Here is a 55976-nt window from a genome sequence, read left to right as displayed (position 1 = left end):
AGGTCACCAACGTGGCTGTTGCCCACGTAGACCTTGCGTCCGTTGAGGATGAAGTCGTCGCCGTCGCGCATCGCGGTTGCCGTCATACCCAGCACATGCCCCCCGGACTGCGGCTCGGTGACGGCGATAGTGGGAAGGCACTCTCCGGAGGCGACCAACGGCAGCCAGGTCTTCTTCTGCTCCTCGTTGCCGAAGTGCACGATCTTCGCCACGCCCAGTTGGGACGCCTGGACCATGGCGCCCATGGCGCCGCTGACCCGCGACAACTCCTCGATGATGACAGTCTTCGCCAGATGCCCCAGTCCCATCCCGCCGTACTCCGGGTCTACGGTGACGCCGATCCAGCCCTGGCGGGCGATCAGCCGGGACAGTTCGTGTTGGACGACTCGGGACGCCTCCATGTCCGCTATGCGGGGCCGCACTTCGGATTCCGCGAAGGTGCGGACCTCTTCTCGTAGACTCTCGTGTTGCTTCGTGGTGAAGTAACCGTCCATCGTGGAGCCTCCTGGAATACCGCTTGGAGACAGGTGTCGGCGTGGGGACGTCCGCGCCTTTTCCATGCCTTGACGATGCCGACACATCATCGTGAGGAGTGGGTGTGTCAAGGTTCAAGATCGTTCGTCAAGGTTGACCGAAACTGGGCGTGTTGCCGAAATCTGGGAATTGTGCGTCCGCTTGCCGTACTCCCGGCGGCGGAAGCGCTTCGACGGTTCTGGCTTGCCGTGACGTGCACAGGTCTTGACAGTGCGTCAGCTGGTGCCCGAGTCTCCGTACTGTGCTGTGGCGCGCGCCTGACAAGGCGGGGGCGCGGAGGGCGCGCCCGTCGTCCGCCGTGCCGGTGCCGCGCGGTGGCGGCTGCGGACCGAAGGGAATGCCGATGGACGTCGCGGCCGCCGCCCGGCCCACGCTGGCCGAGGTCGCCCGCCGGGCCGGCGTCTCCACGGCCACGGCCTCCCGCGTGCTCAACCGCTCGGCGCCGGTCAGCGGCCGGGCCCTGGCGCGAGTCGAGTCGGCGGTACGGGAGTTGGGGTACGTCCGGCATCGGGCCCACAACGCCTCCGTGCGGGGCACCGGCGCGCTCGCCGTCGTGGTCTTCGAGGACATGATCCACTACCAGTCGGACCTCTTCTACTCGCGGCTCCTGCTCGGCGTGGAACGCGCGCTGAAGTCCGCCGAACGCGAGTTCGTCGTGATCACGGCGTCGCGCCGGGCACAGCGCCCCACGCTGGTGCGCTATCTCTGCGGCGGACACGTCGACGGCCTGCTGCTGGTCGGCCCCTGGGGAGACGAGGCGCTGCCGCAGTTGATCCGGGCGGCCGGGGTGCCGGTGATCTCCCTGGGGCGGCTTCCCGGCGCGGGGGACCTCCCCTACGTCGACGCCGACAACCTCGGCGGCGCCGCGCTGGCGGTGCTGCATCTGCTGGCGTCGGGGCGCCGCTCGATCGCCACCATCGCGGGTCCGCCGGACATGGCCGTGGGCGCCGACCGGTTGACCGGCTACCGCCGGGCGATCCGCGACTCCGGGGCCTCGGTGCGGGAGACGGTGGCGTACGGGGACTTCACCGCCGCCTCCGGGGAGCACGCGCTGCTACGGCTGCTCGACCTGTGCCCCGACCTGGACGCGGTCTTCGCCGCCTCGGACCTGATGGCGGCGGGCGCACTGCGAGCCCTGCGCCGGCTGGGGATCGGGGTGCCGGAGGACGTGGCCGTGGTGGGCTTCGACGACGACGCCGTGGCCTGCCGGACCCGGCCTCGGCTGACCACGGTGCGGCAGCCGGTGGAGGAGATGGGCGCGCGGGCGGTGGCTGAGCTGCTGGGTTCGGTGGCCGAGGCGCGGGTGGTGATGGAGACCCGGCTGGTTCTGCGCGAGTCGGCGTGAGCCGGAGGCTTCGCAACCGGAGGACAACGGCGTCACCGCGGTCTCACACTGCCCCCCGGCGCGCCCGCCCACCAGTGGACGTGCGACGCCGGGAGCATTCTCGGCACCACGATCAGCTCAGAGGCCAGGTGGGTAGGACCGTCCTCTTCCAGGAACTGTTCGTGACGATGGCGAACGAGGCGTACCAGGCGACCACCGCAGTGACCAGGCCTGCCCATCCGCCGACCCTGCCCCACGCGGTCGACTGCGCGAACGCGCCGATCGTGAGGAAGAGGAAGGTGAGGGTCAGCGTGACGAAGACGCCGAGTACCGCACCGCTGACTCGCAACGCGGCCACCGTCATGTACGCGGTGAAGATCGTCCACGAGAGCAGGAAGAGGCCAGTCGCCTGGTAGGCGTGCGGCCCCAGGCGCGGGAGCACCGCACTGAGGTACCAGTAGAAGGACAGCCAGAAGGCACCGAAGGAGGCGAACGCTGTTGCGGCGAAGGTGTTGCCCCTGCGGAACTCCCACATGCCGGCCAGGACCTGGACGAGGCCGCCGTAGAAGAGAGCGAGGGGGAGCACGACGACGATGACTTGGGCGTTGATCAGCTTGGCGTTGAAGGTGCTGAGCACGAACGTGGTCATGGCGAAGGCGGCCAGTCCGAGGGCGCCGGGATCGGCGATGGTGGCCGCAGGAGCGGCCGCACGGTTGGGTTCGGAGACGGGCTGCGGGCCGGTCTCTGCGGGGTCAGCCACGGTAGGTCCCTTCCGCGAGACGCCTTGCCGGACGCCGTGCCATGGGATGGGGGCGGTGGGGCCCGGCAGAGCGATTCAGGTTGGTCAGGTGCTGGTTTCGGTAGCCCGTCCGAGAGCGAGCAGCGATTTGACCAGTATGTCCAGAATACGCCGAATTCGCCCTGGCTGGCTGGTCGGCATGCTTGGGCGACCACCGGAACGGCTGCTTCAGGAGGTGCGGCACTTCCGTCGCGTTCCCGACCCAGCGGGAGCCGGTGTCGCCCTCGTGCCACGGATGGCCCTGCCCGCCGAAACGCAGGGCGTCAGTCTGCACCCCCTCGCTCAGCCGATCACCCGCACGGTGCCCGCCCTCCCAGCCTCCGCACCGCCGCGACCGAGGAGGCAGGAATCGGGAGGTGAGGAGACGGAGTCGGTCGTACCGTGGATGGAGACCGAACGAGAGAAGGCGACGATGCCTGGTTCCACGACGATCGGCCACTCCCACCCGACGGTGACGATCAGCCACGAGGACGCCGAGCGGCTCGCGACCGTACTGGGGAAGATGTCCGAGATGCTGGAGACGGCCGGCCCGGACCGCATCACCGATGCGCAGGTCGGCACTCTGTGCGACGGACACGTAGACCACCGGGCGGAGTTCACCGAGTGGACCCGCCAGCTCACCCGGCAGATCCGAGCACACCTGTAGGAGCTGCCGGGCCTTCGGGACCAGCAACGCCCTCACGAACACGGAGCCCGCCATGACCGACCACACGTACCGAGTCACCGAGATCGTCGGGTCCTCGCCCGAGAGCGTGGACGCCGCCATCCGCAACGCGCTCAAACGCGCGTCCCAGACACTGCGCGGCCTCGACTGGTTCGAGGTGACGCAGGTCCGGGGCAGCATCAGCGACGGCGCCGTCGACCAGTTCCAGGTGGGACTGAAGGTGGGGTTCCGCTTGGAGGACGTCGGTTGAACGGGACCGCGGGGCTCGAGGCGGTCACGGTCGAGTGCCCCGAGGGCGTGAACGTGGTGATCGGCCAGGCGCACTTCATCAAGACCGTCGAGGACCTGCACGAAGCGCTGGTCGGTGTGAGCCCGCACCTGCGTTTCGGTCTCGCGTTCTGCGAGGCGTCGGGCCCGTGTCTCGTGCGCCGGTCGGGGAACGACGAGGAACTCGTCCGCGTCGCGGTCACGAACGCCCTGGCGATCGGTGCGGGCCACTCGTTCGTGGTGCTGTTGCGCGACGGGTTCCCCGTCAACGTGCTTAATCCGGTGAAGTCGGTGCCCGAGGTCTGCACCGTCTTCTGCGCGACCGCGAACCCGGTCGACGTGCTCGTCGCGATCACCGACCACGGCCGCGGGATCATCGGTGTCATCGACGGTTCGCCGCCGGCCGGGGTGGAGAGCGACGCGGATGTCGAGGACCGGCGCCGGCTGCTTCGCGACCTCGGCTACAAGCTCTGACCTGTCGTCAGGACCAGCCTGTCGCCGCGTTCAGCCTGTAGCTACGTCCAGCCTGTCGCTACGTCAAGCCGGCGCCGCCTATCAGGAGTTGACGGCGGCGAGTACGGCGTCGGCCATCACCTGCTCGCCGGTCGCGTTGGGGTGGAAGGGGACGGCTGGCTGGCTGGGCAGGGCGCCCTCGATCCAGGGATCGGCGGAACAGGCGTCGTGTCCCCGGGGCGGGGTCAACGTGTCCACGTAGCTGGCGCCGTTCGCTGCGGCGGTAGTGGCGATCATGGTGTTGAGATCGGCGAGGATGCCGCGCAGGTAGGTCACGTCACCGACGGTCACCGGCAGGCGGCCGGCGCAGGTCCGGCTGTCGTCGGGCAGCAGCGCGGGGTAGCCGAGGACCAGGATCCGGGCCTGTGGTGCCTTGGCGCGGATCTGCTGGAGCGTGCCGGCCAGGTTCGGCGCGGCGGCGTTGATCCGGTCGACCAGGGTGTCGTTCCCGTACGCCCAGGTCCAGCTCCAGTTGCTCCAGGTCCAGTGGCCGTGGGCGTAGACGTCGTGGCAGGGCGTCCCGCTGGGGTTGACCACGGCTCCGGCGATGCAGGTGGCGATGACATCGCCGATCCCCAGGTCGCTGCTGCCCAGGTCGTTGCCGCCGATGCCCAGCGTGATGAGCCTGGTGTCGGCGGAGACCGCGTTCAGCTGGGGGTCGTTGACCCTGATGCCCGCGTCGGTCTGGGCGCCGGTGATGTCCTTGATCTTCGCTGCGGCGCAGGTCGCATCGGTGTAGGCGGTGACGTTCAGGGCCGCCGCGAGCAGGTGGCCGTAGTTGTGGTCGGAGCGCAGGCAGAGGCCCGCGTACTGGTCCGGCACGCCTGCGGCTGCGGCGTAGGAGTCGCCGAGGGCGACGAACTGACCGGGGTCCCCGGCCGCGTGCGCCGAAGGGGCGGTGAGGACGGTGACCGACGCGGCCAGCGCCAGGCCGGCGATCAGGGCGAGAGGGCGTCTCGGGGCATGGCTGAGCACGGTTCCTCCTGGCTACAAGCAGGGTGGGGGGAGGGAGCAGGAGCCGGGCCCGGCGGGTACTCGCGAGTAAGTTACTGCTCGGTTAAATCGGTGTCCATGGATGTGACAGCGGAATGTACGGCGCTGGCCTGCGAGAATTACGCTCCGATGTGGAGCGTTATACGGTGGTGCTCGGCAGCGCTATGCCCGGGCGGACCTGCCGTTCAGCGCAGCATCGGGTTGGCGGGTCCGGCCATCTGCACGATGTCGTCGGAGGCGACGTCGTGCAACCGGATGGCGAGGTCCTCGAGTGCCCGGCTGACGGCCAACTCGTCCCCGACCTCCGGAATGGAGCGGTCGACGGGATTGCGACGGGCGACTCCCCGTCCGCTGATCTCCGAGCTGCCGCTGGCGTCCAGCACGGCACGCGCCCGGGTCTCCTCGCCCTCCTCGGTGATGTAGATCTGCACGGTCCACTGCTTGGTTTCCATCGTGACCACTCCTGACCCGGGTCGTGTGTCTACGATTTCCAGCGTCCTCCCGGCCGCGCGGACAGGCCAGCGGCCGACGCGGCGGCCACGGCCTGCTCGCCCAGCAGGAACTCGCACCAGACGCTCTTGCCGGTGCCGAGCGGTTCCACGCCCCACCGATCGGCGATCGCGTCCACCAGCAGCAGGCCGCGCCCGGAGGTGGCGGTCTCGCCGGGGACGCGACGTCGGGGCCGTTCGCTGGAGGAGTCCTGGATCTCCAGACGGACCCGGGGCCGGGCGTCGGTGAGGAGTTCGACGGTCAGTGTCGCGCCGCTGTCGGTGTGCACCAGGGAGTTGGTGACCAGCTCGTCCGCCACCAGTTCGATGTCGCTGCTCGGTCCTGCCGCCCCCCAGGCGAACAGGGTCTGTCGGAGCAGGGTGCGGGCTTCGGCCAGACCCTCCGGATCGGCCTGGTGGATGTGCTGCACCGCGCGGAGCGGTATGCGGCCTCCGGGAACGGCCGTACGGCGCAGCAGGAGCAGCGCCATGTCGTCCTCGGCCTTCGGCCGTCCGGGGCGTTCGCGGCAGAGGTGGTCGGCGAGGTCCTCGGTGCCGGACGGACCCGACCGAACGGCGTCGGCGAGGGCCTGAAGGCCCTTCGAGATGTCCTCGCCGGGCAGCTCGACGAGACCGTCGCTGCAGAGCAGCAGGGTGTCGTCCGGATTGAGGTGGAGCCGGGTCTCGGGGTAGTCGTCCTGTTCGAAGACCGTGGCGATGCCCAGCGGCAGCCCGCCCCGGACCGCAGGCCAGCTGGTCCGGCCGCCGCCGTGCCGGAGCAGGGGTTCGAGGTGGCCTGCTCGCACCAGCCGCAGCGCTCCGGTCTCCAGGTCGGCGTCGACGTAGATGCAGGTGGCGGATCGCTCGGTGTCGAGCTCCGCCAGGAACCGCGAGGCGCGGGCCATCACCGTGGACGGAGAGTGGCCCTCGGCGGCGTAGGCGCGCAGGGCGATCCTCAACTGGCCCATGACGGCGGCGGCGTGGCTGTCGTGGCCCTCGACGTCGCCGACGACCAGCCCGACCCTGCGGCGAGGCAGGGAGATCGCGTCGTACCAGTCCCCGCCCACCTCGCGTCCGCTGCGCCCGGCCCGGTAGCGGACGGCCACCTCGCCGCCGTTGATCCGCGGGATCCGGCGGGGGAGCATGGTGGTCTGCAGGGTGGTGGCGAACTCGCGCTCCTGGTCGAACAGGACCGCGCGCTGCAGGGACTGGGCCACGGCGCTGGTGAGCGCGATGAAGATGTTGCGTTCCTCGGTGCTGAACTGCCGCCGGTCGCCGAAGTACAGCCCCAGCGCTCCCAGCGTCCGCGCCTGTGCGGCCAGCGGCAGGAAGGCGGCGGCGTTGATCCCCATCTGGTCCGCGTAGGGCCGGAGCCTGGGGTAGCGGGCACAGAGCTCGTCCTGGTCGCCGATGAACCGCGGCCGCCCGGTGCGGACGGACTCGGCCAGCGGCAGTTGGTCGTCGAGTCGGGTGAGCGACAGGTCGTCCAGTGCCTTGAGCGCAGGCGAGGGCGGCCGGGTGGCGGCGACCAGCCGCATCGAGGCGCCCTCGATCAGGCCCAGCGCGAGCCCGTCCGCTCCGAAGCGCCGGAGCCCTTCGCGGTCGGTGAGGACGTTGATCACGTCCTGGACGGTGAGTGCGCGGGCGAGGGCCTCGGTGGTGGCCCGCACCGAGTCCGTCTGGCGGCGCCGGGTGGCGCCCAGCGTGCGCATCGCCTCGGCGTGGGCGAGCTCCTCGTCGGCGTTGCGGACGATCCCGACGATGCGGTAGGGGTGTGCTCTCTCGTCGCGCAGGATGCGGCCCTGGGTGTGCGCCCAGCGCGGGCTGCCGTCGCGGCAGATCACGCGGAAGTAGGCGGCGAAGGTGAGATGGCCCGCCTGGAGGGCGAGCGTCACCGCCGCGTCGAGCCGGAGGCTGTCGTCCCGCGGGATCCGGATCGCCAGCGAGGTCGGCCTGCCGTCGAACTCCTCCGCTCGTAGGTCGAACACCTCAAGACCGACCTGGTCGAGGTGGTATGTGCCGGTGTCGAGGTCCCAGTCGAAGCTGCCCAGGCCGTTGAGGGCCAGCCGGTCGTTGGCAGCCGTCGGCTCGCCCCGCTCGGGCGCCTTCGCAGGCGCCGCAGCGGACGGATTCGGTTGGCTGGTTGGGACGAGCCTGGTCCGTGGGTCGTAGCCGTCTGTGCCAGGCACCGGATGGTTCGCCATACGCGCTCCCAGCGATAGGTGGCCCACGGGCCCCCGGTCCGCCGACCGGGCAGTATGCCCGGCTCATCCTGGAATGCACGAACAGTCTACGTTGGGGCCCCGGCAGGCGCCCCGAGCTTCGCACCGGCGTCGACGGTGCGCCTGCCGAGGGTGTGAATCGGTCGGTCTCAGGCGGCGAGTTCGGCGGGGACCGCCGCGAGGGCCTCCTGGATGGCGGCGACCAGCTGCCGGGCGGACGCCGCGGTCAGCTCCAGCGCGACCCGCGCGGAGGGGCCCTTCGACGGATCGGCGAAGTCGATGTTGAGGGTGTGCTCGGCCATGGCGTGCACCGGGTGGTCAAAGTAGACGGTCACGTCCGACACGTGGAACCAGGAGCCGTTCGGCCCCTTCGCGCTGCCGTCGACGGCGTCCTTGACAGTCGTGTAGGTGCACATGCTCAGGCTCCCAGGTGCTTGGCGTAGAAGGCCGCGATGCGCTCCCAGCCGTCGTTGGCGGCGGCGACGTTGTAGGAGGGGCGATCCACCGAGAAGAAGGCGTGGCCGGCGCCCTCGTAGGTGTGGAACTCGAAGTCCTTGCCGTGCGCCGTGAGGATCTGCTCCAGCTCGGCGACCTGGGCGGGACCGGGGTACGAGTCCTCGGCGCCGAACAGGCCGAGCAGCGGGGCACGCAGCTGGGGGAGTTGGTCGACCAGGTTGGTGACCTGGAGCGGGAAGCCCTCCGGCGGGGTGCCGGTGACGAAGGCGCCGTAGCAGTCCACCGCGGCGTCCAGATCGAGATTGCAGGCCGCCAGCACGGACTGCCGGCCCCCCGAGCAGTAGCCGATCACGCCGACCCTGCCGTTGGAGCTGGGGAGCGCGCGCAGATGGGCGGCGGCACCGGCAACGTCGCCGACCAGACGGGCGTCCGGGACGCCCCCCTGCGCCCGGGCGACCGCCGCGGCGTCGTCGGGCGCGGCGCCTGGCGCCTCGCGCGTGTAGAGGTTGGGGCAGATCGCGTCGTAGCCGAGTTCGGCGAAGCGCCGCACGATCTCCTTGCTGCCCCGGTCGTATCCAGGCATGTGGTGGATCACCACCACCCCGCCACGCGGGAACTGGCCCTCGGGGCGAGCCAGGTACGCCTCGATGTCGTCGCCGTCGTGACCGGTGATCCGGATGGTTGCCGCGGTAAGGGAGTCACTCATGCTCCACCTATATCATAAGTCCCAACTGATAAGTTTATACTGGTGATCGTGACGATCCACGGCGATGCGGCAGGTGTGGCGGCGGAGCTGCGCGCCTGTCTCGGACCGCTGGTGCGTCGCCTGCGGCAGGAGCGGCCGGACGGCGAGCTGACCCTCTCGCAGACCTCGGTGCTGGTTCGGCTGGACCGAGAGGGTCCGGCGACGCCGAGCGAGCTGGCGTCGGGTGAGGGCATCCGCGCGCAGTCGGTGTGCACGATCGTCTCGGCGCTGCAGGAGCGCGGGCTGGTGGCCCGTGCTCCCGACCCGACCGACGGACGCCGGGTCGTCGTGTCGCTGACCGACGCCGGACGTGAGGGGCTGCATGGCGTCCGCCGGGAGCGCGCGCGGCGTCTGACCCAAGCCATCGCCGACGGGCTGACCTCCGAGGAGCAGCAGCAACTGGCCGTCGCCATCCCCCTTCTGGAAAGAATCAGCCGCCTGCTCTGACCGAGGCCGGATATCCGTGACGCATGGGGAGGTGCGCGGCCGGTCGCAGTCGTACGGTGGAGGCAGAACCGATGGGAGGAGGCGACGATTCCCGTAGGACGCACCGGCAGGTGAGAGTGGAAGGGAAGCCGGTTATGCATGCGGCAGTGAGCGATCGGATTCACATCAAAGGCACGCACGTGGGGGACCACGAGCAGATCGGCGAGGTCCTGGAGGTCCGTGGAGCCCAGGGAGAGCCGCCCTACCTGGTCCGGTTCGACGACGGCCACGAAGGGCTGATCTACCCCGGACCCGACTGCACAGTCGAGATTCACAGGGCGCAGACCTGAGCACGTCGACCCCGGCGGAGGCCGACTCCGGCACGGTCGGCCTCGACCTCCTGGGCGTCAGGTGCTCGCGGGCGGGCTTCGAGCCTCGTACTCAGGGCTTCGTCCGGGCGCTGTCGCCCCGGTAGGTGCTGTCACCCCGGTACGTAAATACGCGAAGGAGCCGGTCCTTGTGTTCCTTGTAGGAACCTGAATCCTGGTAGATCCGTGCCAGGCCGTCGGTCGATCGGGACGGAATGGTCAGCCGGACGTCGAACGTCGCGCTGACCGTTTCGCCTTCGAACTCGCCGCCTTCGAGGATCGCGTTGTCGGACGCTCTCATGTGTCCATTGGGCGATGTCCCGCGCCGTTCGGCAACCGGTGGTCCGGCACGCCGCCCACTCTGCGTCGGGGCGTCAGTCGCGGCATCAGCAGACGCGGCCCGGCGCGGCGGCGGTGGACCGCAGCAGGTCCCGCAGCAGGGTGAAGTCGACGAGGTCCGGGCTGCGGAAGCGCAGGCAGCCCTTCCCCATGTCCTGGCCGGCCAGCCGCTCGGTGAAGACATCGCGCACGTCGCTGCGCATGAGGTAGAAGGAGATGTACCGCTTCTGGCTCGCGAAGGCCACCTCGACGATGCCGTTCCGCTGGTACGCGGGCATGCCGTAGGTCATCGACTCGGTGAAGCCGTTGAGTTCGCGGCAGCACAGCTCGCGCAGCCGGGCCAGTGCCGGTCGGCGCTGGTCCGGAGCCTGGGCGAGGTAGCCGTCCACGTCCTCTGCTGCGTTCGGGGCCATGCGATCAGGGTAGGCGCGCACCGGATCGGACGCCGGTCGTCGGCTCGCCGCCCCCCATGTGCCGGTCGGTCATACGACCTGGGGTCGTTACTCCTCACCTGAAGTCTGCGGTCCGTACACGTTCGCGTGCCATTCTCCGATTCAGGCCTGTTGTGATGTCCCACCCGTGGGGCTCCTGCGATGACCCCGAGGACAGCGTGACCGCACAGACCCGCGCCTCCGCGCGGCCAGAATCCCCGGCCCTGCTGCCCGCTCGCGGCCGCCGCCCGTCGCCTCCCGACCCGCGGGCGAGCCGGTTCCTCGGTTGGCTGCGCCGGGCCGCACCAGCACTGCTGCTGTTCCTGGTCGCCCGGGTGGCCGGCCTGGCCGTCACCGTCGCGCTCAGCCGCGGCTCGGCCACGCACACACTGCGCCGCCTGGCGGTGCACTGGGACGCGGCCTGGTACCTGGACATCGCGCGGCACGGCTACGACCACGCCATCCGCCCGGTACAACCAGGCCAGCACCTGCACTTCACCAACCTGGCCTTCTTCCCGGTCTACCCGGCGCTGATCCGGCTGGTGCACACGGTCCTGGCGTTCGTTCCGTGGGGCGCCGCCGGTCTGCTGACGGCGGGACTCTGCTCCCTTGTCGCGGCCGGGGGCATCTTCGCGGTGGCGGCCCACCGCTACGGGCCGCGGGTGGGCACGATCGCGACGCTGCTGTGGGGCATCGCCCCGACGGCCGCTGTGGAGAGCGCCGGCTACAGCGAGGCCGCCTTCACCGCGCTGGCCGCCTGGGCGCTGTACGCGCTGGCCACGCGGCGCTGGCTGACCGCCGGTGCACTGTCGATCCTGGCCGGACTGACCAGGCCGACCGGTGTCGCCGTCGCGGCGGCCGTGGTCGCGGCGGCCGCGCTGGAGGTCTGGTCGACAGTGCGCGAATCCGGATCCGGGCCGGCCTGGCTTGAACGGCTGTCCAGGTCCGAGGAGTGCGCGGAGACCGCCCTGCCGTTGGGGCGCACCCGGCTGTGGCGGCCGGCCGTCGCCGCTGTGCTCGCGCCGATGGGCTGGCTCGGTTTTGTCGCGTGGACGGGGCTGCGACTGCACCGCTGGGACGCCTATTTCCGGATCCAGGCACTGTGGCGGACACGCTTCGACTTCGGCCACACCACCGCCGCGGACTTCAAGATGCTGTTCACCCGGGACACCCCGGTGAACCTCTACTTCCCCATGGTCGGCTGCATGTTGATCGCCGCGGCGGTGCTGCTGGTGATCACGTTCGCGCAGCGGCAGCCGCTGTCCTGGCTGGTGTTCAGTCTGGTGATCATCGTCATCACGCTGGGCGATGCCGCCTACTTCTCCTCACGCGGGCGCTTCCTGCTCCCTGCGTTTCCACTGCTGCTGCCGATCGCCACCGCCCTCGTCCGGCTGCGCAACCGGATCACCCTGATCGCCGTACTGGCGTCGGGCACCGGCCTCTCGGCCCTCTACGGCGCCTACCTGATGCTCTACTCACCCAGCCCGCCGTGACCCGGCCGGTGGGGTGATCGGCGATCGGCGATCGCCGGATGAAGCCATCAGGAGGAAGCTTGAAAGTGCACTCCGGCTCGTCCGGTGAGGAGGAAGACGATGGACATCGCCCTCCGACCTGCCCTTCAGACCCACGTGTGGGTGGTGGAGCGGCCGGGTCCGATCAGTACCGGTCCGCTGCGCCCTGTCTGGCGCACCCTGCCCGAGCCTGGTCCGCACCAGTTGCTGCTGGCGGTATCCGCCTGCGGGGTGTGCCGGACCGACCTGCATCTGGCGGAGGGCGACCTCGCGCCCCGGCTGCCGCGTTGCGTGCCCGGTCACGAGGTGGTCGGCCGGATCCTGGCCCGTGGAGCGGAGGTCGAGGGCTTCGACCTCGGCGACCGGGTCGGCGCGGCGTGGCTGGCGGGGACCTGCGGCCGCTGCCGCTACTGCCGCAGCGGACGGGAGAACCTCTGCCCCGAGTCGCGCTACCTGGGATGGGATCTGGACGGCGGCTACGCCGGGCACACCCTGGTGGACGCCCGGTACGTCTACCCGCTGCCGGGCGACCGACCTGACGCCGAGGTCGCGCCGCTGCTCTGTGCCGGGATCATCGGCTACCGCGCGCTGCAGCGCGCCGAGTTGCCGGCAGGCGGACGGCTGGGCATCTACGGTTTCGGCGCCTCCGCGCATCTGACCGCACAGCTCGCGCTCGCCCGCGGCGCCACCGTGCACGTGCTCACCCGTTCCGCGCAGGCTCGCAGGCTGGCCCTCGATCTGGGAGCCGCCTCCGCGGGCGGGGCGGACGACGCGCCGCCGGAACCGCTGGACGCGGCGATCCTGTTCGCCCCCGTCGGCGACCTGGTACCGGTCGCCCTGTCGGCCCTGGACCGGGGAGCGACCCTGGCCGTCGCCGGGATCCACCTCACCGACATCCCCTCCCTGAACTACGCCGCGCACCTGTTCCAGGAGCGCACGCTGCGCAGCGTGACCGCGAATACCCGCGCCGACGGTCACGCCTACCTCGCGGAGGTGGCCGGCCTCTCCCTGCGGGTGCAGGTGAACCGCTACCCGCTGGGTCGCGCGGACCAGGCACTGGCGGACCTGGCCGCCGACCGGGTCAACGGCGTGGCCGTGCTGGTCAACGAGAACTGACGGTCGGGGCCGCCCGGATCCGCGGCGGCCCGGCGCTACCGGCCCGGCGCGACCGCCCGACGCATCGTCACGGCCGCCTGCCCGGTGAGGCCGAGGAAGGCCGATCGGCCCCTGTCCACCGCCCGGTAGCGGGCCGTGCTGACGGTGAGGGCGGAGATGGAGTCCGACTGACCGTCACCCGCGCGGCCGCGGGGACCATCGGCCAGCCTCGGGAGAGAACGAGAGCGCCCACCACGCGTCAGAGTTCGTGGGCCTTCGGGTGGCGGGGCTCGTACAGCCCGAGTTCACTGCCGCCGGGCAGCCGGAGAGACGTCAGCAGTCCCCAGCCCGCGTCCGTGACCGGCTGCGTGAACTCCACCCCTCGGGCGGCCAACTCCCCGACGGTGGCGTTGATGTTGTCGCACATCAGGAAGAGCTCATGCCGCGCCGGGCCTTCGGTGGGGTGCATGGCGAGCTCGGCGGGCGGCAGCTTGAAGATCAGCCATCCGCGGCCTGCGTCGATGTGCGGGTAGCCCAGCGTGTCCCGGAAGAAGGCCCGGTCCGCCTCCGCGTCGCGGCTGTGGATGATCAGGTGAGCACCGTTGATCATGTGGAGACCCTATCCGGTGCGGCCGCAGCGGCGGCGCTGCCACGCCGTGGCGCAGGACGTGCGCTCACGGCCTGGGGAGGGATGGGGCTCGGGCACACGCCGCCCGGCACCTCCGCTTGCCGCGTTGCCGGCCGTGACTTCAGCGGCCGGCAACGCGGGCCCACGTAGCTCCGCTACAAGGCCGTCCCGGCGCCTTGCCATCGAAGCCACGCGGCGGAGCCGCACAGTGACACTGCGACGGTGCGCGCGGAACCGAGCCCCACCGCTCCCCAGGCCGTCAGCTTTCGGCTGCCTCGTCGATGCGCGAGCGGAGACGTCGCATCCCGCGGAGCCACCGATCGGTGTCGGTCGCCCGGAAGGCGTAGTGGTTCCGCACCTCGGGGTGCGGAAGGATGAGGAACCGCCCGTCGGCGAGCCCCTCCATCACCGCGTCGGCCACGTGTTCGGGTTCGAGGACCTCACCGCCGAGCACCGCCTTGGCGGCCGCGCCCGTCCTCTCGTACATCTCGGTGCGAACCCCCAGCGGGCACACGACCTGGACGGTCAGACCCCGGTCGCCGTAGCTGGCCGAGAGCCACTCGGCGAAAGCCAGCGCGCCGTGTTTGGACACCGAGTACGGCGCCGACTCGAGGTGGGTGAGCAGGCCGGCGGCGGACACCGTGGCCAGCAGGTGACCGCGTCCCCGTTCCAGCCACGGTCCGAGCAGGTGGCGGACCGCCCGCACATGCGCCATCACGTTCACCTGCCAGACCCGGTCCCAGACCTCGTCCGGGGTGTGCACGCCGCCGCCGGGCTCGATCCCGGCGTTCGCGCAGAACAGGTCGATCTGCCCGAGGTGGGCGCGCGCCGCCGCCACCAGCGCGGCCACGCTCTCCTCGGCGCTGGCGTCGCCGGGCACGGCGAGCCCGCCGACCTCGGCGGCCACCCGCTCGGCGGCCGCGCCGTCCAGGTCGTTGACCACGACCCGGGCGCCCTCGGCTGCGAACCGGCGGGCGAGTGCCGCGCCGATCCCCGACCCGGCGCCCGTGACGACCACCCCTGCGTCCTTGAGCTCCATCGATGCCACCTGCCTCACTCGTCCACGACCGTGAGCACCAACTTGCCGAGATTCTCGCCGCGGAACAGCCCGAGCAGGGTCTCGGGGAACGCCGCCACCCCGCCGGAGACCACGTGCTCCAACGACCGGAGCCGTCCCGCCGCCAACCACTCGGCGAGCTGGGCGATGCCCTCGGCGTACCGGTCGGCGTAGTCGAAGACCACCATCCCGGTCATGGAGGCACGGTTGACCAGCAGCGACATGTAGTTGCTCGGACCCTTGACCGGCTCGGTGTTGTTGTACTGGGAGACCGCGCCGCAGATGACGATCCGAGCGCCGCGCGCCAGCCGGGTCAGCACCGCGTCGAGGATGTCACCGCCGACGTTGTCGAAGTAGACGTCCACCCCGTCGGGGGCGTGCCGCCGCAGCGCGCTCCGCACGTCCTCGGACTGGTAGTCGATCGCGGCGTCGAACCCGAAGTCGTCCACCAGCACGCGGCACTTGCGCTCGCCGCCGGCGATGCCGACGACGCGGCAACCCAGGATCTTGGCGATCTGGCCGACCACGCTGCCCACCGCACCGGCCGCACCGGAGACCACGACCGTCTGACCAGGCTGCGGGCGTCCGATGTCGAGCAGGCCGAAGTAGGCCGTCAGGCCGGTCAAGCCGAGTGTCCCGAGATGCACCGGCAGCGCCGCGAGCGCCGGGTCGACCGTGGTGACGCCGCGCCCGTTCGACAGGCAGTACTCCTGCACGCCGAACGTGCCCGAGACATGGTCGCCGACCGCGAAACCGGGGTTTCGGGAGGCGACGACCCGGCCCACCGCGGCGGCGCGCATGACCGCGCCGATCTCCACCGGCGGGATGTAGGACCTTCCCGCGTTCATCCAGCCGCGCATGGCCGGATCGATCGAAAGATGGAGTACCTGCACGAGGAACTCGCCGTCGCCGGGGTCGCCGACCGGCTCCTCCACGTGGTCCCAGTCGGTGGGTTTGGGCTGCCCGACGGGACGCTGGGCCAGGCGCAGCTGATGGTTGGTGCGGCTCATGTCCGGCGACTCCTCGGCTGTGCGGACGTACCGACTGGTCGGTACGTCCGCGAGACTAGGCTGCGATCGCCTCTGAAAGCAAGAGGGGGTCGCCAAGGGTCGAACTCTGGGCCACCGAACGCTTACGGCTTGGGGAGCGACAGGGCTCGGGCGCCCACCGCCCGGCACCTCCGCTTGCCGCGTTGCCGGCTCTGACATCGGCGGCCGGCGCCGCGGGCCCACGTAGCTCGCGACAAGCGCGTGCCGGCGCCTTGCCATGCGTTCACCAGGAAGCACGCCGCCGGTCCCACGGTCGCCAGCAGCGCGCCCTCGGCTCCCGGTTCCTGCCGCCGACGGCGCCCCATGGTCCGCATCGGATCCCGGCCCCAGAATGGGGACCATGGCAGCCGTTGCAGCATCCGCACCCGGTGACAGCGACCACCTGGTCTACGCCAGCGCGCGAGGCCGCTGGGTCCTAGCGGCCACCGTCCTCGGCTCGGCGATCGCCTCGATCGACGCGACCGTGGTCGGCATCGCCCTGCCCGCCATCGGCCGGGACTTCGGCTCGGACCTGGCCACCCTGCAGTGGGTCGTCACCGCCTACACGCTGACCCTGGCCAGCCTCCTGCTGGTCGGCGGGGCGCTGGGCGACCGGTACGGGCGCAGACGGGTCTTCGTGATCGGCGTCATCTGGTTCGCGCTGGCGTCCGCGCTGTGCGGGGCGGCTCCCGGTCCGGGAGTGCTGATCGCGGCCCGCGCGCTGCAGGGCGTCGGTGCCGCCCTGCTCACCCCCGGCAGCCTGGCCATCCTGGAGGCGTCGTTCCGACGCGAGGACCGGGGCAAGGCGATCGGTGCCTGGTCCGGCCTGAGCGGTGTGGCCACCGCGATCGGACCGTTCCTGGGCGGATGGTTCGTGCAGGCCGTGTCCTGGAGGCTGATCTTCGCCATCAACCTGCCGCTCGCCGCCCTGGTCGTCGTCGTGGCCCGGCGCCACGTGCCCGAATCCCATGACCCGGACGCCACCGGCCGGATCGACACCCCCGGTGCCGCGCTGATCACCGCGGGTCTGGTCGCGCTGACCTACGGCCTCATCGACGGGCCGAGCAGCGGCTGGACCAGCCCCACCGTACAGACCGCCCTGCTCGGCGCCGTGCTGCTGCTGGGCGGCTTCGTGATCCGGGAACGCCGCGCCGCCGCGCCGATGCTGCCGCTCAGCATGTTCCGCTCCACCCAGTTCACCGCGACCAACATCGTGACCTTCGTGCTCTACGGGGCACTCGGCGGGGCCCTGTTCCTGCTGCCCATCCAACTGCAGCAGGTCTCCGGCTACAGCCCCTTGCAAGCCGGGATCTCGCTGCTCCCGGTCACCATCCTGATGTTGGCGCTCTCGGCCCGTTCCGGCTCGCTCGCCGGGCGGATCGGCCCGCGGCTGCAGATGAGCCTGGGCCCGGTCCTGGTCGGCGCCGGTCTCGCGCTGCTCACCCGCGTGGGCCACAACGGCGACTACCTGACCGAGGTGCTGCCCGCCGTGTCTGTCTTCGGCCTCGGCCTCGCTGCCACGGTCGCGCCGTTGACCACCACCGCGCTGACCTCCGCGCCGGCCGGCCACGCCGGGATGGCCTCGGCCGTCAACAACGACGTCGCCCGCGCCGCCGGACTGATCGCTGTCGCGGTGCTCCCGGCCGCGGCCGGCATCACCGGCTCCGCGTACCTCCATCCGGCGCAGTTCTCGTCCGGCTTCCACACCGCCTGCCTGATCTCCGCCGCCTTGTGTGTGCTCAGCGGGATCCTCGCCGCGCTCACCATCCGCAATCCGCGCCGGGCCGCAGCGCTTGCGGTCCCGGCGGCGCCGGCCGCCGAGTACCGCATGCACTGCGCCCTGGACGCACCGCCCGTACGCCCCGAGGAGCGCCCCGAAGCCGCCGGATGACCCGGTCGGACAGCGAACTCACCGGCCCCGGCCGTCGGTTGCGGTCCGTTGGCCGCGGTCAGTTGGCTGCGAACGTGAACCAGTTGATGTTGACGTAGTCGGCAGGCTGGCCGCTGGCGAAGGTGAGGTAGACGGTGTGGGTGCCGGTGGTCCTGGCGATGGTGGTGGGGACGGTGCGCCAGGACTGCCAGCCGCCGGTGCCGGCGACGGAGAAGCTGCCGACGGGCGGCGCGGTGGGACTGTCCAGGCGCACCTGGACCAACCCGCTCACGCCGGCCGGGGCGCCTGAGGCGACCCGTGCCTGGAACTGGGTGGCGCCGGTGCTGCCGAAGTCGACGCCGTTGTATCCGAGCCAGTCCCCGTTGGCGATCCAGCCGACGTCCTGGCCGCCACCGACGTCGGTGGTGTTCTCGGTCTGGGTGCCGGACCGGGAGGAGTAGGACTCGGCCTGGATCGTGCTGTACGCGCTCGTGCCGGCGCCCGGCGACGGCGACGGCGGCGGTGAACCGGGCGCAGTGCCCTGCGCGGCGCCGACGCTGATGGTGAGTGCGCTCGGCACGGACGACTGGACCCTGCCCTCGAAGTCGACTCCGGCGGGGTGGACGTCGTCGTAGGGGAAGGCGTAGCCGAGGTGGTCGGTCGCCGTCTGGTGCAGGATCCGCGCGTAGTGGTTGGTCCGCGGCTGGGCGTAGAAGGCGGCGGGGTTCTCGCCGTCCGGCTGGTTCGGGTTGTCCAGGATCGTGGTGCGGTTGAAGCCTGCGGCGAGCCGGGCGCTGAGGTTGCCCATCTCGTCGTTGCCGGTGGTGAAGGGTGCGGCGCTGCAGTTGAACACGGCCGCGGTGGACGGCTTGGCGAACGAGCCGACGCCGGGGAAGGTCAGTGCGCCGTTGCTGACGCGTCCGCTGACGGTGCCCCAGCTGGACTGGGTGTCGATCACCAGGTCGGTGCTCTGGTACTTCTGCCACACCTGGTCGATGTAGCCGTCGAGGTAGCCGCTGAAGAGCGACGGGGTGGAGGCGATGGCGGTGTTGGGACTGAGTACCCGGAGGGTCTCCCCGGATGCGCCCTGGACGATGAGCTTGCCCCAGTCGCCGCCGTCCGCCGCCGCCTGCGCCCGCAGGGCGGTGGCGACCGTGTCGAGTCCACCCGCCGACAGCCCCTGCACCACCTGGGAGCCCTGCGCCGTCTGGAGGTTGAAGGAGATGGGCACCGAGGCGAAGTCCACGTAGCTGATGTTGGCGTAGAGCTGGTTGGTGTCGTAGGTGAACTCGCAGAAGCTGTAGGCCGTCGCGATGTTCGGGTCGCTGGGGTTGGCCACCGAAGGCAGCGCTATGCCAGGACCGGGGTTGACCAGGAATACGAGCTTGCTCCCGACCGAGAAGTAGACCCGTCCGCTGGCCAGATACGGAAGGGAGATCGTGCGCGCGGCGGCTCCTCGGGCCGGCAGGGCGATGGCGCAGTCCGCGCCGAGCGCCGCACCCGGCGCCGACGGGGAGGGCGGGTGGTAGAGCGTGCTTCCGTCGGCCTGCAGGAAGGCCCACTGGTTGCCCTGGGAGATGTCCAGTCCCAGCACGTACGCGTAGACGGTGTCGGACGTGGTGTTGTTGACCAGGTTGACGTTGAGTCGCGCGGGGGTGCTCGCCGAGGCGGTGCGCAGCGAGGTGAGTAGAAACGGCGCGGCGACGGCGGCGATGGAGGCGCCGATCAGGGTTCGACGAGCGATCACGTCATGCTCCTGGGGGATCGGACGGACGGCCGAAATGTCGCGGATGCCGGCTGTCGTGGGGGCGGCGGATGATCCGCAACTCTTGCGGCTGGCCGCCGAATTGGTCAATACCTGGCGCCTGAAAGCGCTCTCATCGCTTCCTTAACGCAACCTTTTGTAGGGTCGCAACCGGCTCCGGCCTCGCGGAACGCCGTACCGGATCAGTCCGGGCGAAGTCTTGACATGATCTGTCAAAGGCTGCTCTTCTGTTGCAACGCGCGGCCTGGTCTACACCACTGACGGTGTACATCTCCCCCTTTGACGGGCCCCGTCCTCCAGCGATCACCCACGCCCTGGCACTTCAAGGGGTGAAGCATTCCATTCAGCAGTGAGGGAGTAGTCGCATGCTCAGACGCTCGAGAGTTGCCTCCGGACTGTCCGCGCTCGGGATGGCCGGAGCGATGGGCGTGGCCGGGATGGCCACCGCCTCCCCGGCGTACGCCTCCTCGCCCAATCCCTGGCCGGCGCACGTGTTCGCGCCCTTCGCTGACACCTGGTCAGGAAATGTCACCCTCAGCAGCGTGGCCAGCAGCTACGGCACGAAGTTCTTCACCATCGCCTTCGCCGACGGCGCCAACTGCCAGTGGTCGATCGGCAGTCAGGCGAGTCTGCAGACCCAGATCGACAACCTGCGCGCCCAGGGCGGCGACGTCTCGCTGTCCTTCGGCGGCTACGGGTCGGACACCGCGCTGACCGAACTGGGCGACTCCTGTTCCTCGCCCCAGGCGGCCGCAGCCCAGATCGAGTCGGCCATCACCACCTTCAACCTGTCACACGTCGACTTCGACATCGAGTCGAACTCGCTGACTAACTCCAGCGGCATCGACCGCCGCGACCAGGCACTCGCCCAGGTGCGCTCGTGGGCGGCCGGCAGCGGTCGCCAGCTCGCGATCTCCTTCACGATTCCGGCAAGTCCTGGCGGCCTGAGCCAGGACGGAGTGAACCTGCTCAACAACGCGCGGTCCAACGGCTTCACACCCGATGTCGTCAACATCATGACGATGGACTACGCCACCTCGGGGACCGAGATGGGCAACGCCTCCAACCAGGCCCTCGACGCGGTCGCTGGCCAGGTCGCCGGCGCGTTCGGGATCTCCACCGCGGCGGCGTACGCGAAGTTGGGCAACACCCCGATGATCGGGCAGAACGACAGCGCCGGCGAGGTCTTCACCCTCGCTGACGCGGCCAACGTCGAGTCCTACGACGCGTCCAAGGGAATCGCCCTGCTGTCCTACTGGTCCCAGAACCGGGACAACGGCGGTTGCGCCGGCTCGACCACGGCATCGGGCACCTGCAGCGGGCTGAGCCAGAACACCGGCGACTTCGCGCGGACCTTCCAGCCGTTCACCGGCGGGTCCAGCAGCGGCGGAGGCGGCGGCACCGGTGCCACCGGTGCCATCACGGGTTACGCAGGACTGTGTCTCGACGACCGCGCCGCCAGCACCACGAACTTCAACCCCGTCCAGGTCTACACCTGCAACCAGACCCCGGCCCAGAACTGGACCGTGGCCACCGACGGCAGTCTCCAGGTGCTCGGCAAGTGCCTGGACGTCAACGGTGGCGGCACGGCCAACGGCACCACCGTCGACCTCTACGACTGCAACCACACCGGTGCCCAGCAGTGGCAGGCTCAGTCCAACGGGTCGCTGGTCAACCCCCAGTCGGGCAAGTGCCTGGACGACACCGGCTGGTCCACCACCCCGGGGACTCAGGCGGAGATCTGGACCTGTGCGGGCAGCGCCAACCAGCACTGGAACCTGCCCTGACGTCCGTCCGAGTCCGTCCGGTTCTCGCGTAGGGCGCGTAGGCCCTGTAGGCAGGCCGTCCGACGGCCTGCCTACGGGTTGTGGCCTCCGACGGCGCTCCGTCACCGGTGTGCGCCGGGGCCTGGCGGTTTCCTGAGAATGGGCGGAGAGTACGGCTACGCTGCCTGGGTGTTCACTCCGCAGGGCCCGACCCTTCGCGAACTCGCCGTTCAGGCGGCCTCGTCCACCGAGCGCGGCTACGACCTGCTCGCGCCCAAGTTCGACCAGACGCCGTTCCGGACGCCGGACCGCGTGCTCGACGCCGTCGCTCGCGCCCTCGGGTCGCACGGGCCGTTCGGTACCGGGCTCGACCTCTGCTGCGGCACCGGCGCAGGCGTGGACGTGCTCCAGCAGGTGTGTTCCGAACGGGTCGTGGCCGTCGACTTCAGCGCGGGCATGCTCGGTGCGGCCCGTGCCGCCCACCTGGACGTCTCCGCGGGGCCGACGGTGAGCTGGACCCGGGCGGACGCCCGCCGCCTGCCGTTCGCACCCGTCTTCGACCTCGCGGTGAGCTTCGGGGCGTTCGGCCACTTCCTGCCGCAGGAGCGACCCGCGCTGTTCGCCCAGGTACACGACGTCCTCGTGCCTGGCGGGCGGTTCGCCTTCCCCATCGCCGCCCCTGCCAGGGTCGGCTCGCGGCTGTACTGGGCGCTGTGGGGGTTCGACGCGGCGATGCACGTACGCAACGCGCTGCTGCACCCGCCGTTCGTCATGTACTACCGCACGTTCCAACTCGCAGCGGTGCGGGCCGAACTGGAGACCGCGGGCTTCGCCGTGGAGACGATGCCGCTGACAGAACTCGGTCTGCGGGCCGACGGCAGCCCGCGCTGCCGCCTGGTGGTGGCGCGCCGCCCCGCCGATGGGCGCGGCGGCGTCAGCTGAGCGAGGCGAGCGAGGCGGGGCGCGGCGACGGCGGCGTCCAGGCGGGCTGCGGCCCCTGGCGACCGGCGCGGGTCCCGACGCTTCGCAGCCTCGGGCAATCTCTGCCCGCACGACTCTTGGCGGGACTGTGCCGTCCTCCTTACTGTCAAGTAATGATTGTGGACATGCCACTACTGGAGGCACGGAATGAACACACGTCCCACTGCGCGCTTACTCTCGGTCGCGGCCGGCGCGGCCGTCCTGCTCGGCGGGGCCGTCGTCGGTCCGCCCTCCGTCGCCCGGGCCGCCGACAGCCCGCGTGACGTCCTGGTCGTGGGCAACAGCCAAGCCGGCACGGTGAGTTTCATCGACGCGCACACCTTCCAGAACCTCGGCTCTTTGAACGTGACCGCCGACGCCCAGCAGCGCATCGCTGCGATGGACCCGATCCAGTGGGCCGGGTTCGAGACGGTGACGTCGGTGGAGGGCGGCACCCGGTGGGTGGACGACGCGACGCTCTCTCCGGACGGCCGGCGCCTCTACGTCTCGCGCGGCAACCTCGACGACGTGGCCGCCTACGATATCGCTACGGGCACGCAACTGTGGCGCACCCGGCTCGACGGCTTCAAGGCCGACCATGCCGCGCTTTCCCCGGACGGCACCCGGTATGTGGTCTCCGCGACCACGGCCCAGGAGGCGGAGGTGCTCGACACCGCCGACGGCGCGGTCGTCGGCACCTTCCCGACCGGGACGTATCCGCACCAGAACGACTACAGCCCCGACGGCAGGTACATCTACAACTCCAGCATCGGCGTCACCTCCCTGCCCCAGTTCCTGGAGTTCGCCAAGGGCAGCCTCCAGCTCACCAAGGTGGACGCGAAGACCCTCAAGGTGGTGCAGACCTGGCAGTTCCCGCACGGCATCCGACCCAACGTCATCGAACCGGACGGCCGGACGATGTACACGGACCTGTCGTACCTCAACGGCTTCGTCCAGTACGACCTGGCGACCAGCAGGATCGTCAGGACGGTGCAGATGCCCTTCAGCGCGGCGGGCGCCGCGCTGAACCCGGACAGTTACCCGCAGAACTCGGCGCACCACGGGCTCGCGGTCTCCGGCGACGGGGCGAACGTGTGCGACGCCGGCACGATCGACGACTACGCCGCGATCGTCGCCACTTCCGACGCCAGCACGCGAGGGACCGTCACCTACCCGACCGGAAGCCTCCCGTACTGGGCCACGACCAGCGCGGACGGCTCGCTGTGCTTTGTCTCGCTGAGCAAGGCGAACGCGGTCTCCGTGATCGACTACGCCACGGCGCGCGAGATCGCCCGGGTCCCGGTCGGCTCCTTCCCGCAGCGCGAACGCACGGGCCGGATCGACCCGACGGTACTGACCGGCCTGTCCCCCTCGGCGGGTTGACGCGAGGTGAGCAGCCCTCCGGCCAGGCCCGTCGCGCCAGGTCGTTCGCCGATCGCGGCCTACGTCCGGCAGTAGTCGAGTTCTTCGTCTCGTGACGTGCGATCACCGCAGGTCCAGCGCAGCGCCCCGAGCAGGTGCCGGCGGAAGTCCGGGTCGGTGTAGGCGGCGCTGTGGTGGCCCAGTGCGGTGTAGAAGGAACGTCCGCCGCCGTAGTGGTGGCACCAGGCCAGTGGGTGGCCGGCGCCCATGCCGCCGCCCCGGTATCCGCCCTCGTCCACGGACAGCAGGACCCGGACGCCGGGGCGCGGGTCGGTGCGGAAGTCGTACCACTCGTCGGTCCAGGGCCAGCGCTCGGGCAGGTGCGCGGTGGCGGGGTGGGCGCGGTCCTCGACCGTCAGGATCGCAGGCTGGGACTCGGGGTGGCTGCGGAACCGGGCGCCGACCAGGCCGCCGTAGAACGGCCAGTCGTACTCCGTCCCCGCGGCCGAGTGGACGCCGAGGAATCCGCCGCCTGAGGCGAGATGTCCCTCCAGTGCCTGCCTGCTGTCCTCGGTGAGCACCTCGCCGGTCGTGGAGAGGAACACGACCGTGCGGCAGTCGGCAAGGGTCTCGGCGGTGAACTCCGCGGGATCCTCGGTCGCAACGGCGTCCAGCCCGAGTTCCGCTGCGAGTTCGCGGAACGCCGTCACCGCGGCGGGGATGGACCGGTGGCGGAATCCGGTGGTGCGGGTGAACAGCAGGACGCGCTGGGCGGGCAAGAACGGCTCCGTGAGGGCGAAAGTTGCAGAAATCGTTTTCGTTCGGGCGAGGCGAGACTAGGAGCCGCAGATGATATTGGTCAAGACCACCTCCCGGCGCTCTCATCCGGTGGGCAACTCCCAGCAGAACACAACGCGGACGGGCGGTACTGCTGTCCAACGTGCCCTCCGCGACCGCCTCGGATGGTGAGGCGGGGGGTGAAGGGCGACGCCTGCCGATCGGCGGATCGGCCGTCACTCCTGCGGTGATCGGAATGCTACGGTGTGGCACGATATAACTACGGTGAGCTACTTGGATCGTGGGGACACATGCGCATCGTGTGCGTTGGTGGAGGGCCCGCCAGCCTCTACTTTTCGATCGTGATGAAGAAGTACGACCAGGACCACAGCATCACGGTCCTCGAACGCAACCCCGTGGGATCCACCTACGGCTGGGGGGTGACCTACTGGGGTGACCTGCTCGACAAACTGCGCGAAGGCGACGCTCTCACCGCGCGAGCCATCAGCGAGCACTCCGTCCGCTGGGAAGGCGGCGTGGCGCACATCCGGGACGAGGTGACGACCCACCGTGGTGACGAGGGGTTCAGCATCGGCCGACAGCGTCTGCTCGACCTCCTGGCCGAGCGGGCCACCGACCTCGGTGTGCGCATCGAGTTCGGTCGCGAGATCGAGAGTTCCTCCCAACTCCCCGACGCAGAGCTGATCGTCGCCGGTGACGGCGTCAACAGCCGCCTGCGCCAGCTTCATTCGGATCACTTCGGGACCGAGGTCACGGCCGGGCAGAACAAGTTCATCTGGCTCGGAACGAGCAGGGCGTTCGAGCGCTTCACGTTCGCCTTCGTCGAGACGGAATCCGGCTGGATCTGGTTCTACGCCTACCGGTTCACCAGCGATCTCAGTACCTGCATCGTCGAGTGCTCGGCGGAGACCTGGGCCGGGCTCGGTTTCGACAGGCTGGGAGAGAGCGCGACACTGACGCTGCTGGAGACGATCTTCGCAAAGCAGCTCGACGGTCAACCGCTGATCAACCGAGCGGACGGGGGCGGCAGTGCCCCCTGGCTCAACTTCCGGACCATGACGAACGCGACGTGGCACCACGACAACATCGTGCTGCTGGGAGACGCCGCCCACACGACGCACTACTCCATCGGCGCCGGAACCACGTTGGCGCTCGAGGACGCCATCGGCCTCGCCGGAGCGCTGCATCGGCACCCCGGGCTCCAGCCGGCGCTGGCAGCCTACGAGCAGGAGCGGAAACGCGCCCTCCTCTCCACCCAGAGCGCGGCGCGCTACAGCGCCCAGTGGTACGAGAACATCCCCCGCTACATCCACCTGAAGCCCGCACAGCTCTTCTCGCTGCTCGGCCAGCGGCACTCGCCGCTCCTTCCGCATGTGCCGCCCCAGATGTACTACTGGGTCAACCAGGCCGCTGAGGAGTTCACAGCACTGCGGAAGTTCCGGAAGTGGCTGGGTCCCAAGGTCGTGAGGACCCTGCAGGCACGTCGGCCCAGTCCTCTGTGAGGAGGTCCCGCTGCTGCGCGACAAGGTGTGGCCGGCCGTCGAGGAGCATCGCACGGGGGCTCCCGTGCGGTGCCCGTCTGACCGGTCTGGTCAGGAGCGCGGAGCAGCTGCGCGGATCGCTGCGAGGAGCCGAGGGGTGTTCGTCAGGTCAGGTAGGACCGTGTGGGCGCCGGAGGCTGCCAGTTCGGCCTCGCTGAAGGAGCCGGTGGCGACGCCGACGGCGGTGGCGCCACGGGCCAACGCGGCCTCCACGTCCAGCGGGGTGTCGCCGACGATCACCACCGACTCGGCGGGGAACTCCACGCCGTACTTGCGCTCGGCCAGGCCGCGGGCGACGTCGACGAGGTCGGCGCGCACCAGGTGCTCGTCGCCGAAGGCGGCCACGTCCAGGTCCAGCCGGTCGGTGAGGCCCGCGGCGCCGAGCTTGACCAGGCCGATCCGGCGCATGTTCCCGGTGAGCACCGACTGGACGACGTCGGGCAGGTCGGCCAGTGCGGCGAGGGCCTCCGCCGCACCGGGCAGGACGTGGCCTCCGCCGGCCAGGAACGTGTGCCGCTGCTCCTCGGCGATGGCGGCGGCCAGGTCCTGGAACGCGTCCGCGTAGTCGGAGCGGTCCAGGTGATCGGAGTCGAGGTGGCCGAGGAACTCCCGAACGATCGCCTTGTCGGTGCGTCCGGCGAAGTGCACGGGGGTGGTGACCGGCGTGCCGAAGAGGTGTTCGAAGGCGGCGTGCATCGCGTCGCGACCGAAGCCGGCCGGGTCCAGCAGGGTCGAGTCGACATCCCACAGCACGAGCCGGCGCTGGAGGCGTGCCGGAGCCGCGCCGGACCGCTGCGTTTGGGGTCCCGGAGAGGGCATGACCGCACTGTATCCGGATGCGGAGTGCGGGGTCAGCCGAAAATCCGGGCCCACGCCGGTTCGCCGGACGGCGCGCGCGTGACGGGTCAGCGGGGGGCCTGCGCGCCCGCGCCGTGCTTGACGGCCTCCACAGCCGCCTGGTGCAGTGCCCTGGCGGTCACCTCGTCCGCGGCCGGCACTGGGCTTCCGCTCAGCGTGTACCAGTCCTCGCCGCCCAGGTACTGCACGGTGATCTGCGCCTCCCCTTCGATCCAGGTGGTGTGCACGGTCAGCTCGCCCGTGATCACGCCCAGTTCGTCCGTCATCACACCTCCGCGGCCGGAAAAGATGCCAGGAGTGGTCCACGTCGCCCAGGTGTCCACCTCGTCCTCCTTCACCTCTGCGCCTCGCGCGGCAGGTAGTCAGCGGCACGCGCTCTCGACGCCTCTCAGATCGAGTATCTCCGCCATCGGCCGAAGCCGCGTGGCCGCGCGCTGCCCGGCGTCGGCGACGCCGCACAGTCGGAAGCCGTTCGGCGGGGGAGGTTCGGGAGCGCTCCCAGGCCAGGTGCCCTGCTCCGGTGAGTGGACGGACAGGTCGGGCAAAGCACAACGCGGGTAGCGTCCCCAAGTAGGGCACAGCGCTGATGAGTCGTGAAGTCTCGGCGAATGACTGCCAGTTGCACAACAATGCGGGTACCCCGGGTCCCGGAGATCGAAACTGAGTCCGGCCCGGAGCCCGGTCCCTCGGGGTCACCGGGTCAATGTGCCGCACCCCTGGGCGGCGAGGTGAACCGCCGCCGAACCATGGACACCCCTCGCCTGTGCCCGGCGCCTGCGGCGACCAGTCGGTCCCAGTCCGGATCCGGTCGGCCCGGCACGGTACGCCCGACTGCTTGCCACTGCGCGACCACAGCCGCGAACACCGGCGTCTCCCTGCAGTCCAGGCGGATCGATTCTGCGCCCCCAGCGACGCTGTCGGGCGACCCCATGCTGCTGCTCATGTCCTACGCAACGAGCCCCGCCGGTCTCGGGGGACGAGGTCCACCTGTGGTACACCCGAACGAGGGGTCACCCTCGACCACGACACCGCGTGGCGCCGAGCGTCAGCGCACCCTCGCCGACGCCAGGGCCCGGCGCAGATCCTCCACGCTCGGTGACCCCTCGACCCTTCCGTCCGCGCCCCGGTACAGCCGGCACGACACGCTCGGGGGCGCCCCCGGGACCGCGAAGGGATCCACTCCGTCGATCAGCACCGTCGGCGACCCGGTCATGCCGGTCAGCGCGGCCTGGTCCTGGTCGGCGACTTCGACAAGGTCCACGCTCGCGTACCGACCCTGCAAGGCGGCGCTGATCCGCGCTTGGACCACCGGGGCGTTCGGACACTGCGGAACCGCCAACACCGTGATGCGCATCGCACCTCACCTCCAGCTCGGACAACGCAATCACGACGCTGGATCTTCCGACGGACGCGACGGACGCGACGGACGCGAGGGGCAGCCACGAGGCGGCCGTGCCGGACGGTCGGGTCACCCGCCCGCCACAACGCGGCCGGTGACTTCGCCGAAGGCGATCCGGGTGCCGTGCGGTCCCGGCGCCGTCGCGGTGATGGTGACCTCGTCGCCGTCGTCGAGGAACGAACGGCTGCTTCCGTCAGGGAGTTTGACGGGACGTGCGCCGTTCCAGGTCAGTTCGATCAGCGCGCCCTCGGTGCCGTGGTCCGGACCGCTGACCGTGCCGGAGGCGAAGAGGTCGCCCGGGCGGACGCTCGCGCCGTTGGCGGTCATATGGGCGAGCTGCTGGGCGGCGGTCCAGTACATCGCGGCGAAGGGCGGGTGGGAGATCGGCTCGCCGTTGAGTCGGACCTCCAGGGCCAGGTCGAGGCCCCAGGGCTCGCCGGCCCGGTCGTCGAGGTAGGGCAGCGGCTCCACGTCACGCGGCGGGGGGCTGACGCGCGCATGCTCCAGCGCGTCCAGCGGGACGACCCACGGGGAGACGGACGTGGCGAAGGACTTGCCGAGGAAGGGGCCGAGCGGCACGTACTCCCAGGCCTGGATGTCCCGTGCGGACCAGTCGTTGACCAGGCAGACGCCGAAGACGTGCTCGCGGAAGTCGGCCAGCGGCACGGGCGTGCCCAGCTCGCTCGGAGCGCCGACGACGAAGCCGACCTCGGCCTCGATGTCGAGGCGCTGGGTCGGACCGAAGCTCGGAACAGCGTCAGTGGGGGCTTTGCGCTGCCCCTGCGGCCGGACGATCGGAGTACCGGAGACGACCACCGTCCCCGAGCGGCCGTGGTAACCGATCGGCAGGTGCTTCCAGTTGGGCGTGAGCGGGTCGGAGCCGGGTCGGAACAGGCGTCCCAGGTTCGCGGCGTGGTGTTCCGAGGCGTAGAAGTCCACGTAGTCGCCGACCGTGAAGGGCAGGTGCAGCCGCACCTCGGCGCGCGACAGCAGGCAGGGCTCCACAGCGGCGCGGTGGGCCGGGTCGCCGAGCCAGGAGCGGAGCTGGGCGCGGACCGCCGTCCAGGTCTCCCGCCCCGCGGCCAGCAGCGGATTGAGCGAGGGCGCGTCGAGCAGGGCCGAGGGGACACCGGTCGCGCGGGCCGCGGCGCCGGCGTCCAGGACCTGGTCGCCGATCGCGACGCCGATCCGGCGCTGCTCCGGGCGGTCGGAGGTGGTGAACACGCCGTAGGGCAGGTTGTCCGGGCCGAAGCCGGTGTCCTCGGGGAGGTCCAGCCAGGTCGAGGTGGGCGTCGAGGTGGGCACAGCGGGGCTCCAGAAGGTCATGGGACGTCAGCGGACTGCGGGCAGCAGGCCGAGTGCGGTCAGGTCGTCGATCGGCTCGGCGATGCTGCAGGTGCCGTACGCGGTGAACAGGTCTCGGGCCCGGCGGGCCTGCCGCAACGTCAGCTGCGCGGCGACGGAGGCCAACGCCTCGCCCGAGCGCTCGCTGAGCACCTCGGCGACGGCCTCGGGGTCCGCGCCCTCGGCGGCGACGTGGGTGGCTACCAGGATGTTGAGGAAGCCGTGGTGGGTGAAGCCGGTGGCGGGGTCGGTGTGACGGACGGCGTGGTGGAGGCCGGCCGTGCACTTGAAGCCGAGTTGCCGCGTGGCGCAGCCGACCAGGAAGCCGGCGAGCTCCGCGACCGAGGGAAACGCAGCCGGTTCCAAACCGCCGGTGCGCAGTTTGGCCCGGTGCGGCGAACCGGTCAGCACGTTCAATGCGGCGTCGAGGCCGGGGCCGCGCCGCAGCTCCACCACGCCGGGGACGTCCGCCAGCGCGGCGGAGGCGCGGGCCGCGGCCTCCGCGGACGTGCCGGCGGCGTCGGAGGCCAGCTCTACGCCGACGACCCGCAGGGCGGGCTGCCGGGCTGCGGCGCGCAGCGCGGCGGGGAGCGCGGCAGGGCCCTCGCGCACCACGAGCACCACGTCCAGGCCGACCACGTCCGGGTCCCCGTCGGGCGTCGCATCCGCCGCCGCTACCGCCGCCCCCACCTCCGTGATCCGGTCCGCCCCGACCAGGAACGGGCCGACCAGCTCGGCGTACCAGGCCCGCCGGTGGCGCCGGTGTGCGGGGACGGCGTCGGCCACCGGCGCGTTGCCGGGCGGGAACAGCGCGGCGTCGTCGCACAGGCCCGCGAGCAGCGGCGACACGCCCGGCTCAGCCGGCTGCTGCGGGTGACGGTCGGGCGGGGCCGTGCCCGCGTTGCGGTCGTACGCCACCTTCGCCTCCTGAGCGGGCTGCGACCCTGAGCGGCTCGGGCCAGGATCCGGTACGGAACAGTATTGACGATCAGCAGTACAGGGCCTAGCTTCGCTCGCTGACAACATCCGTCGATCCAGCTGAGCAATCTGTACAGCTGAGCCCGGAACTAGGAGCCTCCAGGTGGGAGAAGAGCGCAGGAAGCCGGACCAGCTGGATGTGCGGCTGATCCGCAGCCTCGCGGAGAATCCGCGTGCCGGGTTCCTGGAGCTGTCCCGGATCACCGGGGTCTCCCGAGCCACCGTGCAGGCCCGGATCCAGCGGCTGGAGCAGGACGGAGTGATCACCGGGCACGGGCCCGACATCGACCTCGCCGCGGCCGGCTATCCGGTCCTGGCCTTCGTCAATCTGGAGATCGCCCAGGGCGGCCTGGACCAGATCGCCGAGGAACTGGCCCGCATCCCCGGCGTGCTGGAGGCTTACGCCACCACCGGCACGAGCGACGTGCACTGTCGAGTGGCGGCCACCGACCACGACGGGCTGCAGCGGACCCTGATCGAGATCAACCGGATACCAGCCATCGCCCGCTCCACCAGCGTGATCGCGCTGTCCCAGGTGGTCCCGCCACGGTATCTGCCGCTGCTCGACGCCGAGGACAGGCCGCATCCGCGGCGCGTGCGGCGATAGCGGGGCTGCTGCGGTCAGTCCCACTAGCATGTCGGTGGCACGCCGATTCGATCGAGCGAGGAGCGATTCGTGCGAGACATCGCTGTGTTCAGCGGTAGCGCCCACCCTGACCTGGCCGCCGAGGTCTGCGCCCACCTGGACGTCCCGCTGAGCCCGGTGCGGGTCAACCGGTTCGCGAACGACTGCCTGGAGGTCCAGCTTCAGGCCAACTGCCGCGAACGCGACGTCTTCCTGATCCAGCCGCTGGTCACGCCGGTGCAGGAGAACCTCGTCGAGCTCCTGCTGATGTGCGACGCCGCCCGCGGCGCATCGGCGGGCCGCATCACCGTGGTCATGCCGCACTATTCCTACGCCCGCTCGGACAAGAAGGACGCGCCGCGGATCTCCATCGGCGGGCGCTTGGTGGCCGACCTGATGGTCGCCTCAGGCGCCGGCCGGGTCCTGGCGGTGACACTCCACTCGCCCCAAGTGCACGGGTTCTTCTCCGTCCCGGTCGATCACCTGCATGCCCTGCGGGAGCTGGCCGAGCACTTCCGTGGCCACGACCTGTCCAACACCACCGTCGTCTCACCGGATCTGGGCAACGCCAAGGAGGCCGCCGCCTTCGCCCGCCTCCTCGGGGCGCAGGTGGCTGCCGGGGCCAAACAGCGCTTCGCCGACGACCGGGTGGCCATCAGTTCCGTCATCGGAGAGGTCGCCGGCCGCGACGTCATCGTCCTGGACGACGAGATCGCCAAGGGCAGCACCGTCCTGGAACTTCTGGACCGCCTACGCGAGTTGGGGGCTCGCTCCATCCGCATCGCCTGCACCCACGGGTTGTTCGCCGCCGGAGCGCTCAAGCGCCTGTCGGACCAGCCCGACGTGCTGGAGATCGTCTGCACGAACACCGTGCCGATCCCGGCTGGGGAACGCACCGACAAACTGCGAATCCTCTCCATCGCCCCGGCCCTGGCCGAGGCCGTCCGCCGCATCCACAACGGCGAATCGGTCAGCGCACTGTTCGACGCACCCTGATCAGAGGGTCTCTGAGCCGACACTGGTGCCAGATCCGGACGCGGGGTGGTTCATGGCCGTGCCGGGCCGTCGGTCAGCTCCATCCTGATCGCTGCTGATCTTGGAGGGCCTCGCTCCGTCTCGCCCTCGCGCTACGCCGTGGACCCGGCCACCGCGAGCCGGTTCACCCAGGCTCATCTACGAGAGCCAAAAAATTTTGGACGAGGATGTCGAGAACCCGTGGCTGGCTCCGTCCCCGCAGTGAACGCGACCACAATGGGTCGCACCAGCACCGAGGAGAAACCCGATGCCCAAGTACCTGCTGCTCAAGCACTACCGCGGCGCCCCGGCTCCGGTCAACGACGTGCCCATGGACCAGTGGACGCCGCAGGAGATCTCGGCCCACATGCAGTACATGCACGACTTCGCGGCCCGGCTCGAGGGGACCGGCGAGTTCGTCGACGGTCAGGCGCTCGCCCCCGAGGGGATGTTCGTCCGGTACGACGGCGAGGGCCGCCCGCCGGTAACCGACGGCCCGTTCGCCGAGACCAAGGACCTCATCGCCGGCTGGATGGTGATCGACGTCGACAGCTACGAGCGCGCCATCGAGCTGGCAGGGGAGTTGTCGGCCGCCCCTGGGGCGGGCGGGGAGCCGATCCACGAGTGGCTCGAGGTCCGCCCGTTCCTGGCCGCGACGCCCACCATCACGGAGTGACCTCTCAGGTGGACGAGGTCCTGCTCCGGAGCCTCACGCCGAGCGTGCTCGCGATCCTCGTCCGCCGCGGAGCCGACTTCGCGGCGGCCGAGGACGCCGTGCAGGACGCGCTGGTCGAGGCGGTCCGCGTCTGGGCGGCCGACCCCTCCCCAAGCTCTTCGAGCAGGGGACACCCCATGCGGGACCCAAAGGGCTGGCTGGTCACCGTGGCCTGGCGCCGGTTCCTCGACGCGACCCGGGCGGATGCCGCTCGCCGCCGGCGTGAGGGCCTCGTCGACGTGGAGCCGGCGCCAGGGCCCGCGCCCGCGGTGGACGACACGCTCCAGCTCTACTTCCTGTGCGCGCACCCGTCGCTGACGCCGTCGTCCGCGGTCGCGCTCACACTGCGCGCCGTCGGCGGGCTGACCACCCGCCAGATCGCCCAGGCCTACCTGGTGCCCGAGGCGACCATGGCGCAGCGCATCAGCCGGGCCAAGCGCACGGTCTCCGGGGTGCGCTTCGACCAGCCCGGCGACGTCGCCACCGTGCTGCGCGTCCTCTACTTGGTCTTCAACGAGGGCTACTCCGGCGACGTCGACCTCGCCGCCGAGGCCATCCGGCTCACCCGGCAGCTCGCGGCCGCGATCGACCACCCCGAGGTGGCGGGGCTGCTCGCCCTCATGCTGCTCCACCACGCCCGTCGCGCCGCCCGGACCGCGCCCGACGGCAGCCTGGTGCCGCTCGCCGAGCAGGACCGCGGCCGGTGGGACACGGAGTCGATCGCCGAGGGAGTCGAGATCCTGCAAGCGGCCCTCGCCCGCGACCGACTGGGCGAGTTCCAGGCCCAGGCCGCCATCGCGGCACTCCACGCTGACGCGCGCTCCGCCGAGGAGACTGACTGGGTGCAGATCGTCGAGTGGTACGACGAGCTCGCGCGCCTGACCGACAGCCCGGTCGTGCGGCTCAACCGCGCGGTGGCCGTCGGCGAGGCCGACGGACCGCGCGCCGGCCTGGCGGCGCTCGCGGCGCTGGACAGCTCACTGCCCCGCCACGCCGCGGTGGCGGCGTACCTCCACGAGCGCGACGGCGACCTGGCGACGGCGGCGCGGCTGTACGCCGAGGCGGCGCACAAGGCACCCAACCTCGCCGAGCGCGACCACCTGACGCGCCAGGCCGCCCGGCTCAACGCCCGCCGGTGTCGCTGACGGGTCGCGCCCGGAACCGGCTTCGGGGGGCTGCCGTCTCGGCCGATCCGCCGTACTGGCTGGGGCTTGTTCGCAGGGTCAGGTCGGTCCCTCTACCCAGTACAGCTGCTTGTGGCCGCGTGCTTCGAATACGTCCGCGGCGCGCTGTGCCTCTTCACGGGTGGCGTAGCGCGCGACGACGTAGCGGTTGCCGTTGTCGTCCTGGCGCATGAGGATATAGGGCTGCTCCGGATCGCTCACTCTGTCCCTTGCCGAGCTCGATGGGCTGGGGCTGGGCTGGGCTGGGGCCGTCAGGCCAGGGCTTCGGCGAGGCGTCGCCACTGGGCTCGGGGGAGGGGGGCGGGGACGCCGGGGGTGCCGCCGTTGACGATCTGCAGTGCGACGTGGTCCGCGCCCGCAGCGTGGAAGGCGTCGATGCGGCGGCGGATGCTCCTGTCGTCGCCCCAGGCGTACACGGCGTCGATGAGCCGGTCGCTGCCGCCGCCCGCGAAGTCGTCCTGAGTGAAGCCGAGCCGGAGGAATTCGTTGATGTAGTTGGGCAGGGTCAGATACCGGGCGAGGTAGCCGCGTGCGGTGGCACGGGCGGTGTCCGCGTCGGCGTCCAGGACGACCTTCAGCTCGGGGGCCAGCAGCGGGCCGGGGCCCAGGAGTTCGCGGGCCTGCGCGGTGTGCTCGGGTGTGACGAGGTAGGGGTGGGCGCCTGCGGCGCGGTCCCGGGCGAGTTCGAGCATCTTCGGGCCGAGGGCTGCCAGCACGACGCGCCCGGCCGGGACGCCGGACGCTGACAGCGCGTCGAGATAGGCGACCATCGCCGAGTACGGACGTCGGTACTGCGCGGCGATCTGGGCGTGGCTCGCGCCGATGCCGAGCAGGAAGCGCTCGGGATGTGCGGAGTCCAACTCCTTGAAGCGGGCGGCGGCATCGGCGGCCTCGTACTGCCAGATGCTGAGGATGCCGGTGGCCACGGTGAGCGTGGAGGTGGCCTCGATGAGCGGGAGTGCGTGCTGGACGCCGCTGCTGCCGCCCAGCCAGACGGCGCCGAAGCCGAGCTCCTCCAGCTCGGCGGCGGCCTCGGGGATCTCCGCGCGCACCGCGGGGTCCTCCGAGCGCAGTTCCGAGGACCAGATTCCGTAGCGGCCCACCGCGTCCTGTAGCGCGACCATCGTCCTGCCTCCCACGTCACGAGCTCCGCCAACGACCTGACGATCTCGCGAACCCGGATCCGACGAGCCTTATTCCGTCGACGTCTACATCCGCGCGTGCGGTTCGCCCGAATGGCCGATCCGTCCGGGCGCTGAGCTGCGGTGGAACGCAGAGTGTAGGCAGGGCGCGATGCGCCTGTCGCCACCGGTCGACGGCCTGCTGGTCCGCCTCGGGAGGGTCTGTGTCCACCTACCTGTTCAACCTCGCCCGTTGGGCGTTCCGCCACCGTCGCCTGGTCATGAGCCTGTGGCTGCTGGCAGCGGTCGTTGCGATCTCCCTGGCCGTCGCCAGTGGCGGAAAGACGGACAACGCGTTCACCGTTCCGGGTACCGAGTCGCAGCAAGTCGCCAATCTGCTCACCAGGAAGCTGCCCGCGCTGGGCGGCGGGCAGACCCAGGTCGTGTTCGCCACCAAGGGCGCGGCCACGGTCACCGAGTCCCCCTACCGGGCCGGGATCGAGGCCGCGATCGGCAGGCTCAAGACCGCGCCGCAGGTCGCGTCCGTCTCCGACCCCTTCGCCGAGCACGCTGTCTCCGCCGACGGACATGTCGCCCTCAGCTCGGTGCAGTACATCGTGAAGGCGACCGACGTCACGGACGCGACTTTCAACGCGGTCAAGGCCGCCGTCGTCCCGGCCCAGGAGGCCGGCGTTCAGGTCGAGTACTCCGGCAGCGCCTATCCCGGCTGGCGATCCACTCCCTCCGAGGTCCCGGAACTGATCGGCCTCCTCACCGCGTTCGTGATCCTGATGATCACCTTCGGCGCGTTCGTGGCCGCCGGTCTGCCGATCCTCACCGCGATCATCGGCATCGTCATCACCCTGATGAGCGTCACCGCGCTGGCATCGGTGATCTCCATCGCCTCAGCGTCGACGACCGTCGCACTGATGCTCGGGCTGTCCTGCGGCATCGACTACGGCCTGTTCATCCTCGCGCGGCATCGCAACCAACTGCTCACCGGCATGGAGGTCGAGGACTCGGTGGCCCTGGCCGCCGGGACGGCTGGCAGCTCGGTGGTGTTCGCCGCACTCACGGTGATCATCGCCCTGTGCGGGCTGGCCGTGGCGGGTATCCCGTTCCTGACCGTGATGGGCTTCGCCGCGGCCGCCGCCGTGGGGGTGGCGCTGCTCATCGCGCTGACCCTGCTGCCGGCGATGCTGGGCTTCGCCGGGCACAAGGTGGCCAAGTTCGTCAGCACGCCGTTGCGCCCGGGTCACCACGAGACCGTCGCCCGGATCGCGGCCATCGAGCCCGAGCGCACCTTCGGCGCCTCCTGGGCACGCTTCGTCGTGCGCTTCCGCGTACCGCTGCTGGTGGGCGGCGTCGCGCTGCTGGTCGTGCTCGCGCTACCCGCCCTCAGCCTGCAGTTGGGCCTGCCGAGCGGATCGGCGAAGCCGACCTCCGACACCCAGCGCCGGGCCTACGACCTGACCACCGCGGGCTTCGGGCCGGGCTTCAACGGCCCGCTGCTCGTGGTCGCCGACGGTGTCTCCACCCCCGCCGATGCCGCGCCGATCGCCGCCGCGCTGACCAAGGTGCCAGGCGTCAAGTCGGCCACGCAGCTGGCGACCGCGAACCAGGCCGCCGTCATCCGGGTCATCCCGACCACGGGCCCCAACGACCAGGCCACCACGGACCTGGTCAACCGCCTTCGCGACGACAGGACCACCATCGCAGGAACCTCCGGTGCCCAGATCCTGGTCGGCGGCACCACCGCGTCCAACATCGATGTCTCGGCCAAACTCGCCTCAGCGCTGCCGGTCTTCCTGGTGGTCGTGATCGGGCTGGCGTTCGTCCTGCTGACGCTGGCATTCCGGACGATCCTGGTCCCGATCAAGTCGATCATCGGCTTCCTGCTGTCGGTGAGTGCGGCGCTCGGTGCGACGGTCGCGATGTTCCAGTGGGGCTGGGGCAGGCACCTGTTCGGCATCACCCCCACAGAGACGATCAGCTTCCTGCCGATCATCCTGCTCGCCATCATCTTCGGTCTCTCCAGCGACTACGAGGTTTTCGTCGTCTCGCGGATCAAGGAGGACTTCACCAAGACCGGGGAGGCGCGAGGCGCCGTCGAGCGCGGCACCGGCCTGGCGGCACGGGTCGTGACCGCGGCCGCGCTGATCATGTTCGCGATCTTCGTGGCGTTCATGTTCACCAACGACCCGATCATCAAGGCCATCGGCTTCGGCTTCGCGGTGGGCGTGTTCCTGGACGCCTTCGTGGTCCGGCTCACGCTCGTGCCCGCCGTCATGGCGATGGTGCGTGCCAAGCTCTGGTACCACCCGCAGTGGTTCACGAAGTACGTGCCCGACCCTGACATCGAGGGTGAACGCCTTCAACACCGCCTCGCCTCGAACGCCCCGGCCCAGGGCCGGCCGGCCCCAGCTGATGACGCGTCGGTTCCGGTCACCAAGACGCCGGACGAGTCGGCCTGACGGCAGCCCCGGCTCACGGGCCGGCGGGCGCCTCCTGACCAAGCGCCAGGGGCTCCGCGCGCGGACTGCGCCGTCCTTGGCGGGCCGGTCTCGTCACATCTCCTGCGCGGAGGGCGTGTTGAGCTGTTCTGTGGCGCCTCCGCGGATGGCGTCAGGTGTGCGGAGTGCGTTCCTCGGCCGAGGAGTCGATCGTCCCGGCGCGCAGCAACCGGTGGCCCAGGTCGACCAGTGCCCGGCCGGCCGCGAACTCGTCGCCGATCTCGGGCACGGGAGTGTCGCGCGGGCTTCTCCGTGCCTCGGTGCGGCTCTCCAGGATGCTGTCGCCGGTGTCGAGGACGGCGTGCACCTTCGTGAGGTCGCCCTCTTCGAACAGATCGAGCCGTAGAGTCCAGTGCTTGGTTCGGGGCTCGTCATCGATGGCGTTCTGTGTCATGGCAAAGACGTCCTTCGAGTGATGTCAGCCGTCCCGCATCGTCCCGCAGGGTCACGCTCACGGGTCGCCTCCATCGTCGCACCCCGCTCCTGCAGCGGCCACGCCTGCACGGCGGGGGCCGGGTCGGGCGGGACGGACTTTTGCGCCATCCGGGTTGGCGCGGGTGCACGGCTGGGGCGTAAGGTTCGCTCCGTTGAATCAAGGCACCTCGTTCGGTGAGGCGTCTTCACGGACACAGGCCACTGATCCCACCCGTCGAGAGACGCTCCGGATCAGGACAGGTCTCCCCGACCTAAGGGGTGACCCCAAGTGGCTTCCCTTGCAGGGGACTACGCCGTGGAGTGCCAAAGCTCTGACGAGTAGGGGTGAGCCTGGCATGCGGCCGGGATCCCCTTGGCCATGGTGCCTGAGCGCGGGGCGCTCCTGACGGCGGAGGAGGCGAGATGGACAGTAGTCCGGGCCATAGTCGGCCCCACCATCCGTTGTTCTCGTCTGTCTCTTCGCGCCACGAAGCAGCCACTCCCGCACTGACCTGACCGACCTCGCACCGACCGCGCTCCCGCGCGGCCACGGTGCGAGGCGCCTGGAGTCCGCGCGGAGACATGCTGCGCGACGCCCCGCCATGGCGGGGTCAGGGGGTGTTCACTTTGACTGCCAATACTCTGCTCATGAGTACATCCGCGCGTCTGCGTGACCGCCGAGTCCAACTCGCGCGCCGCGCCATCGCCTCCAAGGCGGTGCGCGGTTCCCTGGTGTCCGTGGCCGGCCTGGTCGGCGGCCCGGTCACCAACCAGGCCGGAGAGGACGTCGGACGCGTCGTCGACATCGTCGCCCGGCTCTATGGCGCCGACCCGTACCCGCCGTTGACCGGACTGGTGGTCCGGGTCGGCCGTCGACGCGCGTTCCTGCTCGCCGACACCATCGAGCAGGTAGCGGCCGGGCAGGTGCGGCTGCGTACGGCGCGGATGGACCTGCGCGAGTACGAGCGCCGCCCCGGCGAGGTGCTGCTCGCCCGGGACGTGCTCGACCACCAACTGGTCGACGTGGACGGCGTCCAGGTCACTCGCGCCGCCGATCTGTACCTGGCACCGCTCGCGGACCGGATCGTTCTGGTGGGCGTCGACGTCTCGCTGCCCACGCTCCTGCGGCGGTTGGGACCGCGGCGCTGGCAGGTGAGGCCGACCCCCGAACGCGTGCTGGACTGGCAGGCGGTGGCCCCCTTCGCCGAACACGCCACCGACGGACCCGCCCAGGTCCACCTGCGCGGATCGCGCTCCTCACTGCACCAGTTGCGGCCCGCGGATCTGGCCGACGTGCTGGAGGACCTCGGCCGCTCCGAGCGCCAGCAGCTGCTGGCCTGGCTGGAGCCCGGTCATGCGGCCGACGCCTTGGAGGAGATGGAACCCAAGGAACTGGAGAACCTGCTGCGCGAGGCCGGCCCCACCTACGCCGCGCAGATGATGGAGGAGATGGAACCCGACGAGGCCGTCGACGCGCTGCGCGACCTGGAGACCGGGGAACGCGAGACCCTGCTGGAGCGGATGCCGCCGGCCCAGGCCACGGGCCTGCGCGTGCTGCTGTCGCACCGCGAGGGCACCGCGGGCGGCGCCATGACGACCCGACTGGTCACCGCCCGGCGCGAACACACGATCGCCGAGGTCCGCGGCCTGCTCGCGGAGCAGGCCGAGCACCGCACGGAGATCGACGCGGTGGCCGTCGTCGACCCGGGCGGCCGGCTGCTCGCGGACATACCCCTGTTCCATCTCGCCGTGGCCGAGGAGACCTCGACCCTGGGGGAGATCGTGGACTGGCTGGCCCAGTTCGGAACGCAGGTCGTGGTCGGCCCGGACACCCGGATCGACGAGGCGGCCGATCACCTGGTCGCCTCGCGTGCCTCCTCGCTGCTGGTGGTCGACGCGAACGAACGTCCCGTGGGCCGGATGCTGGCCGACGACGTCCTGGACAGCCTGATGCCCGAACGCGGGCGCCGCCATTTCCGGAGGTTCCTGCAGTGACCCGCGACCTGGACACCTCCCCTCGCGCCGGGTTGGCTCCCGACGAGCCGGGCCCGAGCGGGAGCGCCGGGAAGAGTGCCGGCCGGCGCGGACTGGCCCGCGTGGCCGCGGTGGTGGCGATCGCCGGCCCGGGGCTGGTGGCCGCGAACGCGGGCAACGACGCCGCCGGCATCGCCACCTACGCCTCGGCGGGCTCCCAGTTCGTCTACGGCACGCTCTTCTTCATGGTCCTGGTCACCGTCGCGCTGGTCATGGTCCAGGAGATGGCGGTCCGTCTCGGCGCCTACACCGGAAAGGGCCTGGGGGCGCTGATCCGCGAGCAGTTCAGCCTCCGCCTGACCGCGCTCGCGGTCTTCTGCCTGCTGCTCGCCAACACCGGCCTGGTGGTCTCCGAGTTCGCCGGCATCGGCGCCGCGTTCGAGCTCCTCGGCGTGCCCAAGTGGACGGTGATACCTCCGGCCGCGCTGCTGCTGTGGGCGCTGGTCCTCTTCGGCTCCTACCGCTGGGCCGAGCGGATCTTCCTGCTCATGTCGCTGGCGTTCTTCGCCTACCCCCTGGCGATGATCCTCGGCCACCCGGACTGGGGACAGGTCGGTTCTCACCTGGTCATCCCGCATGTCCAGGGCGGCCAGGCGTTCATCCTGCTCGCGGTCGCCCTGATCGGCACCACGGTGAGCCCCTACATGCAGTTCTACGCCGCCGCCGGAGTGGTGGACCGTGGCGCGAAACCCGAGGACTACAAGCTGATCCGCGCCGATGCTGTCATCGGTGCGGTGTTCGCGTGCGCGATCAGCCTGACCATCATCATCGCCACCGCCGCGGCCATCGGCGGCACCGGCCCCCTGCAGTCCGCGGCCCAGGCCGCCGTCGCGCTCAAGCCGGTGGCGGGGCAGGGTGCCGAGCTGCTGTTCGCCTTCGGCCTGCTCGGCGCCTCCGCCCTGGCCGGGGCGGTGGTACCGCTCTCCGCCAGCTACGCGGTCGGCGAAGCCGCCGGAGTCGAGCGCTCGGTCTCGCGCCGCTTCCGTGACGCGCCCCTGTTCCTCGGCCTGTTCACGGCCCAGATCATCCTGGGCGCCGCTGTGGCGATGACGCCGGTCGACGTGATCAAACTCCTGATCGGTACCCAGGTGCTCCAGGGCCTGATCAGCCCCGTCGTCCTGGTCTACCTCCTGGTCCTGACCAACCGCCGCTCCGTGCTGGGAGCGGCGGCCAACGGTCCGCGCTACCGCATCGCCGCCACGGTCGTGGTGCTCGCCGTCGCCGCCATGTCCACCATCCTGCTCGTCCAGACCGTGCTCGGCTGGCTCGGCCTGGCCTGACCAGGGCTGCCGTCGAAGCCTGCTGATCGGCGGAACGCCAGTTTCGGGCCGCTGCGCCGTGGGTTGTGGCTGAGGGCGTCCGGCGGGACGACACTGGAATCACGAGCCCGCCGCGTCCCCGTGAGGAGAGGGTTGCCATGCAGACGGAACCGGTCCTGGACGCTGCCGCTGTGGAGACGCTGCTGTCCGCGGCGGCCGCCGCACCGTCGATCCTCAACACCCAGCCATGGCGGTTCCAGGTCGAGCCGCACAGTCGCACGGTCGAGGTGTTCGCCGCTCAGGAGCGGTCGCTGCCGGTGTCCGACCCACAGGGTCGGGCGCTGTGCCTGTCGGTGGGCGCCGCCGTGTTCAATCTGGAGGTCGCGGTGGCCCACCTGGGGTGGGATCCGGTCCTGCACCTGCTGCCGAGAGCGAGCGATCCCGACCTGCTCGCCGAGGTGCGGCTGGCCGGGCCGCTGCGCACGCCCGTGGACCGGGGCCCGGACCTGTACGAGGCCATCGGGCGCAGGCACAGCAGCCGACTGCCCTACTCAGGTGAACCGGTGCCTCCTGCTGTCCTGAAGGATCTGGTGGAGGCGGCGCACAGCGAGGGCGCTGAGCTGTACCTGCCGGGCGAGACGGAGTCCACGCGCTTGCTGGCGCTGACGGCGGACGCCGAACTGCGCCGCACCGGCGACCGCACCCGCACCGAGGAGGCCCGGTCCTGGCTCAAGGACTCCAACGAGGGACCGTACGGAATCCCCTACGCGGCGCTCGGTCCCCGTGACGCCCAGGCCCGCGTGCCGATGCGCGACTTCACCGCGTTGGAGCGCGGCCGGGCCACGCCGTCGCAACGATTCGAGGACCACCCCCGCCTCCTGCTGCTCGCCACCAGCACCGACCACCAGGCCGACTGGCTGCGCGCCGGCCAAGCACTGCAACGCATCCTGCTGCTGCTCACGGCGCACGGCCTGCGGGCCTCGATGCTGTACCAGGCGATGGAGTGGCCCGACCTGCGCTGGCTGCTCCGCGACCCCTCCACCTCCGGCGCGAGCCAACCACAGATGCTGCTGCGCATCGGGTACGGCCCCGAGGGCCCCGCCACACCGCGCCGCCCGGCGCGGGAACTCCTCGCCGAGCGCCGATCCCACCTCGGCGGCGACGCACGGGTGAGCGGGTAGGCCGCGGCCGTGGCGCGGTACGCGGGTGGCGCTGTGTGCGGTCCGCGACACCCGCCCCGAGGCCCCGCCCGGTCACGGCCGGCACCTGGTCCAGGCCTTCAGCAAGGCATGGGGCCACCTGGTCGACGACTTCGGCACGTGGGCCTGGTCACCGGCGCACCGGACTCGCACCCGCCCAGCCGCGGGCTAGCTGCAGGCCCCGGCTTCCGGTCAGGGACTGGGGAGGGCGTTGACGCCGGAAGCGATCACCATCGCGATCACGACGACCGCGAAGATCACCCAGAGGATGATGCTGTCTCGCGTCGCGGGGCTGCTCCGGTGGCCTGTCCTGCTGTGGTGGATGGGTCCGGCGCCGAAGTGGAGAAGGTGGGGCATGGCGGCCTCCCGGGCTGGGGTTCCCATTCTCCTCCTGGTCGCGGCCGATGCTACGGGGCCTGCGGTCCCGATCTCTGTGCCCAGCCGCGCGGCGGCGGGGCTCACGTCGCGGACATGCGGACACGCGGACTGCTGCGTGATACACGGCGCGCGTGGCTGTGCCGGTTAGGCTCGGAGGGTGTTGTCGCAGCCGAACCCCGACGACGGCCACGCGTGACGCAGCCGGCGTACGGGAACCTCCCCCGGGCGAAACGTCGCAGGCTGGCGGCGCGCGCGCTGCTGCGTCCCCTGCTTTCCTCCACCGGCCTGGTGGCCCTGTACTTCGTACTGCCGATGGGCGAGCGGCCCACCGCCGACAGCGTGTTCCGGCTGACTGTCGGCCTGCTCGCCGTGGTGCTCCTGATCGCGTTTCAGGCTCGGTCGATCGCGCGCTCGCCATTCCCCCGAATGCGGGCCATCGAGTCATTGGCGACGTCCGTACCGTTGTTCCTGCTGATCTTCTCCACGGCGTACTTCCTGATGGAACGAAACCAAACCAATGCCTTCTCCCAGCACCTGACGCGCCTCGACGCGCTCTACTTCACCGTCACCGTGTTCAGTTCAGTCGGCTTCGGGGACATCGTCCCCCGGTCCGAACCGGCCCGGATCGTGACGATGGTTCAGATGCTGGGCGACCTGCTGCTCGTCGGTGTGGCCGTGCGGATCCTCCTCGGCGCGGTCCAGGTCGGCCTGCAGCGGCGGACGGGGAGCGGCCCGCATGGGGACGGGAGTGCGGCTGACGCTCCCGGCGATCCGGCGCGGTAGTCGGGTCTGGGGCAGGCCTGGCGGGTGTCGAGGCGGGCGTCGGTGTCGCCCGTGTTGACGGCGATGACGAGGTCGCGCACAGCCGGGTTGGTCAGTTGCCCGGTAGGGATCATGCCTCCGGTGCAGCACTTGGCGCGCCGGCGCGGAGCCCGTTCCCGGCGGTGCCGGGGGCGGGCTCCGCGCAGTGGCGCGCAGCTGCGGGCCGCATCCGTGGGCTCCGGCCGCCACCGGGGCCCACGCTGCCGCAGCTTAATACCTGTCGCGTGACAGAAATTAGAGCCGCCGGGTTTCACCGCGATGTCACTCCCGTGTCGGTGCGGTAAGAGGCAGTGCGGCCGACGGCTTTCGCGGCCCGTAACGCGTCCTTGGCGCGCCCGAAACACAAGGGCGCTTCCCTGTCTCCCAGTCGTACCGACCCGCCGCCATCGGGTGTCCCATCCTGTCGCTCGCGCCATCGCACGCCCTCATCAATGCCCCTTCAGCGACAGGGAACCGCTATGTCCGAGCCCGGCGCCGTCCACACCCTTCCGCCGTCCCCCGACGACACGTCACCGCCCGCGAGCGGGGATGCCATCGCCCTGGCCTCCTTCGGCTACCGCCAGCAACTGCACCGCAGGCTCGGCCGGTACGCCTCGTTCGCGGCCGGGTTCTCCTTCATCTCGGTGCTGACCACGGTCTTCCAGTTCTTCGCCTTCGGTTTCTCCTTCGGCGGCGCGGCCTTCTTCTGGACCTGGCCGCTGGTCCTGCTCGGCCAGCTCGCCGTCGCCGCCTGCTTCGCGGAGCTCGCCGCCCGGTACCCGATCTCCGGAGCGGTCTACCAGTGGTCCACCCGGTTGAGCACCCCGACGTTCGGGTGGTTCGCGGGCTGGCTGATGGTCATCGGCCAGATCGTCGTGGTCTCGGCGGCCGCCCTGGCGCTGCAGGTGGTCCTGCCGTCGATCTGGTCGGGGTTCCAGATGGTCGGCGGCGACCCGAACCCGACGACATCCTCCGGCGCGGAGAACGCCGTGCTGCTGGGGCTGGTGCTGCTGGTGGCGACGACGCTGGTGAACGTGGTCGACATCCGCGTGATGTCCCTGGTCAACAGCATCGGGGTGACCTGCGAACTGATCGGCATCGCGGTGATGTCCGTGCTGCTGCTGACGCACACCGACCGGGGCCCCGGCGTGGTGCTGCACACCGGGCACCTCGGCGGCGGTTACCTGGGCCTGTTCCTGATCGCCTCGTTCAGCGCCGCGTACGTGCTGGTGGGCTTCGACAGCGCCGGCGAGATGTCCGAGGAGACCCGCGCGCCCAGCCGTACCGCGCCGCGCACCATCCTGGGCGCGGTCGTGGCGGCGGGGATCGGCGGCGGGCTGGTGATCCTCGGCGGCATCCTGGCCGCGCCGAGCCTGACCGACGGCAATCTCGCCGGCGGCGGCCTCTCGTATGTGCTGACCAGCAGATTTGGCAGCACGCTCGGCCGGGTGCTGCTCGCGGACGTGGCGGTGGCGGTGTGCGTGGCGACCCTTGCGATCCAGACGGCGGGCGCGCGGATGGTCTTCTCCATGGCCCGCGACGGCCAGCTGCCGGGTTCGCGCAGGCTGGCGGCGGTGTCCGACCGCACGGGAACGCCCAACGCACCGGCCGTGGTCGTCGGCGTGCTGGCGGCGGCGGCGATGTCGCTGAGCTTCTTCTCGCCGTCCGCGTACCTGGCGCTGGGGACCACCTGCATCGTGCTGGTGTACCTGGCGTACGCGATGGTGACCGGGCCGATGCTGCTGGGCCGGCTGCGGCGTCGGCCGATCGGAGGACGGGAGGGCCTGGACGAGGCGGGCAAGCCGCTGTTCTCGCTGGGACGTTGGGGCCTGCCGATCAACGTGCTCGCGGTGGTCTACGGGGTGGCGATGGCGGTCAACCTGGCCTGGCCGCGCGCCGCCGTCTACGACCCGCAGGGCGGGCACTGGTACCTGCAGTGGTTCACCGTGCTGTTCCTGCTTGCCGCGGCGGTGCTCGGCGTCGTCGCGCACCGCTCCAGGACCCGCGCGTCCGCGTAGCCGACCCTGCGTCAGATCGCAGGTGGCTGCCGCAGATCGCGCAGCAGGACCGCTCCCTCCGCCGACGCTTCGGCCAGCACCTGTGCCGAAGCGCCGGCGAGGCGCAGCGCGCCGTCCGCCGTCGCGTCGGCCAGCGGGGGGGTCAGGCGGTCCGGGGTCTGGCGGCGGATCAGGATGACGCTCTCGATCAGTCCGAACACCAGGTCGGACCGCAATTGCCGTTCGGGGCCCTCCAGCGCCGCACCGGCAGCGGTCGCCGCCAGCAGGGCCGCGTAGGAGGCGCGGAGCTCATCGCGCACCCGGCGGAAGTCCGCGAAACGTTCGGCGCCGGTCTCCGGGAGCAGGTAGAGCGCGCCGAGGTTGTGCGGCCCCCCGCACAGCAGCTCGACGTCCGCCCGGCACAGCGCCCACAGGCGCGCCTCGGCGGGTTCGCTCCGGGCCAGCAGGAGGCGGGCGAGGTCCAGCGAGGGCTGGACGGTGCCTTCGAGCAGCGCGGCGAGGATGTCCTCCTTGCCGGCGAAGTAGTGGTACATCGACGCCTGGCGCAGCCCGGCGCCGTCGGCGATGGCCCGGGTGGTGGTGGCGGCGTAGCCCTGGCGGGTGAAGAGCTCGGCGGCGGCGGCGAGCACGCCCTCGCGGGCGCTGAGCCCGTCCTCGACGGGGCCGCGGGCGCGGGGGCGTCCGACGCGGCCTCGACCTGACCCGGCGGTGGTGGACATCTCTTGATCCTCGCACAGGCCTCGGCGGCGGTTCTGACGGCACCTGTCTCAACCTCCGGGTCTTTACCTCGGGGAAATGCGCGGGCAACCGGCGCGAAGCGATCCGCGACTAATTTCTGTCAAGCGACAGAAATTAGCCCGCCGTCGTGATCCGACGCCCGTTCACCAGCCCACCGAGCCATGGAGGTTGCCGTGGGTCCAGCGACCGACACCACCTACGCCGCCCGCGCGCACGCCCGCGCCCAGGCGGCTCGCGTCGAACGGCCCGCGCCGCCCCCCGGCATCGCGGCCGACGACCTGCTGTGGGCCGAGACCGTGCCCGGCGGGAACTACACCCACAAGGTGCTGGCCCGCGGCAGCATGCTGCGCCTCGCCGACCCGCTCGGCACGGCCTGCGCCCACCTGCTGCTCTACGTCGCCGACCGCCCCTGGGAGCGGCTGAACGCCGCCGACACCGTCAAGGTCCAGTGGAACGCCTACCTCGGGCCCGGCGCGCTGCTGCTCTCCGACCAGGGCCGGGTACTGGCGAGCGTCACCGAGGACAGTTCGGGGCGCCACGACGCCCTCTGCGGCACCAGCACCCTGGCTCGCAACACCGCCCGGTACGGCGACGGCAGCCCCCAGTCCGGCTCTCCCGGCGGACGCGAACTGCTGCTGCTGGCCGCCGCCAAGAACGGCCTGGGCCCGCGCGACCTGCCGCCCTCGGTGTCCTTCTTCCAGGGCGTCCGGGTGGGACCCGACGGCGCGCTCGAGTACACCGGCACGGCAGGCCCCGGCACCGCGGTCACTCTGCGGGCCGAGCAGCCGCTGACCGTGCTGATCGCCGACGTCCCGCACCCGCTCGACCCGAGCCCCGCGTACCACTGCGGCCCGCTGGAGGTCACGGCCTGGCGCGGCGCGCCCACCGCGCCGGGCGACCCGCTGTGGGAGGCCACCCCCGAGGGCCGCCGGGCCTTCGCCAACACCGCCGAGTTCTGTGCCGCCAGGGGAGTCTGACATGCCAGCGGAGACCGCGACGCCGTCCTCCACCGTCCCCGCCCGCGCCGCCTGGTCGGCGGTGATACCCCGGGGCCACACGCTGACCATCACCGACCTGCACGGCAACCAGGCCGTGGACTTCCTGGTCTACGACGCGAAGGACACAGCCGTCCGCTACAGCGCGCCGGACACGCTCCAGGCCCAGGGCGGGATCTTCCTCACCACCGGGAGCGTGCTGATGTCCAACGAGCACACCCCGCTGATGACCCTCACCGCCGATGCCGTCGGCCGCCACGACACGGTCGGCGGGGCCTGCAGCAAGGAGTCCAACACCCTGCGCTACGGACACCACACCTGGACAGAGCACGCCTGCGTGGAGAACTTCCTCGCCGAGGGCGCGCGCTGGGGACTGGGCAAACGCGACCTGGTCAGCAACGTCAACTGGTACATGAACGTGCCGGTGGAGGCGGACGGCACCCTCGGCATCGTCGACGGCCTCTCCGCCCCCGGGCTGTCGCTGTCGCTGCGCGCCGAACGCGAGGTGCTGGTGCTGGTGTCCAACTGCCCGCAGGTCAACAACCCCTGCAACGGCTTCGACCCCACGGCCGTGCTCATGACGGTCACCGGACCGGAGACATGATGACCTTCGACACCCTGCTGGTCGCCAACCGCGGCGAGATCGCCGTCCGGATCCTGCGCACCGCACGCCGCCTCGGACTGCGCACCGTCGCGGTCCACTCCGACCCCGACCGCGGCGCACCCCACGTCCGGCTCGCCGACCACGCCGTCCGGCTGGGCCCCGCCGCCGCCAAGGACAGCTACCTGCGTGCCGACCTGGTCCTGCAGGCCGCACTGGACACCGGGGCGGGGGCCGTCCACCCCGGCTACGGCTTCCTTTCCGAGGACGCCGACTTCGCCCGCCGTGTCGAGGACGCCGGGCTGGTCTTCGTCGGCCCGACCCCGGCCCAGCTGGAGGTCTTCGGCGCCAAGCACACCGCCCGTGCGGCCGCCGAGGCCGCCGGAGTCCCGTTGCTTCCCGGTACCGGCCTGCTGCCTGACCTTGCCTCGGCCCTGGCAGCCGCGGCCGATCTCGGCTACCCCGTGATGCTCAAGGCCACCGGCGGAGGCGGCGGAATCGGCATGCGGGCCTGCCATGACCCGGCGCAGCTGGCCGAGGCATGGGACAGCGTCCAGCGTGTCGCCGCCGCGAGCTTCGCCGGCTCCGGGCTGTTCCTGGAGCGGCTGGTCGAACACGCCCGCCACGTCGAGGTCCAGGTCTTCGGCGACGGCACCGGACGGGTCGTCACCCTGGGCGACCGCGACTGCTCGCTGCAGCGACGCAACCAGAAGGTCCTTGAGGAGGCCCCCGCGCCCGGACTCCCCGACGCCGTCCGTACCGCGATCGCCGAGTCCGCCGCCGCCCTGTGCGCGGCCCAGTCCTACCGCTCCGCCGGAACCGTCGAGTACGTCTACGATGCCGCCCGCGAGCAGGCGTCCTTCCTGGAGGTCAACACCCGGCTGCAGGTCGAACACCCGGTCACCGAGGCCGTGTACGGGGTGGACCTGGTCGAGTGGATGCTGCGGCTGGCCCAGGGCGACCGCGAGGTCGTGCGCCCGGTCGGCCCGCCGCGCGGCCACGCCGTCGAGGCCCGCGTCTACGCCGAGGACTCCACCCGGGACCACCGCCCCAGCGCCGGACTGCTCACCCGCGTGCGGTTCTTCCCCGAGGACGGCAGCGCCGAGGACGGCAGCCCGGGGGACGCTAGCCCCGAGGATGGCAGCCCGGAGAATGTCCGCGTCGACACCTGGGTGGAGACCGGAACCGAGGTGGGCACCAGCTACGACCCGATGCTCGCCAAGATCATCGCCCACGGGGACGACCGCGTCCAGGCCCTGGACCGCCTGGACGCCGCCCTCGCCGCCACCCGCGTCGACGGCATCGAGACCAACCTCGGACTGCTGCGCGCCGCCGTGGCCGCCGCGCCCGTCCGCGAGGCTCGGCACACCACCGCGACGCTCGCCGGAGTCACCGACCCCACACCCCGGATCGAGGTGCTGCGTCCAGGCACGCTCACCACCGTCCAGGACTGGCCGGGACGCACGGGCTACTGGCACGTCGGCGTGCCCCCGTGCGGGCCCATGGACGACCTGTCCTTCCGCTTGGGCAACCGGGCGATCGGCAACGCTGAGGGAGCTCCCGGTCTGGAGTGCACGCTGGAAGGCCCGGTGCTGCGCTTCAGCCGCGCCACCACCGTGTGCGTCACCGGCGCACCGGTCGCCGTGACCCTGGACGGCGCCCCCGTCCCGCAGTGGGAGCCGGTGACCGTGCCGGCCGGCGGCGAACTGGCCGTCGCCGCACCGCAGTCCACCGGACTGCGCAGCTACCTCCTGGTCGCCGGCGGCCTGGACCTGCCCGGGTTCCTGGGCAGCGCCGCGACCTTCACCCTCGGCCGCTTCGGCGGCCACGGCGGCCGGGCCCTGCGCGCCGGCGACGTCCTGCACGGGGGCGCGACCGCCCCAGCTGCCCGCCCGGTCCCGCTCGCCGAGCGCCCCCTGTTCACCCACGACTGGGAGCTGGCCGCGGCCGAAGGACCGCACGCCGCACCCGAGTTCTTCACCGAACAGGACATCGAGGCCTTCTACGCCGCCGACTGGAAGGTGCACTTCAACAGCGCCCGAACCGGCGTCCGCCTGGTCGGGCCCAAACCCGCCTGGGCCCGCCGTGACGGCGGCGAAGCCGGACTGCACCCCTCCAACATCCACGACACCCCCTACTCGGTGGGCGCCGTCGACTACACCGGCGACATGCCCGTCCTGCTCGGCCCCGACGGCCCCTCCCTCGGCGGCTTCGTCTGCCCCGCCACCGTTCTCACCGCGGAGCGCTGGAAGCTGGGCCAACTGCGCCCGGGGGACTCGGTCGCCTTCCGCCCGGTCACCCTCGACGGCGCGCCGCGGCCCGCCATCGTGGACGGCGGCATCCTCGCCCGCACCCCCGCGGCCGAGGACGGTAGCCGCCCGGAGGTCGGCTACCGGCGCAACGGTGACGACAACCTGCTCGTCGAGTACGGCCCGATGCAACTCGACCTGGCGCTGCGGATGCGCGTCCACGCCCTTGCCGCGCACCTCGCAGCACTCGACCTCCCCGGCGTGGTGGACCTCACCCCCGGCATCCGCTCGCTGCAGATCCACACCGACCCTTCCGTACTGCCGCTCAGCCGGCTGCTGCCACTCGTCCGGCAGGCCGAGGAACAACTGCCGCCCACCGGCGAACTGCGCGTCCCCTCCCGCACCGTCCACCTCCCGCTGTCCTGGGACGACCCGGCCACCCGCGAGGCCATCGCCCGCTACACGGCCGGAGTCCGCGACGACGCCCCCTGGTGCCCCTGGAACATCGAGTTCATCCGCCGGATCAACGGCCTGGACAGTGTCGACGACGTCTACCGCACCGTCTTCGACGCCGAGTACCTGGTCCTCGGCCTCGGCGACGTCTACCTCGGCGCGCCAGTCGCCACCCCGCTCGACCCCCGGCACCGGCTGGTCACCACCAAGTACAACCCCGCCCGCACCTGGACCGCCGAGAACTCCGTCGGCATCGGCGGCGCCTACCTGTGCATCTACGGGATGGAGGGCCCCGGCGGCTACCAGTTCGTCGGCCGCACCGTCCAGGTCTGGTCGGGGTGGCAGCAGCGCGGCCCCTTCCAACCCGGCTTCCCCTGGCTGCTGCGCTTCTTCGACCGCATCAAGTGGTATCCCGTCGTGGCCGCTGAACTGCTGGACATGCGCGCCGACATGGCCGCCGGACGGCTGGAACTCAAGATCGAGGAAGGCGAGTTCGCCCTCGCTGACCACCTGCGCTTCCTGGACGACAACGCCGACGGCATCGCCGCCTTCGCCGAGCGCCAGACCGCGGCCTTCGCCGCCGAACGCCACGCCTGGGAACTGTCCGGCGAGTTCGACCGCGCCGACCAGGTCCTCTCGGTCGTACCCGGCGTCGCGGAGGAGGTCAGCGCCCCCGAGGGCGGATCGCTGGTCGAAGCCCAGTTCACCTGCTGCGTCTGGAAGGTCGACGTCGTTCCGGGCCAGCGGGTGGTCCGGGGCGAACGACTGCTGGCGCTGGAGGCGATGAAAATGGAGTCGGTACTGACGGCGCCCCAGGACGGCTTCGTCACCCGGCTGCTGGTCCGGGCCGGGGACCAGGTCGAAGCCGGCACACCACTGTTGCTGATCAGCCCCGAGGAGGAGGCAGCCGCATGAGCACACCCGCCGCCGGACCCGAAGGTCCCGCCCTCGCCCGCGTCCGCGCCGCCTACCGGCGCAACGCCGAGGCGGACCGCCCGGAGATCTGGATCGACCTGCGCCCGCAGCCGGAGGTCGAGGCCGAGGCCCGCGCGGTCGACGCCAGGACGGCGGCGGGGGAGCACCTGCCGCTGGCCGGCACCGTCCTCGCGGTCAAGGGCAACATCGACGTCGCCGGGCTGCCCACCACCGCAGGATGCCCCGGCTACGCCTACCGCCCCGCCGCCGACGCCACCGCCGTCGCCCGGCTGCGCGCCGCCGGGACCGTCGTCCTGGGAACGACCAACCTCGACCAGTTCGCCACCGGCCTCGTCGGTACCCGCAGCCCCCACGGCGCGGTACGCAACGCCATCGCCCCCGACCGCATCTCCGGCGGCTCCAGCTCGGGCAGCGCCGTCGCCGTCGCCCTCGGCATCGCCGACCTGGCCCTCGGCACCGACACCGCCGGATCGGGACGAGTGCCCGCCGCACTCAACGGCATCGTGGGCGTCAAGCCGACCCCGGGAACCGTCCCCACCACCGGAGTCGTCCCTGCCTGCCGCAGCCTGGACTGCGTCAGCGTCTTCGCCCGCACGCTCCCCGAGGCGGAACTGGCCCACGCGCTGCTCCTGGACAGCCCGCCCGAACCGCCGACCCGCCGTCCCGGCCCCTGGCGCGTCGCCGTTCCCGACCTGGAGCAGCTCGGCGAACTCGACCCCGGCTGGGCCGACGCCTGGACCCGCACGGTCGACCGCCTCGCAGCAGCCGGAGCCCGGCTCCAACCGATCGACCTGACCCCCTTCGACCGCGCCGCCGCACTGCTGTACCAGGGCGCCTTCGTCGCCGAGCGCTACACCGCCGTCGGCGCCTTCGTCGAGGCCCACGCCGGAAAGGACGACCTCGACCCCACCGTCGCCGCGATCATCACCGCCGCCCGCGACATCCCCGCGCACCGGCTCTTCGCCGACCGCGAGGAGCTCGAACGCCTGCACACCGCTGCCATGGACCGGCTCGGCGACGCGGACGCGCTGCTGCTCCCCACCACCCCGGGGCATCCCACCCTCGCCGAGGTCGCCGCCGACCCGGTCGGGGCCAACTCCCGGCTGGGACGCTTCACCAACTCCACCAACCTGTTCGGCCTCTGCGCGCTCGCTGTCCCCGCCGAGACGGTCCGCGGCCTGCCGTTCGGCGTGATGCTGATCGGCCGTCCGCACACGGAGGCCCGGCTCGGTTCCCTGGCCCGCCTGCTGGACCCGCGACCCGCTCTGCTGCGCCTCGCGGTCGTCGGCGCGCACCTCAGCGGCCAGCCGCTGAACGGCCAGCTCCTGGCACTGGGCGGCCGTCTGGTCGCTTGGACCGCCACCGCGCCCGACTACAGGCTGCATGCGCTGGCGACCACCCCCGCCAAGCCGGGACTGGTCCGCGTCGCCCTGGGCGGTGCGGCCGTCGAGGCCGAGGTGTGGGAGCTGCCGCCCGAGGGCCTGGGCCGCCTGGTCGCCGACCTGCCCGAACCGATGGCCGTCGGCCGGGTGCGGCTCGCCGACGGCAGCGGCGCCACCGGCTTCCTGTGCGAACCCGCCGCACTGCTGGACGCTCCGGACATCACCGCCTTCGGCGGCTGGCGCGCCTACCTGGCCCATCTCGCCTCGGGCGCCGACCTGTCCACTGAGTAGGCGTCCCAGTCAAGAGCGCGCCGCTCGTCCGACCGTCACAGCGAGAGGCGTTGGGGCGGCAGGCATCCGACGACGTCGGTGCGTGCCGGGCGGTGCCTGGGTTCGACCGCCCGGCACCGGACGACGCCCTTCGTCCTGCAGCGTTTCACTGACGCCGGCTCACCTGGGTTGGTCGAGCACGGTGCGGATGCGGGTGGCGACGTGGAGGTTGAGCCGCGTCTCGACGTCGTTGACGTTGTGGCCGGTGATCTCGCGGATACGTTGGAGGCGGTAGCGGACCGTGCTGCGGTGGATCAGGAGGATCTCCGCGGTCGCGTCGTAGCTGCCACCGGTCTCCAGATAGTGCGTGAGGGTGGCGACCAGGTCGCTGTGGTGACGCCGGTCGTAGTCCAGCAGGGCGCCGAGCCACTCCCGGACGAAGCGGTCGGCTTCCCGCTCACCGTCGCCGGTGCCCACCATGCGGTAGAGGCCGAGTTCCTCGAAGCTGGTGCTGCCGTGCGGGTCGTGGGACTTGCGCCGAACCGTGAGGGCGCGCTCGGCCTCGTCGTAGGAGTGGAGAAGGTCCGCGGGGCCGTCGCAGCGGCCGCCGACTCCCACGGCCCCGGCCGGCGTGCCGAGGTCGTCGGAGACGGCTCGGTACAGGGCGTCCCCGGCGTCGAGTCCGGCGGCCAGGACGACTGTGCGTTCCGCGCGGGTGCCGACGAGCACGTCCAGGCGCAGGCGTTTGGCTGCCCGGGCGACCGCGTCGTTGAGCGCGGCCTGGTCGGACAGCCCGTGCCACCGGAGTACCGCGACGCACTGCGGCCGGTGCAGGTCGTGTCCGAAGGTGGCCGCGCGGGCGAACGCGTCCTCGGTCGCCCTGCCCGAGATCAGTTCCTCGACGAGGTCGCGACGCAGTTGTGGTTCCAGTTCGGCGAGTCTGTGCTCGTGGGCGAGGCCGGGGGCCAGGGCCAGGCCGGCCTGTTCGAGGGCGGAGGCGTCCGCCTCGGCCGCGCGGCGGTCCGGGTCGACCAGCGCGACCAGGCCGAGCAGGTCGCCGGCCATCTCGATGGGGGCGATCAGCCGGTCCCGGTCGCGGATGGCGCCGGGCCGGTGTCGCACGGCGTGCAGCAGCTCGTCCCGGGGGCGCAGGGCAGGCACCGGGTTTCGCGGCGGACGGCCGGGCCCCGACCAGGCCCGGAGGTTGCCGTAGCGGTCCTCGGTCATCGCCGGGAGCCCGGTGTGCTCGTGAAGCGTCTGGACGATGCCCTGCTCGCCCCTGCCAGAGGCCGCGACGCGCGAGAGCGTGTCGAGGTAGTCGCGTTGGCACTCCAGGACGGAGATGGCGGCGCTGAGGTCGGCGCCGGGGTCGGCATCGAGCCGGGCTGCTCCGGTCCTCGGCTGGTCGCCTTCCTCGGAGTGCCGGTGTTCCCCCTGGCGTTGGGCGAGCTGTGCGAGGGCGATGCCGGTCTGCTGTGCGAGCAGGTCGGCCAGTGCGGTCTCCTCGGCGGAGGGCGTGCTGCGAGCCCGGATGACGAGGTATCCGAGGCGGTTGTCGTGGTGACGCAGGGCGAAGGCCCGTATCCAGGAGCCCCCGGACTGAGCGTCGAGCAGTTGGTCGATCGCGGCGGCCGTGGGGATTTCGGGCCGGGGTGCGCCCCGGACGGCGGCGTTGGGAGGCGGGCAGCGCTGCGGTTGGCCGTCCCGTAGCAGGTAGGCCGCTTCGACTGTGAACGGGCCGAGCGCCGAGACGGCGGCCATCGCGGCCCACAGGACCTCGCGTTCATCAGCGCTGTCGAGCATCGCCGTGGTGTGGCGGAGAACCGCGTGCAGGTCCGTCGCCGACCGAAGGACCGGCTGGACCGGTGACGCCGTGCGGGAGTCAGCATCCATGACAGGTCCCATCGGACTCGGTACAGAGGCGCCTCCCCTCACGTTACGCCGCCCGGTCTACCGCAGCCGCCCGGTGTGCCGCAGCCTCACGCGGACCATCGCCGCGTGGCCCTTCCCCGCAGGGCCCGCCCCGTCCTTGAGGACCGGGCAGCCGTCGCGGATTGGTCCTGCCAGGGCGAGGTATCGCGGAGGACCGGGCGGCAGGCTGGCCACAGGTGTGGTTGTGCGCCAGGACCGACCCGACCGGCACGTCCGTCCCGACGGAGGAGATTCTCATGGCGAAGGCAGTCGGTATTGACCTCGGTACCACCAACTCCGTGATCGCGGTCTGGGAGGGCGGCGAGCCCACCGTGATCCCGAACGCCGAGGGGGCCAGGACCACACCCTCGGTGGTCGCCTTCCCCGACAGCGGTGAGCGGCTGGTGGGGCAGTTGGCCCGGCGGCAGGCGATCCTCAATCCCAAGGGCACCATCACCTCCGCGAAGCGGTTCATCGGCCGTCGCTACGACGAGGTCTCCGATGAGGCCAAGGCGGTCTCCTTCGACGTGGTGGAGGGGCCGGGCGGGGTGGCCCGCTTCGAGGTGAACGGCAAGCAGTACGCGCCCGAGGAGATCAGCGCCCAGGTGTTGCGCAAGCTCGCCGAGGATGCCGGAAA

53 protein-coding genes and 1 riboswitch (1 of these 54 running past the window's edge) are annotated in these 55976 nt (G+C 71.3%); of the genes, 28 read left to right on the top strand and 25 right to left on the bottom strand.

Annotation, left to right across the window (positions count from 1 at the left end):
* Nucleotides 1-494, bottom strand: the start of a protein-coding gene (locus tag ABIA33_RS32230; RefSeq protein ID WP_370086541.1) for an acyl-CoA dehydrogenase family protein. Its footprint begins 703 nt before the window's first position; 494 of the gene's 1197 nt are visible here — the first part of the coding sequence; its start codon is at nucleotides 492-494; the stop codon falls past the left edge of the window.
* A gap of 383 nt (nucleotides 495-877) precedes the next feature.
* Between ABIA33_RS32230 and ABIA33_RS32225 the strand changes: the two genes are divergently transcribed.
* On the top strand, nucleotides 878-1879 hold the full coding sequence (locus ABIA33_RS32225; RefSeq protein WP_370086539.1) for a LacI family DNA-binding transcriptional regulator: 1002 nt from the start codon (nucleotides 878-880) through the stop codon (nucleotides 1877-1879).
* Nucleotides 1880-1991: 112 nt separating this feature from the next.
* Here the strand turns inward: ABIA33_RS32225 and ABIA33_RS32220 are convergent, their stop codons facing one another.
* Nucleotides 1992-2618 carry an acetate uptake transporter gene (locus tag ABIA33_RS32220; protein WP_370086537.1) on the bottom strand — a complete coding sequence of 209 codons (627 nt, stop codon included), beginning with the start codon at nucleotides 2616-2618 and terminating at the stop codon, nucleotides 1992-1994.
* 451 nt (nucleotides 2619-3069) lie between these two features.
* Between ABIA33_RS32220 and ABIA33_RS32215 the strand changes: the two genes are divergently transcribed.
* Genes ABIA33_RS32215 through ABIA33_RS32205 form a run of 3 tightly spaced genes read left to right on the top strand, consistent with a single transcriptional unit; the run spans nucleotide 3070 to nucleotide 4062 of the window.
* A complete protein-coding gene (locus ABIA33_RS32215) occupies nucleotides 3070-3303 on the top strand; it encodes a hypothetical protein (RefSeq protein WP_370086534.1) in 234 nt (77 codons plus the stop codon).
* A gap of 52 nt (nucleotides 3304-3355) precedes the next feature.
* Entirely contained in the window at nucleotides 3356-3571 is a 216-nt protein-coding gene (locus tag ABIA33_RS32210; RefSeq protein WP_370086532.1) for a dodecin, read from the top strand.
* Nucleotides 3568-4062: an adenosine-specific kinase gene (locus tag ABIA33_RS32205; protein ID WP_370086529.1), complete on the top strand. Its 495-nt coding sequence runs from the start codon at nucleotides 3568-3570 to the stop codon at nucleotides 4060-4062. The genes ABIA33_RS32210 and ABIA33_RS32205 overlap by 4 nt, the downstream gene beginning before the upstream one ends.
* Nucleotides 4063-4143: 81 nt before the next feature.
* Here ABIA33_RS32205 and ABIA33_RS32200 read toward each other — a convergent pair whose 3' ends face one another.
* The 5 genes from ABIA33_RS32200 to ABIA33_RS32180 form a co-directional block, all read right to left on the bottom strand.
* Nucleotides 4144-5076 carry an SGNH/GDSL hydrolase family protein gene (locus ABIA33_RS32200; protein ID WP_370086527.1) on the bottom strand — a complete coding sequence of 311 codons (933 nt, stop codon included), beginning with the start codon at nucleotides 5074-5076 and terminating at the stop codon, nucleotides 4144-4146.
* 203 nt (nucleotides 5077-5279) lie between these two features.
* Nucleotides 5280-5546 carry a DUF1876 domain-containing protein gene (locus ABIA33_RS32195; protein ID WP_370086525.1) on the bottom strand — a complete coding sequence of 89 codons (267 nt, stop codon included), beginning with the start codon at nucleotides 5544-5546 and terminating at the stop codon, nucleotides 5280-5282.
* Between the two features lie 29 nt (nucleotides 5547-5575).
* Nucleotides 5576-7786, bottom strand: a complete 2211-nt coding sequence (locus tag ABIA33_RS32190) for a SpoIIE family protein phosphatase (RefSeq protein ID WP_370086523.1) — start codon at nucleotides 7784-7786, stop codon at nucleotides 5576-5578.
* Between the two features lie 167 nt (nucleotides 7787-7953).
* The gene (locus ABIA33_RS32185) at nucleotides 7954-8220 is read right to left on the bottom strand and encodes a DUF6295 family protein (protein WP_370086521.1); all 267 of its coding nucleotides are present in this window, start codon (nucleotides 8218-8220) and stop codon (nucleotides 7954-7956) included.
* Nucleotides 8221-8222: 2 nt separating this feature from the next.
* On the bottom strand, nucleotides 8223-8966 hold the full coding sequence (locus tag ABIA33_RS32180; protein ID WP_370086519.1) for a dienelactone hydrolase family protein: 744 nt from the start codon (nucleotides 8964-8966) through the stop codon (nucleotides 8223-8225).
* Between the two features lie 48 nt (nucleotides 8967-9014).
* Between ABIA33_RS32180 and ABIA33_RS32175 the strand changes: the two genes are divergently transcribed.
* Both ABIA33_RS32175 and ABIA33_RS32170 read left to right on the top strand, forming a co-directional pair.
* Nucleotides 9015-9452 carry a MarR family winged helix-turn-helix transcriptional regulator gene (locus ABIA33_RS32175; protein ID WP_370086517.1) on the top strand — a complete coding sequence of 146 codons (438 nt, stop codon included), beginning with the start codon at nucleotides 9015-9017 and terminating at the stop codon, nucleotides 9450-9452.
* 146 nt (nucleotides 9453-9598) lie between these two features.
* Entirely contained in the window at nucleotides 9599-9781 is a 183-nt protein-coding gene (locus tag ABIA33_RS32170; RefSeq protein ID WP_370086515.1) for a DUF1918 domain-containing protein, read from the top strand.
* A 91-nt stretch (nucleotides 9782-9872) separates the two neighbouring features.
* Here the strand turns inward: ABIA33_RS32170 and ABIA33_RS32165 are convergent, their stop codons facing one another.
* The gene (locus ABIA33_RS32165) at nucleotides 9873-10100 is read right to left on the bottom strand and encodes a hypothetical protein (protein WP_370086513.1); all 228 of its coding nucleotides are present in this window, start codon (nucleotides 10098-10100) and stop codon (nucleotides 9873-9875) included.
* A gap of 85 nt (nucleotides 10101-10185) precedes the next feature.
* Entirely contained in the window at nucleotides 10186-10551 is a 366-nt protein-coding gene (locus ABIA33_RS32160) for an iron chaperone (RefSeq protein ID WP_370086511.1), read from the bottom strand.
* Nucleotides 10552-10748: 197 nt separating this feature from the next.
* Between ABIA33_RS32160 and ABIA33_RS32155 the strand changes: the two genes are divergently transcribed.
* Together ABIA33_RS32155 and ABIA33_RS32150 are read left to right on the top strand one after the other, a co-directional pair.
* Nucleotides 10749-12062: a hypothetical protein gene (locus tag ABIA33_RS32155; protein WP_370086509.1), complete on the top strand. Its 1314-nt coding sequence runs from the start codon at nucleotides 10749-10751 to the stop codon at nucleotides 12060-12062.
* Between the two features lie 99 nt (nucleotides 12063-12161).
* The gene (locus ABIA33_RS32150) at nucleotides 12162-13196 is read left to right on the top strand and encodes a zinc-binding alcohol dehydrogenase family protein (RefSeq protein ID WP_370086507.1); all 1035 of its coding nucleotides are present in this window, start codon (nucleotides 12162-12164) and stop codon (nucleotides 13194-13196) included.
* Between the two features lie 238 nt (nucleotides 13197-13434).
* On the opposite strand, the gene ABIA33_RS32145 is transcribed toward ABIA33_RS32150, so the two are convergent.
* The 3 genes from ABIA33_RS32145 to ABIA33_RS32135 form a co-directional block, all read right to left on the bottom strand.
* Nucleotides 13435-13785 (bottom strand): VOC family protein, encoded by a 351-nt coding sequence (locus ABIA33_RS32145; protein ID WP_370086505.1) that lies wholly within the window; start codon nucleotides 13783-13785, stop codon nucleotides 13435-13437.
* 277 nt (nucleotides 13786-14062) lie between these two features.
* Nucleotides 14063-14842: an SDR family NAD(P)-dependent oxidoreductase gene (locus ABIA33_RS32140; protein ID WP_370086503.1), complete on the bottom strand. Its 780-nt coding sequence runs from the start codon at nucleotides 14840-14842 to the stop codon at nucleotides 14063-14065.
* A gap of 14 nt (nucleotides 14843-14856) precedes the next feature.
* Nucleotides 14857-15870 (bottom strand): NADP-dependent oxidoreductase, encoded by a 1014-nt coding sequence (locus ABIA33_RS32135; RefSeq protein WP_370086500.1) that lies wholly within the window; start codon nucleotides 15868-15870, stop codon nucleotides 14857-14859.
* A 370-nt stretch (nucleotides 15871-16240) separates the two neighbouring features.
* On the opposite strand from ABIA33_RS32135, the gene ABIA33_RS32130 reads away from it, so the two are divergent.
* Nucleotides 16241-17779, top strand: a complete 1539-nt coding sequence (locus tag ABIA33_RS32130; protein WP_370086498.1) for an MFS transporter — start codon at nucleotides 16241-16243, stop codon at nucleotides 17777-17779.
* A gap of 58 nt (nucleotides 17780-17837) precedes the next feature.
* Here ABIA33_RS32130 and ABIA33_RS32125 read toward each other — a convergent pair whose 3' ends face one another.
* Nucleotides 17838-19505, bottom strand: a complete 1668-nt coding sequence (locus tag ABIA33_RS32125; protein WP_370086496.1) for a beta-1,3-glucanase family protein — start codon at nucleotides 19503-19505, stop codon at nucleotides 17838-17840.
* Nucleotides 19506-19888: 383 nt separating this feature from the next.
* On the opposite strand from ABIA33_RS32125, the gene ABIA33_RS32120 reads away from it, so the two are divergent.
* The 3 genes from ABIA33_RS32120 (at nucleotide 19889) to ABIA33_RS32110 (ending at nucleotide 23632) form a co-directional block, all read left to right on the top strand.
* Complete coding sequence (locus ABIA33_RS32120; RefSeq protein ID WP_370086494.1) at nucleotides 19889-21310, top strand: ricin-type beta-trefoil lectin domain protein; 1422 nt, start codon at nucleotides 19889-19891, stop codon at nucleotides 21308-21310.
* 168 nt (nucleotides 21311-21478) lie between these two features.
* Nucleotides 21479-22231, top strand: coding sequence for a class I SAM-dependent methyltransferase (locus ABIA33_RS32115; protein ID WP_370086492.1), 753 nt, complete (start codon nucleotides 21479-21481; stop codon nucleotides 22229-22231).
* A gap of 186 nt (nucleotides 22232-22417) precedes the next feature.
* Complete coding sequence (locus tag ABIA33_RS32110; protein WP_370086490.1) at nucleotides 22418-23632, top strand: YncE family protein; 1215 nt, start codon at nucleotides 22418-22420, stop codon at nucleotides 23630-23632.
* Nucleotides 23633-23691: 59 nt separating this feature from the next.
* Here the strand turns inward: ABIA33_RS32110 and ABIA33_RS32105 are convergent, their stop codons facing one another.
* Nucleotides 23692-24390 carry a ThuA domain-containing protein gene (locus ABIA33_RS32105; RefSeq protein WP_370086488.1) on the bottom strand — a complete coding sequence of 233 codons (699 nt, stop codon included), beginning with the start codon at nucleotides 24388-24390 and terminating at the stop codon, nucleotides 23692-23694.
* 309 nt (nucleotides 24391-24699) lie between these two features.
* On the opposite strand from ABIA33_RS32105, the gene ABIA33_RS32100 reads away from it, so the two are divergent.
* The gene (locus tag ABIA33_RS32100; RefSeq protein ID WP_370086486.1) at nucleotides 24700-25911 is read left to right on the top strand and encodes an FAD-dependent monooxygenase; all 1212 of its coding nucleotides are present in this window, start codon (nucleotides 24700-24702) and stop codon (nucleotides 25909-25911) included.
* Between the two features lie 90 nt (nucleotides 25912-26001).
* Here ABIA33_RS32100 and ABIA33_RS32095 read toward each other — a convergent pair whose 3' ends face one another.
* The 5 genes from ABIA33_RS32095 to ABIA33_RS32075 all read right to left on the bottom strand — a co-directional run bounded on the left by ABIA33_RS32095 (nucleotide 26002) and on the right by ABIA33_RS32075 (nucleotide 30469).
* Nucleotides 26002-26769 carry an HAD hydrolase-like protein gene (locus tag ABIA33_RS32095; RefSeq protein WP_370086483.1) on the bottom strand — a complete coding sequence of 256 codons (768 nt, stop codon included), beginning with the start codon at nucleotides 26767-26769 and terminating at the stop codon, nucleotides 26002-26004.
* 86 nt (nucleotides 26770-26855) lie between these two features.
* Nucleotides 26856-27074, bottom strand: a complete 219-nt coding sequence (locus ABIA33_RS32090; protein WP_370086481.1) for a hypothetical protein — start codon at nucleotides 27072-27074, stop codon at nucleotides 26856-26858.
* A gap of 779 nt (nucleotides 27075-27853) precedes the next feature.
* Nucleotides 27854-28162, bottom strand: a complete 309-nt coding sequence (locus ABIA33_RS32085) for an alkylmercury lyase (RefSeq protein WP_370086479.1) — start codon at nucleotides 28160-28162, stop codon at nucleotides 27854-27856.
* Between the two features lie 114 nt (nucleotides 28163-28276).
* Nucleotides 28277-29533 (bottom strand): fumarylacetoacetase, encoded by a 1257-nt coding sequence (fahA, locus tag ABIA33_RS32080; protein WP_370086477.1) that lies wholly within the window; start codon nucleotides 29531-29533, stop codon nucleotides 28277-28279.
* A 6-nt stretch (nucleotides 29534-29539) separates the two neighbouring features.
* A complete protein-coding gene (locus ABIA33_RS32075; RefSeq protein ID WP_370086475.1) occupies nucleotides 29540-30469 on the bottom strand; it encodes a hypothetical protein in 930 nt (309 codons plus the stop codon).
* Nucleotides 30470-30632: 163 nt separating this feature from the next.
* On the opposite strand from ABIA33_RS32075, the gene ABIA33_RS32070 reads away from it, so the two are divergent.
* The 4 genes from ABIA33_RS32070 (at nucleotide 30633) to ABIA33_RS32055 (ending at nucleotide 34028) form a co-directional block, all read left to right on the top strand.
* Entirely contained in the window at nucleotides 30633-31136 is a 504-nt protein-coding gene (locus tag ABIA33_RS32070) for an Lrp/AsnC family transcriptional regulator (RefSeq protein WP_370086473.1), read from the top strand.
* A 69-nt stretch (nucleotides 31137-31205) separates the two neighbouring features.
* Entirely contained in the window at nucleotides 31206-32150 is a 945-nt protein-coding gene (locus ABIA33_RS32065; RefSeq protein ID WP_370086470.1) for a ribose-phosphate diphosphokinase, read from the top strand.
* Nucleotides 32151-32436: 286 nt separating this feature from the next.
* Entirely contained in the window at nucleotides 32437-32844 is a 408-nt protein-coding gene (locus ABIA33_RS32060; RefSeq protein WP_370086468.1) for a YciI family protein, read from the top strand.
* A gap of 8 nt (nucleotides 32845-32852) precedes the next feature.
* Complete coding sequence (locus tag ABIA33_RS32055; RefSeq protein ID WP_370086612.1) at nucleotides 32853-34028, top strand: RNA polymerase sigma factor; 1176 nt, start codon at nucleotides 32853-32855, stop codon at nucleotides 34026-34028.
* A 78-nt stretch (nucleotides 34029-34106) separates the two neighbouring features.
* On the opposite strand, the gene ABIA33_RS32050 is transcribed toward ABIA33_RS32055, so the two are convergent.
* Together ABIA33_RS32050 and ABIA33_RS32045 are read right to left on the bottom strand one after the other, a co-directional pair.
* Nucleotides 34107-34268: an SPOR domain-containing protein gene (locus tag ABIA33_RS32050; RefSeq protein ID WP_370086620.1), complete on the bottom strand. Its 162-nt coding sequence runs from the start codon at nucleotides 34266-34268 to the stop codon at nucleotides 34107-34109.
* Nucleotides 34269-34318: 50 nt separating this feature from the next.
* Complete coding sequence (locus ABIA33_RS32045; RefSeq protein ID WP_370086466.1) at nucleotides 34319-35191, bottom strand: LLM class F420-dependent oxidoreductase; 873 nt, start codon at nucleotides 35189-35191, stop codon at nucleotides 34319-34321.
* A 221-nt stretch (nucleotides 35192-35412) separates the two neighbouring features.
* On the opposite strand from ABIA33_RS32045, the gene ABIA33_RS32040 reads away from it, so the two are divergent.
* Nucleotides 35413-37662: an MMPL family transporter gene (locus ABIA33_RS32040; protein WP_370086464.1), complete on the top strand. Its 2250-nt coding sequence runs from the start codon at nucleotides 35413-35415 to the stop codon at nucleotides 37660-37662.
* A gap of 151 nt (nucleotides 37663-37813) precedes the next feature.
* Here the strand turns inward: ABIA33_RS32040 and ABIA33_RS32035 are convergent, their stop codons facing one another.
* Nucleotides 37814-38095, bottom strand: a complete 282-nt coding sequence (locus ABIA33_RS32035; protein ID WP_370086461.1) for a dsRBD fold-containing protein — start codon at nucleotides 38093-38095, stop codon at nucleotides 37814-37816.
* 200 nt (nucleotides 38096-38295) lie between these two features.
* Nucleotides 38296-38467, top strand: a riboswitch (M-box (ykoK) riboswitch).
* A 296-nt stretch (nucleotides 38468-38763) separates the two neighbouring features.
* Between ABIA33_RS32035 and ABIA33_RS32030 the strand changes: the two genes are divergently transcribed.
* The 3 genes from ABIA33_RS32030 to ABIA33_RS32020 all read left to right on the top strand — a co-directional run bounded on the left by ABIA33_RS32030 (nucleotide 38764) and on the right by ABIA33_RS32020 (nucleotide 42589).
* Nucleotides 38764-40110 (top strand): magnesium transporter MgtE N-terminal domain-containing protein, encoded by a 1347-nt coding sequence (locus tag ABIA33_RS32030; RefSeq protein ID WP_370086459.1) that lies wholly within the window; start codon nucleotides 38764-38766, stop codon nucleotides 40108-40110.
* The gene (locus ABIA33_RS32025) at nucleotides 40107-41429 is read left to right on the top strand and encodes an NRAMP family divalent metal transporter (RefSeq protein WP_370086457.1); all 1323 of its coding nucleotides are present in this window, start codon (nucleotides 40107-40109) and stop codon (nucleotides 41427-41429) included. The genes ABIA33_RS32030 and ABIA33_RS32025 overlap by 4 nt, the downstream gene beginning before the upstream one ends.
* Before the next feature lie 137 nt (nucleotides 41430-41566).
* Nucleotides 41567-42589 (top strand): nitroreductase family protein, encoded by a 1023-nt coding sequence (locus ABIA33_RS32020; protein ID WP_370086455.1) that lies wholly within the window; start codon nucleotides 41567-41569, stop codon nucleotides 42587-42589.
* A gap of 210 nt (nucleotides 42590-42799) precedes the next feature.
* Here the strand turns inward: ABIA33_RS32020 and ABIA33_RS32015 are convergent, their stop codons facing one another.
* The gene (locus ABIA33_RS32015) at nucleotides 42800-42964 is read right to left on the bottom strand and encodes a hypothetical protein (RefSeq protein ID WP_370086453.1); all 165 of its coding nucleotides are present in this window, start codon (nucleotides 42962-42964) and stop codon (nucleotides 42800-42802) included.
* Nucleotides 42965-43177: 213 nt separating this feature from the next.
* Here ABIA33_RS32015 and ABIA33_RS32010 point away from each other — a divergent pair, with 213 nt between their 5' ends.
* On the top strand, nucleotides 43178-43768 hold the full coding sequence (locus tag ABIA33_RS32010) for a potassium channel family protein (protein ID WP_370086451.1): 591 nt from the start codon (nucleotides 43178-43180) through the stop codon (nucleotides 43766-43768).
* Between the two features lie 497 nt (nucleotides 43769-44265).
* Nucleotides 44266-45804 carry an amino acid permease gene (locus ABIA33_RS32005; protein WP_370086449.1) on the top strand — a complete coding sequence of 513 codons (1539 nt, stop codon included), beginning with the start codon at nucleotides 44266-44268 and terminating at the stop codon, nucleotides 45802-45804.
* A gap of 11 nt (nucleotides 45805-45815) precedes the next feature.
* Here ABIA33_RS32005 and ABIA33_RS32000 read toward each other — a convergent pair whose 3' ends face one another.
* Complete coding sequence (locus ABIA33_RS32000; RefSeq protein ID WP_370086447.1) at nucleotides 45816-46523, bottom strand: TetR/AcrR family transcriptional regulator; 708 nt, start codon at nucleotides 46521-46523, stop codon at nucleotides 45816-45818.
* Between the two features lie 192 nt (nucleotides 46524-46715).
* Between ABIA33_RS32000 and ABIA33_RS31995 the strand changes: the two genes are divergently transcribed.
* From ABIA33_RS31995 to ABIA33_RS31980, 4 genes are read left to right on the top strand one after another with little or no spacing between them, the layout of a single operon-like run.
* Complete coding sequence (locus ABIA33_RS31995; protein WP_370086445.1) at nucleotides 46716-47519, top strand: urea amidolyase associated protein UAAP1; 804 nt, start codon at nucleotides 46716-46718, stop codon at nucleotides 47517-47519.
* A 1-nt stretch (nucleotide 47520) separates the two neighbouring features.
* Nucleotides 47521-48141 carry an urea amidolyase associated protein UAAP2 gene (locus tag ABIA33_RS31990; protein WP_370086443.1) on the top strand — a complete coding sequence of 207 codons (621 nt, stop codon included), beginning with the start codon at nucleotides 47521-47523 and terminating at the stop codon, nucleotides 48139-48141.
* Nucleotides 48141-51755, top strand: a complete 3615-nt coding sequence (gene uca / locus ABIA33_RS31985; RefSeq protein ID WP_370086610.1) for an urea carboxylase — start codon at nucleotides 48141-48143, stop codon at nucleotides 51753-51755. The genes ABIA33_RS31990 and uca overlap by 1 nt, the downstream gene beginning before the upstream one ends.
* On the top strand, nucleotides 51752-53449 hold the full coding sequence (locus ABIA33_RS31980; protein ID WP_370086441.1) for an allophanate hydrolase: 1698 nt from the start codon (nucleotides 51752-51754) through the stop codon (nucleotides 53447-53449). The genes uca and ABIA33_RS31980 overlap by 4 nt, the downstream gene beginning before the upstream one ends.
* Before the next feature lie 159 nt (nucleotides 53450-53608).
* Here ABIA33_RS31980 and ABIA33_RS31975 read toward each other — a convergent pair whose 3' ends face one another.
* Entirely contained in the window at nucleotides 53609-55321 is a 1713-nt protein-coding gene (locus tag ABIA33_RS31975; RefSeq protein ID WP_370086439.1) for a PucR family transcriptional regulator, read from the bottom strand.
* A gap of 275 nt (nucleotides 55322-55596) precedes the next feature.
* Between ABIA33_RS31975 and ABIA33_RS31970 the strand changes: the two genes are divergently transcribed.
* Nucleotides 55597-55976, top strand: a 380-nt coding sequence (locus tag ABIA33_RS31970; RefSeq protein ID WP_370086436.1) for an Hsp70 family protein, incomplete at its 3' end; no start/stop codon positions are given.

The sequence above is a fragment of the Streptacidiphilus sp. MAP12-16 genome, assembly GCF_041262165.1.
Classification (GTDB): Bacteria; Actinomycetota; Actinomycetes; order Streptomycetales; family Streptomycetaceae; genus Streptacidiphilus.
The sequence above is the reverse complement of the archived record's forward strand: the minus strand, read 5'-3'. Positions and strand labels throughout refer to the sequence as shown.

Coding starts and splice junctions, on each gene's coding strand:
- ABIA33_RS32005 (WP_370086449.1), top strand. CDS start 44,266: ATGTCCGAGCCCGGCGCCGTCCACACCCTTCCGCCGTCCCCCGACGAC.
- ABIA33_RS32100 (WP_370086486.1), top strand. CDS start 24,700: ATGCGCATCGTGTGCGTTGGTGGAGGGCCCGCCAGCCTCTACTTTTCG.
- ABIA33_RS31980 (WP_370086441.1), top strand. CDS start 51,752: ATGAGCACACCCGCCGCCGGACCCGAAGGTCCCGCCCTCGCCCGCGTC.
- uca (WP_370086610.1), top strand. CDS start 48,141: ATGACCTTCGACACCCTGCTGGTCGCCAACCGCGGCGAGATCGCCGTC.
- ABIA33_RS32160 (WP_370086511.1), bottom strand. CDS start 10,551: ATGGCCCCGAACGCAGCAGAGGACGTGGACGGCTACCTCGCCCAGGCT.
- ABIA33_RS31990 (WP_370086443.1), top strand. CDS start 47,521: ATGCCAGCGGAGACCGCGACGCCGTCCTCCACCGTCCCCGCCCGCGCC.
- ABIA33_RS32190 (WP_370086523.1), bottom strand. CDS start 7,786: ATGGCGAACCATCCGGTGCCTGGCACAGACGGCTACGACCCACGGACC.
- ABIA33_RS32015 (WP_370086453.1), bottom strand. CDS start 42,964: ATGCCCCACCTTCTCCACTTCGGCGCCGGACCCATCCACCACAGCAGG.
- ABIA33_RS32215 (WP_370086534.1), top strand. CDS start 3,070: ATGCCTGGTTCCACGACGATCGGCCACTCCCACCCGACGGTGACGATC.
- ABIA33_RS32145 (WP_370086505.1), bottom strand. CDS start 13,785: ATGATCAACGGTGCTCACCTGATCATCCACAGCCGCGACGCGGAGGCG.
- ABIA33_RS32035 (WP_370086461.1), bottom strand. CDS start 38,095: ATGACACAGAACGCCATCGATGACGAGCCCCGAACCAAGCACTGGACT.
- ABIA33_RS32095 (WP_370086483.1), bottom strand. CDS start 26,769: ATGCCCTCTCCGGGACCCCAAACGCAGCGGTCCGGCGCGGCTCCGGCA.
- ABIA33_RS32130 (WP_370086498.1), top strand. CDS start 16,241: ATGGGGACCATGGCAGCCGTTGCAGCATCCGCACCCGGTGACAGCGAC.
- ABIA33_RS32120 (WP_370086494.1), top strand. CDS start 19,889: ATGCTCAGACGCTCGAGAGTTGCCTCCGGACTGTCCGCGCTCGGGATG.
- ABIA33_RS32210 (WP_370086532.1), top strand. CDS start 3,356: ATGACCGACCACACGTACCGAGTCACCGAGATCGTCGGGTCCTCGCCC.
- ABIA33_RS31975 (WP_370086439.1), bottom strand. CDS start 55,321: ATGGATGCTGACTCCCGCACGGCGTCACCGGTCCAGCCGGTCCTTCGG.
- ABIA33_RS32185 (WP_370086521.1), bottom strand. CDS start 8,220: ATGTGCACCTACACGACTGTCAAGGACGCCGTCGACGGCAGCGCGAAG.
- ABIA33_RS32140 (WP_370086503.1), bottom strand. CDS start 14,842: ATGGAGCTCAAGGACGCAGGGGTGGTCGTCACGGGCGCCGGGTCGGGG.
- ABIA33_RS32150 (WP_370086507.1), top strand. CDS start 12,162: ATGGACATCGCCCTCCGACCTGCCCTTCAGACCCACGTGTGGGTGGTG.
- ABIA33_RS32060 (WP_370086468.1), top strand. CDS start 32,437: ATGCCCAAGTACCTGCTGCTCAAGCACTACCGCGGCGCCCCGGCTCCG.
- ABIA33_RS32225 (WP_370086539.1), top strand. CDS start 878: ATGGACGTCGCGGCCGCCGCCCGGCCCACGCTGGCCGAGGTCGCCCGC.
- ABIA33_RS32135 (WP_370086500.1), bottom strand. CDS start 15,870: ATGAGCCGCACCAACCATCAGCTGCGCCTGGCCCAGCGTCCCGTCGGG.
- ABIA33_RS32085 (WP_370086479.1), bottom strand. CDS start 28,162: ATGCGCATCACGGTGTTGGCGGTTCCGCAGTGTCCGAACGCCCCGGTG.
- ABIA33_RS32090 (WP_370086481.1), bottom strand. CDS start 27,074: ATGACGGACGAACTGGGCGTGATCACGGGCGAGCTGACCGTGCACACC.
- fahA (WP_370086477.1), bottom strand. CDS start 29,533: ATGACCTTCTGGAGCCCCGCTGTGCCCACCTCGACGCCCACCTCGACC.
- ABIA33_RS32165 (WP_370086513.1), bottom strand. CDS start 10,100: ATGAGAGCGTCCGACAACGCGATCCTCGAAGGCGGCGAGTTCGAAGGC.
- ABIA33_RS32180 (WP_370086519.1), bottom strand. CDS start 8,966: ATGAGTGACTCCCTTACCGCGGCAACCATCCGGATCACCGGTCACGAC.
- ABIA33_RS32195 (WP_370086525.1), bottom strand. CDS start 5,546: ATGGAAACCAAGCAGTGGACCGTGCAGATCTACATCACCGAGGAGGGC.
- ABIA33_RS32045 (WP_370086466.1), bottom strand. CDS start 35,191: ATGGTCGCGCTACAGGACGCGGTGGGCCGCTACGGAATCTGGTCCTCG.
- ABIA33_RS32000 (WP_370086447.1), bottom strand. CDS start 46,523: ATGTCCACCACCGCCGGGTCAGGTCGAGGCCGCGTCGGACGCCCCCGC.
- ABIA33_RS32030 (WP_370086459.1), top strand. CDS start 38,764: ATGAGTACATCCGCGCGTCTGCGTGACCGCCGAGTCCAACTCGCGCGC.
- ABIA33_RS32110 (WP_370086490.1), top strand. CDS start 22,418: ATGAACACACGTCCCACTGCGCGCTTACTCTCGGTCGCGGCCGGCGCG.
- ABIA33_RS32020 (WP_370086455.1), top strand. CDS start 41,567: ATGCAGACGGAACCGGTCCTGGACGCTGCCGCTGTGGAGACGCTGCTG.